Source organism: Kitasatospora sp. NPDC058492, from assembly GCF_042720685.1.
Taxonomy (GTDB): Bacteria; Actinomycetota; Actinomycetes; order Streptomycetales; family Streptomycetaceae; genus Kitasatospora.
This window is the reverse complement of sequence record NZ_JBHXMU010000056.1, coordinates 8902-64445: the sequence shown is the minus strand read 5'-3', so window position 1 is coordinate 64445 and position 55544 is coordinate 8902. Positions and strand designations below refer to the sequence as shown.

50 protein-coding genes are annotated in these 55544 nt (G+C 74.1%); 24 read left to right on the top strand and 26 right to left on the bottom strand.

The features are described from left to right. Positions 1–141: 141 nt before the first annotated feature. The 4 genes from ACFWPI_RS30105 to pdxH form a co-directional block, all read right to left on the bottom strand. Positions 142–951, bottom strand: a complete 810-nt coding sequence (locus tag ACFWPI_RS30105; protein ID WP_380374845.1) for an aminoglycoside N(3)-acetyltransferase — start codon at positions 949–951, stop codon at positions 142–144. 15 nt (positions 952–966) lie between these two features. Then, on the bottom strand, positions 967–3456 hold the full coding sequence (locus tag ACFWPI_RS30100; protein WP_380374844.1) for an FxsB family cyclophane-forming radical SAM/SPASM peptide maturase: 2490 nt from the start codon (positions 3454–3456) through the stop codon (positions 967–969). A 41-nt stretch (positions 3457–3497) separates the two neighbouring features. Continuing rightward, on the bottom strand, positions 3498–3680 hold the full coding sequence (fxsA, locus tag ACFWPI_RS30095) for an FxSxx-COOH cyclophane-containing RiPP peptide (RefSeq protein ID WP_063348191.1): 183 nt from the start codon (positions 3678–3680) through the stop codon (positions 3498–3500). Between the two features lie 471 nt (positions 3681–4151). Beyond that, entirely contained in the window at positions 4152–4784 is a 633-nt protein-coding gene (gene pdxH, locus ACFWPI_RS30090; protein ID WP_380374849.1) for a pyridoxamine 5'-phosphate oxidase, read from the bottom strand. A gap of 416 nt (positions 4785–5200) precedes the next feature. On the opposite strand from pdxH, the gene ACFWPI_RS30085 reads away from it, so the two are divergent. Further along, positions 5201–6301 (top strand): citrate synthase 2, encoded by a 1101-nt coding sequence (locus ACFWPI_RS30085; protein WP_350877533.1) that lies wholly within the window; start codon positions 5201–5203, stop codon positions 6299–6301. A 205-nt stretch (positions 6302–6506) separates the two neighbouring features. Further along, on the top strand, positions 6507–7625 hold the full coding sequence (gene serC / locus ACFWPI_RS30080) for a phosphoserine transaminase (RefSeq protein ID WP_063348193.1): 1119 nt from the start codon (positions 6507–6509) through the stop codon (positions 7623–7625). A 317-nt stretch (positions 7626–7942) separates the two neighbouring features. On the opposite strand, the gene thpR is transcribed toward serC, so the two are convergent. Continuing rightward, on the bottom strand, positions 7943–8530 hold the full coding sequence (thpR, locus tag ACFWPI_RS30075) for an RNA 2',3'-cyclic phosphodiesterase (protein ID WP_363378227.1): 588 nt from the start codon (positions 8528–8530) through the stop codon (positions 7943–7945). A gap of 45 nt (positions 8531–8575) precedes the next feature. On the opposite strand from thpR, the gene ACFWPI_RS30070 reads away from it, so the two are divergent. Then, entirely contained in the window at positions 8576–9094 is a 519-nt protein-coding gene (locus ACFWPI_RS30070; RefSeq protein WP_380374842.1) for a GNAT family N-acetyltransferase, read from the top strand. Positions 9095–9175: 81 nt separating this feature from the next. Here ACFWPI_RS30070 and ACFWPI_RS30065 read toward each other — a convergent pair whose 3' ends face one another. Both ACFWPI_RS30065 and ACFWPI_RS30060 read right to left on the bottom strand, forming a co-directional pair. Further along, positions 9176–10699 (bottom strand): MFS transporter, encoded by a 1524-nt coding sequence (locus ACFWPI_RS30065; protein WP_380374840.1) that lies wholly within the window; start codon positions 10697–10699, stop codon positions 9176–9178. Positions 10700–10821: 122 nt separating this feature from the next. Continuing rightward, entirely contained in the window at positions 10822–11256 is a 435-nt protein-coding gene (locus ACFWPI_RS30060; protein WP_063348195.1) for a MarR family winged helix-turn-helix transcriptional regulator, read from the bottom strand. A 151-nt stretch (positions 11257–11407) separates the two neighbouring features. Here ACFWPI_RS30060 and ACFWPI_RS30055 point away from each other — a divergent pair, with 151 nt between their 5' ends. Together ACFWPI_RS30055 and ACFWPI_RS30050 are read left to right on the top strand one after the other, a co-directional pair. Further along, complete coding sequence (locus ACFWPI_RS30055; protein WP_380374838.1) at positions 11408–11839, top strand: VOC family protein; 432 nt, start codon at positions 11408–11410, stop codon at positions 11837–11839. Positions 11840–12163: 324 nt separating this feature from the next. Continuing rightward, on the top strand, positions 12164–12979 hold the full coding sequence (locus ACFWPI_RS30050) for an MHYT domain-containing protein (protein WP_063348196.1): 816 nt from the start codon (positions 12164–12166) through the stop codon (positions 12977–12979). A gap of 140 nt (positions 12980–13119) precedes the next feature. Here the strand turns inward: ACFWPI_RS30050 and ACFWPI_RS30045 are convergent, their stop codons facing one another. From ACFWPI_RS30045 to ACFWPI_RS30035, 3 genes are all read right to left on the bottom strand, one after another. Continuing rightward, positions 13120–14832, bottom strand: a complete 1713-nt coding sequence (locus tag ACFWPI_RS30045; RefSeq protein ID WP_380374837.1) for a hydrogenase maturation protein — start codon at positions 14830–14832, stop codon at positions 13120–13122. Between the two features lie 260 nt (positions 14833–15092). After that, on the bottom strand, positions 15093–16016 hold the full coding sequence (locus ACFWPI_RS30040) for a DUF4231 domain-containing protein (protein ID WP_063348198.1): 924 nt from the start codon (positions 16014–16016) through the stop codon (positions 15093–15095). Between the two features lie 211 nt (positions 16017–16227). Beyond that, positions 16228–17688, bottom strand: a complete 1461-nt coding sequence (locus ACFWPI_RS30035) for an NCS2 family permease (protein ID WP_380374836.1) — start codon at positions 17686–17688, stop codon at positions 16228–16230. A gap of 165 nt (positions 17689–17853) precedes the next feature. Here ACFWPI_RS30035 and ACFWPI_RS30030 point away from each other — a divergent pair, with 165 nt between their 5' ends. The 3 genes from ACFWPI_RS30030 to ACFWPI_RS30020 are packed head-to-tail and all read left to right on the top strand — an operon-like array spanning position 17854 to position 20998. Then, entirely contained in the window at positions 17854–18156 is a 303-nt protein-coding gene (locus ACFWPI_RS30030) for a DUF2530 domain-containing protein (protein WP_063348201.1), read from the top strand. Between the two features lie 52 nt (positions 18157–18208). Further along, positions 18209–20683 (top strand): HAD-IC family P-type ATPase, encoded by a 2475-nt coding sequence (locus ACFWPI_RS30025; RefSeq protein ID WP_380374834.1) that lies wholly within the window; start codon positions 18209–18211, stop codon positions 20681–20683. A gap of 57 nt (positions 20684–20740) precedes the next feature. Further along, positions 20741–20998: a hypothetical protein gene (locus ACFWPI_RS30020; RefSeq protein WP_380374833.1), complete on the top strand. Its 258-nt coding sequence runs from the start codon at positions 20741–20743 to the stop codon at positions 20996–20998. A gap of 4 nt (positions 20999–21002) precedes the next feature. On the opposite strand, the gene ACFWPI_RS30015 is transcribed toward ACFWPI_RS30020, so the two are convergent. Continuing rightward, a complete protein-coding gene (locus ACFWPI_RS30015) occupies positions 21003–24299 on the bottom strand; it encodes a sacsin N-terminal ATP-binding-like domain-containing protein (RefSeq protein ID WP_380374831.1) in 3297 nt (1098 codons plus the stop codon). A gap of 176 nt (positions 24300–24475) precedes the next feature. Continuing rightward, on the bottom strand, positions 24476–25357 hold the full coding sequence (locus ACFWPI_RS30010) for a DUF3027 domain-containing protein (protein ID WP_380374829.1): 882 nt from the start codon (positions 25355–25357) through the stop codon (positions 24476–24478). 582 nt (positions 25358–25939) lie between these two features. On the opposite strand from ACFWPI_RS30010, the gene ACFWPI_RS30005 reads away from it, so the two are divergent. From ACFWPI_RS30005 to ACFWPI_RS29990, 4 genes are all read left to right on the top strand, one after another. Next, positions 25940–27307, top strand: coding sequence for an MFS transporter (locus ACFWPI_RS30005; protein WP_380374847.1), 1368 nt, complete (start codon positions 25940–25942; stop codon positions 27305–27307). Between the two features lie 72 nt (positions 27308–27379). Continuing rightward, complete coding sequence (locus ACFWPI_RS30000) at positions 27380–27910, top strand: hypothetical protein (protein ID WP_350877487.1); 531 nt, start codon at positions 27380–27382, stop codon at positions 27908–27910. A 10-nt stretch (positions 27911–27920) separates the two neighbouring features. Then, positions 27921–28685 carry a futalosine hydrolase gene (locus tag ACFWPI_RS29995; protein WP_380374827.1) on the top strand — a complete coding sequence of 255 codons (765 nt, stop codon included), beginning with the start codon at positions 27921–27923 and terminating at the stop codon, positions 28683–28685. After that, positions 28678–29529 (top strand): 1,4-dihydroxy-6-naphthoate synthase, encoded by an 852-nt coding sequence (locus tag ACFWPI_RS29990; protein WP_380374825.1) that lies wholly within the window; start codon positions 28678–28680, stop codon positions 29527–29529. The genes ACFWPI_RS29995 and ACFWPI_RS29990 overlap by 8 nt, the downstream gene beginning before the upstream one ends. Positions 29530–29539: 10 nt before the next feature. Here the strand turns inward: ACFWPI_RS29990 and ACFWPI_RS29985 are convergent, their stop codons facing one another. Continuing rightward, positions 29540–29923 carry a cold-shock protein gene (locus ACFWPI_RS29985; protein WP_063348207.1) on the bottom strand — a complete coding sequence of 128 codons (384 nt, stop codon included), beginning with the start codon at positions 29921–29923 and terminating at the stop codon, positions 29540–29542. 472 nt (positions 29924–30395) lie between these two features. Here ACFWPI_RS29985 and ACFWPI_RS29980 point away from each other — a divergent pair, with 472 nt between their 5' ends. Further along, entirely contained in the window at positions 30396–30638 is a 243-nt protein-coding gene (locus ACFWPI_RS29980; RefSeq protein WP_063348208.1) for a hypothetical protein, read from the top strand. A 47-nt stretch (positions 30639–30685) separates the two neighbouring features. On the opposite strand, the gene ACFWPI_RS29975 is transcribed toward ACFWPI_RS29980, so the two are convergent. Then, positions 30686–31312, bottom strand: a complete 627-nt coding sequence (locus tag ACFWPI_RS29975) for an HAD family hydrolase (RefSeq protein WP_363377331.1) — start codon at positions 31310–31312, stop codon at positions 30686–30688. Between the two features lie 100 nt (positions 31313–31412). Here ACFWPI_RS29975 and ACFWPI_RS29970 point away from each other — a divergent pair, with 100 nt between their 5' ends. The 4 genes from ACFWPI_RS29970 to ACFWPI_RS29955 all read left to right on the top strand — a co-directional run bounded on the left by ACFWPI_RS29970 (position 31413) and on the right by ACFWPI_RS29955 (position 35389). Beyond that, positions 31413–32444: a FecCD family ABC transporter permease gene (locus ACFWPI_RS29970; RefSeq protein ID WP_380374823.1), complete on the top strand. Its 1032-nt coding sequence runs from the start codon at positions 31413–31415 to the stop codon at positions 32442–32444. Continuing rightward, complete coding sequence (locus ACFWPI_RS29965) at positions 32441–33544, top strand: FecCD family ABC transporter permease (RefSeq protein WP_380374822.1); 1104 nt, start codon at positions 32441–32443, stop codon at positions 33542–33544. The genes ACFWPI_RS29970 and ACFWPI_RS29965 overlap by 4 nt, the downstream gene beginning before the upstream one ends. After that, the gene (locus ACFWPI_RS29960; RefSeq protein ID WP_063348212.1) at positions 33544–34350 is read left to right on the top strand and encodes an ABC transporter ATP-binding protein; all 807 of its coding nucleotides are present in this window, start codon (positions 33544–33546) and stop codon (positions 34348–34350) included. The genes ACFWPI_RS29965 and ACFWPI_RS29960 overlap by 1 nt, the downstream gene beginning before the upstream one ends. A gap of 67 nt (positions 34351–34417) precedes the next feature. After that, the gene (locus ACFWPI_RS29955; RefSeq protein WP_380341668.1) at positions 34418–35389 is read left to right on the top strand and encodes an ABC transporter substrate-binding protein; all 972 of its coding nucleotides are present in this window, start codon (positions 34418–34420) and stop codon (positions 35387–35389) included. Here the strand turns inward: ACFWPI_RS29955 and ACFWPI_RS29950 are convergent. Next, positions 35352–36185 (bottom strand): DUF6597 domain-containing transcriptional factor, encoded by an 834-nt coding sequence (locus tag ACFWPI_RS29950; RefSeq protein ID WP_380374819.1) that lies wholly within the window; start codon positions 36183–36185, stop codon positions 35352–35354. The two genes, ACFWPI_RS29955 and ACFWPI_RS29950, sit on opposite strands and share 38 nt — an antisense overlap. Positions 36186–36286: 101 nt before the next feature. Here ACFWPI_RS29950 and ACFWPI_RS29945 point away from each other — a divergent pair, with 101 nt between their 5' ends. Further along, complete coding sequence (locus tag ACFWPI_RS29945; protein ID WP_371517520.1) at positions 36287–36730, top strand: MarR family winged helix-turn-helix transcriptional regulator; 444 nt, start codon at positions 36287–36289, stop codon at positions 36728–36730. Here ACFWPI_RS29945 and ACFWPI_RS29940 read toward each other — a convergent pair. Continuing rightward, positions 36727–38136: an MFS transporter gene (locus ACFWPI_RS29940; RefSeq protein ID WP_380374818.1), complete on the bottom strand. Its 1410-nt coding sequence runs from the start codon at positions 38134–38136 to the stop codon at positions 36727–36729. The two genes, ACFWPI_RS29945 and ACFWPI_RS29940, sit on opposite strands and share 4 nt — an antisense overlap. Before the next feature lie 235 nt (positions 38137–38371). Here ACFWPI_RS29940 and ACFWPI_RS29935 point away from each other — a divergent pair, with 235 nt between their 5' ends. Further along, positions 38372–38986, top strand: coding sequence for a TIGR03086 family metal-binding protein (locus ACFWPI_RS29935; RefSeq protein ID WP_380374817.1), 615 nt, complete (start codon positions 38372–38374; stop codon positions 38984–38986). Between the two features lie 52 nt (positions 38987–39038). Here the strand turns inward: ACFWPI_RS29935 and ACFWPI_RS29930 are convergent, their stop codons facing one another. Beyond that, the gene (locus ACFWPI_RS29930; protein ID WP_363377335.1) at positions 39039–39917 is read right to left on the bottom strand and encodes a LysR family transcriptional regulator; all 879 of its coding nucleotides are present in this window, start codon (positions 39915–39917) and stop codon (positions 39039–39041) included. A 70-nt stretch (positions 39918–39987) separates the two neighbouring features. On the opposite strand from ACFWPI_RS29930, the gene ACFWPI_RS29925 reads away from it, so the two are divergent. Further along, on the top strand, positions 39988–40350 hold the full coding sequence (locus ACFWPI_RS29925) for a nuclear transport factor 2 family protein (RefSeq protein WP_380341650.1): 363 nt from the start codon (positions 39988–39990) through the stop codon (positions 40348–40350). A 177-nt stretch (positions 40351–40527) separates the two neighbouring features. Here the strand turns inward: ACFWPI_RS29925 and ACFWPI_RS29920 are convergent, their stop codons facing one another. Beyond that, the gene (locus ACFWPI_RS29920; RefSeq protein WP_380374815.1) at positions 40528–41178 is read right to left on the bottom strand and encodes a hypothetical protein; all 651 of its coding nucleotides are present in this window, start codon (positions 41176–41178) and stop codon (positions 40528–40530) included. A 102-nt stretch (positions 41179–41280) separates the two neighbouring features. Between ACFWPI_RS29920 and ACFWPI_RS29915 the strand changes: the two genes are divergently transcribed. Next, positions 41281–42015, top strand: coding sequence for a TetR/AcrR family transcriptional regulator (locus ACFWPI_RS29915; protein ID WP_380374814.1), 735 nt, complete (start codon positions 41281–41283; stop codon positions 42013–42015). Here ACFWPI_RS29915 and ACFWPI_RS29910 read toward each other — a convergent pair. Continuing rightward, complete coding sequence (locus ACFWPI_RS29910) at positions 41912–42742, bottom strand: hypothetical protein (RefSeq protein ID WP_380374812.1); 831 nt, start codon at positions 42740–42742, stop codon at positions 41912–41914. The two genes, ACFWPI_RS29915 and ACFWPI_RS29910, sit on opposite strands and share 104 nt — an antisense overlap. Positions 42743–43085: 343 nt before the next feature. On the opposite strand from ACFWPI_RS29910, the gene ACFWPI_RS29905 reads away from it, so the two are divergent. Further along, positions 43086–45587, top strand: a complete 2502-nt coding sequence (locus tag ACFWPI_RS29905) for a helicase-associated domain-containing protein (protein ID WP_380374811.1) — start codon at positions 43086–43088, stop codon at positions 45585–45587. A 20-nt stretch (positions 45588–45607) separates the two neighbouring features. Here ACFWPI_RS29905 and ACFWPI_RS29900 read toward each other — a convergent pair whose 3' ends face one another. Further along, positions 45608–45859 carry a hypothetical protein gene (locus tag ACFWPI_RS29900; RefSeq protein ID WP_063348222.1) on the bottom strand — a complete coding sequence of 84 codons (252 nt, stop codon included), beginning with the start codon at positions 45857–45859 and terminating at the stop codon, positions 45608–45610. Between the two features lie 213 nt (positions 45860–46072). Between ACFWPI_RS29900 and ACFWPI_RS29895 the strand changes: the two genes are divergently transcribed. Further along, positions 46073–47710, top strand: a complete 1638-nt coding sequence (locus ACFWPI_RS29895; RefSeq protein WP_380374810.1) for a DNA repair helicase XPB — start codon at positions 46073–46075, stop codon at positions 47708–47710. 285 nt (positions 47711–47995) lie between these two features. Continuing rightward, positions 47996–50047: a HelD family protein gene (locus ACFWPI_RS29890; RefSeq protein WP_380374808.1), complete on the top strand. Its 2052-nt coding sequence runs from the start codon at positions 47996–47998 to the stop codon at positions 50045–50047. 57 nt (positions 50048–50104) lie between these two features. On the opposite strand, the gene ACFWPI_RS29885 is transcribed toward ACFWPI_RS29890, so the two are convergent. From ACFWPI_RS29885 to ACFWPI_RS29860, 6 genes are all read right to left on the bottom strand, one after another. Beyond that, positions 50105–50791, bottom strand: a complete 687-nt coding sequence (locus tag ACFWPI_RS29885) for a copper homeostasis protein CutC (protein ID WP_380374806.1) — start codon at positions 50789–50791, stop codon at positions 50105–50107. 57 nt (positions 50792–50848) lie between these two features. Then, positions 50849–51841, bottom strand: coding sequence for a hypothetical protein (locus ACFWPI_RS29880; protein WP_380374804.1), 993 nt, complete (start codon positions 51839–51841; stop codon positions 50849–50851). Then, positions 51838–52221 carry a PadR family transcriptional regulator gene (locus tag ACFWPI_RS29875; protein ID WP_079135692.1) on the bottom strand — a complete coding sequence of 128 codons (384 nt, stop codon included), beginning with the start codon at positions 52219–52221 and terminating at the stop codon, positions 51838–51840. Before ACFWPI_RS29875 ends, ACFWPI_RS29880 begins: the two co-directional genes overlap by 4 nt. 110 nt (positions 52222–52331) lie before the next feature. Beyond that, on the bottom strand, positions 52332–52688 hold the full coding sequence (locus ACFWPI_RS29870) for a hypothetical protein (protein WP_063348227.1): 357 nt from the start codon (positions 52686–52688) through the stop codon (positions 52332–52334). 95 nt (positions 52689–52783) lie between these two features. Further along, positions 52784–54406: a chaperonin GroEL gene (gene groL / locus ACFWPI_RS29865; RefSeq protein ID WP_063348228.1), complete on the bottom strand. Its 1623-nt coding sequence runs from the start codon at positions 54404–54406 to the stop codon at positions 52784–52786. 346 nt (positions 54407–54752) lie between these two features. Further along, positions 54753–54956 (bottom strand): cold-shock protein, encoded by a 204-nt coding sequence (locus ACFWPI_RS29860; protein WP_030289665.1) that lies wholly within the window; start codon positions 54954–54956, stop codon positions 54753–54755. Positions 54957–55544 lie beyond the last annotated feature (588 nt).

Below are 55544 nucleotides of genomic sequence, written 5' to 3'. Positions count from 1 at the left end.
CCCTCTCGCCTGTTTGGTGGTACTTTGTGCGTAGTAAGTCGTTCTGCCCTACTACCAACGCAAAAGTGACCTGGACAGGCCGTTCGCCGCTTGGGCGGGGCCGAAGCGGCGACGGGAGCAACTGAGCTGGGGTGGGGGGGCTCAGGGGCGGAGGAGGTGTTCGGCGAGGTCGACGGCTTCGCGGACGGGGACGAGGCGGCAGTCGGTGGTGCCGAGGTGGGTGGTGGTGATGCCGGTGGCGGCGGCGAGGACGCGGGTGCCGAGGTCGGCGAAGTGGAGGTCGTCGAGCTCGGGGGCCCGGAAGGTGAGCCAGCCGTCGGGGCCGACGCAGCGGTATTCGCGCAGGGGGACGTCGGGCATGCGCTGGTCGGCGAGGTGGAAGGCGGTGAAGCGGGCCATCGGTACGCCGAGCATCAGCACCCGGGCGTCGAGGTCGTAGAGGCGTCCGAGCGGGGACTCGGGGCCGAGGTGGGAGGTGAGGGGGTGGTGGGCGGTGATCTCGCGGGCGTGCCGGCCGAGGGCCGTCCAGGAGGTCTGGGGGTGGCGGCTGCGCAGGGCGCCGGGGCGGGTGCGGATCTCCTCGGAGAGGGCGCCCATGGTCGGCGAGCAGGGGGTGGTCGCCGGGTCGAACCGCGGCATCCGGGCCCGGTAGGCGGCGGTCTCGGCCGGGGTGAGGCCGGCGGTGGCGGTCTGGTGGATGCGCGAGGTGGCGGAGTTCTCGGGGGTGGCGGTGTAGGCGACCAGGGTGCCGCCGGGGCCGAGGACGTGGAGCAGCGCGTCGGCGACGGTGGCGGCGCCGCCGTCCACCGGGCCGAGGGCGCGCAGGGAGGCCTCGACGTGCACCACCATGCCCGGGCGGACGCCGAGTTGGGCGAACCCAGCGGCCAAACCCCCAGCGGTGAGGGCGGTATCGGCGAGAGCAGTGCCGGTGAGAGCAGTGACGGTGCGCATGGCCGCTCCTCTGGGTCAGACCTCGGCGTGGCGGGCGTGGCCGCGCTCGTGACCGCGCTCGTGGCGGGCCCGTTCGGCGGCCCGTTCGGCGGCGGCGGGCACCGGTACGGCGAGCCACGGTGCGACGCTCTCACGCATGCCGTCGGCGAAGCGCAAGCCGAGCGCCGTGAGGGCGCCGGATCCGGCCAGCCGGTCGACGGCTTCGGCGGTGTACCGGCGCCAGAGCGCGAACTGGGTGCGCGCCCGGTCGGCGGCCTCGCCCGGCAGCCCGTCGTAGGCGAGCGCGCGGGTGCCCCAGTACTCGGTGACGGCGAGGTGCGCGTAGGTGCCCTGGAGCAGGCCTTCGAGCGGGCGCGGGTCGGGCCGCCAGGGCGCGAGGTACAGCTGGTCGTCGGCCGGGTCGTGGAGGTCGAACAGGTCCAGTACGGCGCCGAGTTTGACGTGCTGGAACTCGTGCGCGAGCAGCAGTGCGAGCGTCGGCGCGGTCGCGGGCCGGGCGATGCCGACCGCGCCGTGGGCCTGCCGGGCGGCCGAGCTGACGTCCCGCCCGGTGGGGCCCGGCCGTAGCGGGGTGATGGTGGTGAGGCCGGCCCGGAGGCCTTCCGCGTACGCGGGCAGGTCGTGCCCGAGCAGTTCCCAGGCTTCGCGCAACGCGCCTGTCCAGTCGAGCAGTTCGCCGTCGGAGAGCCGGCCGGCCACGGCGTGGTCGTGGCTGTCGCGCAGCGGGTCGACGTCCTCCAGGGCGACCGTCCACCCTCCGGCCAGCCGGACCCGCCGCAGCGGCTGGTCCAGGGCGGCGGACACCGATCCGTCGGACGCCCGCACGCTGAACCCGTCGGCCAGGCCGGTGACGACCGCCTCCCCGTCCGGGGCGGCGGTCCGACCGAGGGTCGGCAGGTGCAGCCACCCGCCGCGCACCGGCACCGCGACCGCGTCCCCCCGACCGGCGCGGACGGCGGCGGCGGCGGCCAGGGCGGCCAGCGGGCCGAGCCCGACGGTGAGGTCCCCGGCGAGCCGGCGGGCGGCCCAGGCGCGGGCGTACGGGTGGGCGAGGACGGTGTCGACGGCGGCGGGTGCGCTCGCGTCGAGTTCGGACAGCAGCGCCCAGGCCGCCGATCCGGGCTGCCCGGAGGCGTCCCAGGCGGCGGCCAGCATGGCCCGGGTGAGGGCGAGTTGGGCGCGGGACAGGGCCCGTACGGTGTCCTGGTCCCCGTACCCGCGGGCGAGCTGGTCGAGCTGCCGCTCGGTGAGGGTGGCCGGCACCACCGGCTCCCCGGCCTGGGCGGGCACGGAAGGGCCCGCCGCGGCAGCGGAACCGGCGGCGGAACCGGCCGCGGAACCGGCGGCGGAACCGGCCGCGGAAGCGGCGGCGGAACTGGCAGCGGACCCGGCGGCGTCGCCGGCGAGTTCGTTGATGAGCTTCATGAGGTCACCGCAGTAGACGGAGGGATTGTCGAAGCCCGTGTCGGCCCGGTACCGGTGGGCGTACAGGCCGCCGCCGCAGCTGCGGACGACCGGGCAGGCCCGGCAGGCGGCGCTCAGCCCGGCCAGCCCCGACTGGCGGGCGGTCATGCCGGGGTGCAGCGCGACCTGGTCGAGGCTGTGCGTGAAGACGTCGTACCCCGTCTCCGGCGCGCCGTCGTAGGCGGTCTTGAGGCTGTCGGCCTGTTCGAAGCTGCCGTCCGTCTCCAGGACGACGAGGTCGGAGGGTTCCAGGCCGAGCGATTCGGTGAGGCTGGAGAGCCCGTGCAACGTCCGGTGGACGGATTCGAAGGTGCGGACGGCGAACGGGCGGCCGTCGGCGTCCCATCTCCGGTACACGGCCAACAGCCAGTCCGCGTACGGCGTTTGAGCACCGTCGGCGGCCGGTTTCGGCCGGTCCTCCCAGGTGGCGTGCGGCAGCAGGAAGTCGACGGCGGGGGGGTCGAGTTCGGCCAGGGCCCGGTAGACGGCGTCCGGGTCGTTCTCGATGTCGACGGTGCAGAGCAGCCCGGCGTAGAGGTGCCGGTACGCGGGCCGGCGCAGCCGCTCGACCGCCCGCAGGACGTGCGGGTGGCTGCTGCGGCCGTCGGCGAAGCGGCGGTGGCGGTCGTTGGCGGCGCGGTCGCCGTCGAGCGAGATGCCGACCCTCATGCCGACTTCGGCGAAGAGTTCGCAGTAGGCGTCGTCCAGTTGGACGCCGTTGGTGTGGATGCGCAGGTCGAGTGCGCAGCCGGGCGGCAGGGCCGCCCGGAGCGCCTTGGCCGCGTGGCGTAACCGGTCCGGGCCGGCGAGCAGGGGTTCTCCCCCGTGCAGGACGACCCGGACGGCGGGCAGCCGGTGTGCGGCCGCGTGGTCGCCGATCCGCTCGGCGATCTTGTTCAGGACTTCGTCACCGATGACCTTGGGGCGTCGACGCCAACTGGTGTCGGCGTGCTCGTACACGTAGCAGTGATCGCAGGCAAGATCACACCGGCTGTGCACTTTCACGACGAATTGGGTGAAAGGCAGCGGAGTTGGCGTCATGGTCGATCGGATTCAGCCGGAGCCGACGGTCAGTCGGCCGATCAGATGGAGGAGTTGAAGGCCGCGACCGGCACCGCACCCGCACCGGTGTCGGGCAGGGCTCGTCGGATCCTGGCAGAGAGTTCCTCGGCGCCGAGCTGGGCGAGGTCGGCCAGCGAAGGCCGGATTTCGCCCTGAGGCTCCGTCAGTTCAGTGCGGGGCATGGTGTCCAGTGCGGGTGTCATGTTCGATTCTCTTCCACGATGGGGGTTAGAGAGAAGCAGGGCCGGGTATATACGTCGGCCTAGTCGACCAGGGTACTGCCAGCACGTGGGCTGCGCCGTGCTCTTGCGCGCCCCTAACAGCCCACTACCCCCTTCACGCAGCGAAGTCTCGCCAAAAGTTCACCCACTCGGCGGTCGCGTGACGGCACCTGACCGGCGCACAGGGGCACGACTTCGCGCCGCCGAACCCACCCCGGCGGCGCCCCTGCGCCAACGTACGGCCGCCGACCCGGCCCGACCCGCTCCACCGGCGCGGCCGGAGCCCCCTCCCCCGACGCTCGCGCCCCACCCGAACCACCGGTCGGCGAAGGCCAGTTGGCGCGATTCGACAGCGCCCCGCACTCCTCCGACTCCGCACGACGGCCACCCCGACGAGCCCGACGAGCCCGACGACGGACCCATCGGTATTCGAACGCCTCGCAGGCCCGTCGGCTACGGGCAGAGCCGCTCCACCCGCCAGCCGCCCGCTCCGGCCGGATCGGCGAAGTAGCGCAGCCGGTCGTGCAGCCGGTTCTCCCGCCCCTGCCAGAACTCCACGCTCTCCGGGATCACCCGGTACCCGCCCCAGAACGGCGGCACGGGCACGCCCTCGCCCTCCGGGTAGCGGCGCTCCAGTTCGGCGTAGCGCTGTTCGAGGACGTCGCGCCCGCCGACCGGGCTGGACTGCTCGCTGGCCCAGGCGCCGAGCTGCGAGCCGTGCGGCCGGGTGCGGAAGTAGGCGGCGGTCTCGTCCCGGCCGACCTTCTCCACCCGCCCCTGGACGATCACCTGGCGGGCCAGCGCGATCCACGGGAACAGCAACGCGGCGTGCGGGTTGGCGGCGAGCTCGGAGCCCTTGCGGGAGCCGTAGTTGGTGAAGAAGACGAAGCCGCGCACGTCGTAGCCCTTGAGCAGGACGGTGCGCGAGCTGGGCCGCCCCTGGGCGTCGGCGGTGGAGAGCACCATCGCGTTGGGCTCGACCACCCCGGCGTCGTCCGCCTCGTGGAACCAGCGGGTGAACTGGGCGATCGGCTCGGGCGCGAGCTGTTCCTCGACCAGGCCCTCGTGGGTGTAGTGCTTGCGCATCACGGTGAGGTCCGGTCCGGGCCGGGCATCGTCGGCCAGGATCCGGGTGGCGGGGCTCAGGGGCGTCGACTGGGCGCGTTCCGGGGTCTGCACGTCAACATCATCCCGTACGACAAGCAACCGGCACCGCTACCTCCGGACAAACCCCGGTGGGAGATAAGGTGTCCCGCCACCGCTCGACCGCCCCCCGTACGGTGAATTGTCCCGAACCAGGCGTTTGGTTCCGGAGATTCCCGGGCACGACCGACCCTCGGCGGAAAAGTCAAGCGGGCCCAAGCGCAACATCACCATGGTGGTGTATGGCGCAATGCACCCGGTGCCTGTCACTCTGGCACCGAGTGCCAACCACCATTCGGTCACTGGCGCGCCGCCCCACCACGGCGCAGCGCCGATCGCAGAACTGAAGGAGCCGTCGTATGTCCGACTTCGTACCCGGGCTTGAGGGAGTCGTCGCGTTCGAGAGCGAGATCGCCGAACCCGACCGTGAAGGCGGCGCGCTGCGGTACCGCGGTGTCGACATCGACGACCTGGTGGGCCACGTCTCCTTCGGCCACGTCTGGGGCCTGCTGGTGGACGGCAAGTTCAACCCCGGTCTGCCGGCCGCCGAGCCGTTCCCGATCCCGGTGCACTCCGGTGACATCCGGGTCGACGTGCAGTCCGCGCTCGCCATGCTCGCCCCGGTCTGGGGCCTCAAGCCGCTGCTCGACATCTCCGCCGAGCAGGCCCGCGACGACCTCGCCCGCGCCGCCGTGATGGCGCTGTCCTACGTGGCCCAGTCGGCCCGCGGCCAGGGCCTGCCGATGGTCCCGCAGAGCGAGATCGACAAGGCCGAGACGGTCGTCGAGCGGTTCATGATCCGCTGGCGCGGCGAGCCGGACCCGAAGCACGTCAAGGCCATCGACGCCTACTGGACCTCCGCCGCCGAGCACGGCATGAACGCCTCCACCTTCACCGCCCGCGTCATCGCCTCCACCGGCGCCGACGTGGCGGCCGCGCTCTCCGGCGCGGTCGGCGCGATGTCCGGCCCGCTGCACGGCGGTGCGCCGTCCCGCGTGCTCGGCATGATCGAGGAGATCGAGCGCACCGGCGACGCCACCACCTGGGTCAAGAACGCGCTGGACCGCGGCGAGCGCCTGATGGGCTTCGGCCACCGCGTCTACCGCGCCGAGGACCCGCGCGCCCGCGTGCTGCGCCGCACCGCCAAGGAGCTCGGCGCGCCGCGCTTCGAGGTCGCCGAGGCGCTGGAGAAGGCCGCGCTGGAGGAGCTGCACAACCGCCGCCCCGACCGCGTGCTGGCCACCAACGTCGAGTTCTGGGCCGCGATCATGCTGGACTTCGCCGAGGTGCCGGCGCACATGTTCACCTCGATGTTCACCTGTGCGCGCACCGCGGGCTGGTCGGCGCACATCCTGGAGCAGAAGCGCACCGGCCGGCTCGTGCGCCCCGCCGCGCGCTACATCGGCCCCGGCCCGCGCCGCCCCGAGGAGATCGAGGGCTGGGACGCCATCGGCCACTGAGCCCACCGAGCGCCCGCCGAACGCCCCCGGGCGCCCCGGGCGCTCCGCGTCCGCACCACCCCCGAGCAGCGGGTCCGACCTCCGTCGGGCCCGCTGTTTCCGCAGTTCGGGCCCGCTGTTTCCGCAGCTGGGAGCCGTGAAGATCACAGTCTCAGCGTGCGGACGACCGTACCCCGGGCGGCGCCCCGGCCGGTAGGCTGCGCGCGTGGCTCAGATCCAGATCCCCGCTGACATCAAGCCCGCAGACGGCCGTTTCGGCTGCGGACCGTCCAAGGTGCGCCCCGAGGCCCTGAGTGCCCTCGCCGCCACCCAGACCTCCCTGCTCGGCACCTCGCATCGCCAGGCCCCGGTCAAGAACCTGGTCAAGCGCGTACGCGAGGGCGTGAGCAGCCTCTTCTCGCTCCCCGAGGGCTACCAGGTCGTCCTCGGCAACGGCGGCTCCACCGCCTTCTGGGACATCGCCGCGTTCGGCCTGGTGCGGGAGAAGTCCCAGCACCTGGACTTCGGCGAGTTCTCCTCCAAGTTCGCCTCCTCGGTCAAGGCCGCGCCGTGGCTCGCCGAGCCGAGCGTCATCAAGACCGCCCCGGGCACCCACCCGCTGCCGGTCGCCGAGGCCGGCGTCGACGTCTACGGGCTCACCCACAACGAGACCTCGACCGGCGTCGCGATGCCGATCAAGCGCCCGGTGGGCGCGGACGAGGGCTCGCTGGTCCTGGTGGACGCCACCTCGGGCGCCGGCGGCCTGCCGGTGGACATCACCGAGACCGACGTCTACTACTTCGCCCCGCAGAAGTCCTTCGCCTCCGAGGGCGGCCTGTGGCTGGCCGCGTTCTCCCCGGCCGCCCTGGAGCGCGCCGCCGAGATCGCCGGCTCCGGCCGGTACATCCCGCCGTTCTTCGACCTGCCGACGGCCATCGACAACTCGTCGAAGGACCAGACGTACAACACCCCGGCGATCTCCACCCTGTTCCTGCTGGCCGACCAGCTGGAATGGCTGAACGGCAACGGCGGGCTCGACTGGGCCGTCGCCCGTACGGCTGATTCCTCGTCCCGGCTGTACGCGTGGGCCGAGAAATCCTCCTACGCCAGCCCGTTCGTGGCGAACCCGGCCGAGCGCTCCCAGGTGGTCGGCACCATCGACTTCGACGAGTCGGTGGACGCCGCCGCCGTCGCCAAGGCACTGCGTGCCAACGGCATCGTGGACACCGAGCCGTACCGCAAGCTGGGCCGCAACCAGCTGCGCGTCGCGATGTTCCCGGCGATCGACCCGGCGGACGTCGAGGCGCTCACCCACTGCATCGACTACGTGGTCGAGCAGCTCTGAGCGATCCCGTGCACGGCTGAGGGCCACCGCCTCCGGGCGGTGGCCCTCAGCCGTTGCGGCGGGGCCGACCAGCCGGGCCGGGTAGGCGGGCCCGCCGGCCGGGCCTACCCGCCGACCATCGAGCTGATCAGCACGACGACCAGCAGCAGCACCAGGGTGCCGGTCACGATACGCATTCGAGTCTTGGGATCCACGGTCAATGAGCGTACCTCCGGCCCACCCGCCGACGGATCGGAGCCCCGGGCCCAACGGCCACCCCGGGCCCGAACCGCCGCCCCAGGCCCGAACCGCCACCCCGGGCCCGACCGCGCCCCGGCTCAGCTCCAGTCGGCGAGCGGCCAGGCACGCAGCGAGGAGTAGTGGGCGAAGCCGCCGTCCAGGTCGCTCTGCATCAGGTGCAGCTCGGCAGCCTCCCACTCGGGCCCCCGGTAGTCGGCCAGCGCGGCCGCCAGGGTGTCCAGCTCCGCCGCCGCGAGCCGCTGGACGGCCCGCCGGTGGCCGCGCGAGGAGCCGGCCCGGGCGAGCGTGAGGTGCGGGTGGAAGGCGAAGGCGTCGACCTCCCCGGTCACCGCGGCGGTGGCCTCGGACACGGCCTCGGCGAGCCGGCGCAGCGCCCAGGTCTGCCCCTCCACCCCGACCCAGAGCACCCGGTCGCCGAACCGGCCGGCGCCGGACAGCCGCAGCCGGTGCACCGGGTGCACCTCGGCGACGGCGGCCAGGCCCGCCTCCAGCTCCGGCAGTTCCTCGGCCGGCACCTCGCCGAGGAAGGCCAGGGTCAGGTGCCAGCCCTCGACGGTGGTCCAGCGCAGCCGGTCCGCCCCGGGCAGCCCGCGCACCGGCGCCACCGCGTCCGACAGCCCCTGCAGCACGTTGACCGGCGGCAGGACCGCCACGAAGAGCCTCATGGGGACATCTTCCCGCGCGAGGCGGTTTGGGCTAGAACGTTTCCTATGAAGATCCGCACCGGGGGACCGGACGACATTCCCGACATCCTCGCCCTGCTCGACGGCGCCGTGGGCTGGCTGGCCGGCCAGGGCCGCACCGGCCAGTGGGGCGACCAGCCCTTCAGCACCATCCCGGCCCGGGTCGAGCAGGTCTCCGAGTACGCCACCGAACCGTTCCTGATCCGCCTCGCCGAGGACGACGAGGGCCGCACCGTCGGCTGCTGCGTGCTGTCCGAGCAGCGGGGGAAGTACATCCCCGCGGTGGACGAGCCCGAGCTGTTCGTCCGCATCCTGGTCACCGACCGCAGCCGCAAGGGCTCGGGGATCGGCACCGCGCTGATCGCCGACGCGGTCGAGGAGACCCGCCGGCGCGGCCTCGGCCTGCTGCGGGTGGACTGCTACGCGGGCGCCGACCGCAGGCTGGTCGGCCAGTACCGGGCGCTCGGGTTCACCGAGACCGAGTCCTTCGAGGTCGAGCAGCCGAACGGCATCTGGCCCGGCCAGGTCCTCGCGATCCGGCTCTGACCCTTCGGCCCTGCGCCGAAGGACCCCCGACCCTGCACCGAAGCCCCGGGGCGGACCACCACCCCGGGGCATGACACCTCGTCAGCAGGCGGGCGCCAGCTCCGACTTGGCGGCGGCGATGGTCCGCGGCACGAAGGCCACCACCCGGCCGCCACGGCCGGGGTGCAGGTCGAACCGCACCCGCAGGTCCGCGCTGCGGGCCAGCACCAGGCCCACCACACCGGCTGCCAGCGCGGACACCAGTCCGCAGGCCAGCAGGCCGAGCCGGGGCCCGTACGAGGCGGTCACCCAGCCGACGATCGGGGCGCCGATCGGCGTGCCGCCGGTGAAGACCAGCACCAGCAGGCCCATCACGCGACCGCGCATCGCGGGGTCGGTGGCCAGCTGCAGCATGGAGTTGACGGAGGTGTTGAAGCTGAGTCCGAACACCCCGATCAGTGTCAGCAGCACCGCGAAGGTCCAGTAGTCGGGTGCGAACGCGGCCACCACCTCCAGCGAGCCGAAGGCCAGCGCCGCCACCACCAGCCGGCGCAGCCTGGGCACGCCCCGGCGGGCCGCGAGCAGCGCGCCGGCCAGCGAGCCGACCGCCATCGCGGTGTTCAGCAGGCCGTACTGCCCGGCGCCGACCTTGAAGGTGTCGTAGGCGAAGCCGGAGAGCAGCGTCGGGAAGTTGAAGCCGAAGGTGCCGATGAACCCGGCCAGGACCATCGGCCAGAGCAGCTCGGGCCGCTCCTTGACGTAGCGCAGGCCCTCCCGCAGCTGGCCCTTCTCGCGGGCGATCGGCTCGGTCGGGCGCAGTTCGCTCTCCCGCATGGCGAGCAGCCCGCCGATCACGGCGGCGAAGGACAGCGCGTTGACGGCGAACGCCCAGCCGCTGCCGACCACGGCGATCAGCAGGCCCGCGACGGCGGGGCCGACCAGCCGGGCGGTCTGGAAGTTGGCGGCGTTCAGGCTGACCGCGTTGGCGAGGTCCTTGGGCCCGACCATCTCGGACACGAAGGCCTGCCGGGTCGGGTTGTCGACCACGGTGACCAGGCCGAGCAGCAGCGCGAAGGCGTACACGTAGTACGGCGTCACGACGCCGCCGATGGTCAGGACGGCCAGACCGGCGGCCAGCAGGCCCATGGCGCCCTGGGTGTAGATCAGCAGCCGGCGCTTGGGCATCCGGTCGGCGAGCACGCCGCCGAACAGGCCGAGCAGCAGCATCGGCAGGAACTGCATGGCGGTGGTGATGCCGACCGCGAGGGGGCTGCCGGTGAGACTGAGGACCAGCCAGTCCTGGGCGATCCGCTGCATCCAGGTGCCGGTGTTGGACACCACCTGGCCGGCGAAGTAGTAGCGGTAGTTGCGAACGCGCAGGGAGGAGAACATCCCCCCGGGCCTCGTGAAGCGGGCACCTGTGGGAGACGTGGACGCGTGGGTGCGTCCGGGAGCGGCGGGGTCGTCCGCCGCGGTGCGTTCGTCGGGGTCGTCGTCGCCGCTGCCGGGCAGCCCCGTGGGGGCGGGCGCCTGGAGGTCGGCGGCCGCGGCGCCTGCCGCGGCGGGGTCGGTGGTCTGGTCGTCGGTGCGGATGGCGGCGGCGCTGGCTGCGGCCGGCGGTGTCACGGTGGTCTCCCCTCGCGGCGCGACGGCCCGAACTGCGGCCGTCGCGCTCCTGGTTTCTGTGGTCGGTCCTGCGGTGATGCGGTACTCCTCTTCTCCCGGCCGGCGGGCCGGGGTCGGCGTGCCTAGAGGTGTGCGAGCTTGTAGAGCACGGGCGCGGCCTCCCGGAGGACGGCCCACTCCTCCTCGTCGAGCCCCTCGGCGAGCTCGGCGAGCCAGACGTTGCGGCGCCGGCGGCTCTCGGCGAGGATCGCCTCGGCCTGCTCGGTGCTGCTGACGACCACCTGGCGGCGGTCCTCGGGGTGCGGCTCGCGCCGCACCAGCCCCTTCTCCTCCAGCATCGCGACGATCCTGGTCATGGAGGGCGGCTGCACGTGCTCCTTCCGGGCGAGCTCACCCGGTGTCGCCTTTCCGCATCTGGCGAGGGTGCCGAGCACCCCCATCTCGGTGGGGCTCAGCGACTCCTCGACCCGCTGGTGTTTGAGTCGACGGGAGAGGCGCATCGTGGACGATCGCAGCTGATTGATCGCTGCGAGGTCCTGCTCGGACATCTCGGGCATGTTCTTTAGCTTACGTCATTACTCTCGCTAAGGAAAATGCGTTCCCATTCCACCCCGCCGGCCCCGTCCGTTCACCGCGCGCCGGAAGATCGACCCGGTGCGATGCTGGTGCTGGGTCTCGAATGATCTCGACTGGAAGGGCCGACCAGACATGTCCGACCTCGCCGCCGACCCCGCCTCCGGGCTCACTGCCGGCCTCGCCGCCGCGCCGGGCGACACCGGCTTCGCCCGCCTCGCCATGGTCACCATCGACTGCGCCGACCCGATCGCGCTGGCCGGGTTCTACGGCGAGCTGCTGGGCTGGGAGAGCCGCCACCTGGACGAGCAGTTCGCGATCCTGGACAACCCGGAGGGCGGCAGCCCGCTGGGCTTCGGCCGGGTCTCGGGCTACCGGCCGGAGCCGTGGACGGAGCCGGACGGCGGCAAGCACTTCCACCTGGACTTCTACGTGGACGACCTGGACGAGGCCATCGCGAAGGCGCTCGCACTCGGCGCGACCGAGCCGACGTACCAGCACGGCCGGACGCTCAAGGTGCTGATCGACCCGGCCGGCCACCCGTTCGGGCTAGCCCCGCTGGAGTGACGAACGCGGAGTGACGAGCCCTGGGTGACGAACCCGGAGTAACGGACGAACCGCCCGGCGGCCGTGCGCAGGCGGTGTCAGGAGTTGGTGCCAAGATCATGCAGGCCGCGTAAAGGTCCATCCTGACCAGGGACTTCACGAAAAGCGCGAACCTTGTGCGACCGTCCGGTAGTGGCTACTGTCCCCCGTTGTCAGGGGCACCACACGCCAGGTCTCCCCTTCGGCGGCGCCGTTCCCGCGCCCGTTGCCGCGTTCCTTCCCGACCATCCGTGTCCGCCCGAGGCCTGGCGCCCTTCCTCCCCCGCATCCGTCCTGGGAGCTCTCTTGGGTGAGATCCATCATGCCGACCACGGCTGGGTGACACCGGCGGTCTCGTACTTCGTCGCCTGCCTCGGCGCCTTCGTCGCCCTGCGCAGCGCCCGCTGGGCACTCGTCTCGCAGGGCCGGACCAGGGTGGTCTGGCTGCTCTTCGCCTCGACCTCGCTCGGCGCCGGGATCTGGTCCATGCACTTCATCGCGATGCTCGGCTTCTCCGTCACCGGGGTCGAGATCAGCTACCGCCCCGGGCTGACCGTGCTCAGCCTGCTGGTCGCCATCGCCGTCGTCGGCATCGGCCTGTTCACCGTCGGGTACAGCCGCCGCCCCGTCCTGTCCCTGCTGGCCGGCGGGCTGACCACCGGCCTCGGGGTCGCGGCGATGCACTACCTCGGGATGGCCGCGATGGTCCTGCCCGGCCACCTCGACTACGACCGGCTCACGGTCTGGCTGTCCGTCGCCATCGCCGTGTTCGCGGCCACCGCCGCGCTCTGGGCCACCCTGAACATCCGCGGCACGCTCGCTGTCCTGGCGGCCGCGCCGGTCATGGGCGTGGCGGTGTGCGCGATGCACTACACCGGCATGGCGGCGCTCTCGGTGCGGCTCGACTACTCGCACTCCACCCAGGGCGGCGTGATGGCGCTGCAGTTCATCTTCCCGCTCGGGGTCGGGCTCGGCTGCTACGTCTTCTTCGGCTCGCTGGCCTTCGCGGTCTCACCGAGCCGCAGCACCACGCAGCCGCTCCTGCTCGGCCCGGCGGCCCCGCTGGTCCCACTGGTCCCGCGCCAGCGGCGGCAGCGGGACGAGGCCGGCACCAGGCGCTGAGCCGGGCGGGCCCCAAGGCCCCAAAGCCGCGAAGCCCCTGAAGCCCCCCGCCTCCCAGTCCCCCCAAGCCCCGAGGGCGTCCGACCGGGTCCCCCACCCCGGCCGGACGCCCTCGGCTCACTCCGGCCGACACCGCCCGCTCACTCCGGCCGCCCCAGCAGCCCGGTCAGGTGCGCGGGCGTGGCCACCGGGCAGACCTTGTGCACGAAGTCCCGCCGCAGCGCGTGGTACGGCTCGCCCGCCCGGTAGAAGTTGGCGTGCATCCGCCGCAGTTCCTCCGCCCGGTACTCGGCCAGCGGCTTCGCCTCCTCGTCGACGGACCGGCGGCGCTTCTTGTCGACCAGCCGCCCGGTGAGTTCGGGCGAGGCGCCGAGCGCGGCGGCCTCCCGGACCACCCAGCGCCGGAAGGCGGCCGCGTCCCCGCCGCAGGTGCGGTCCACCAGGCCGATCCGGCGGGCGTGTTCGGCGCCGACCGGCAGCGCCTCGGCGGTCAGCCGCGCGGCCTGCTCGTCACCGACCCGGCCCGGCAGGGTGTACGTCCAGTACTCGGAGCCGTAGAGGCCCATCAGCCGGTAGTGCGGGTTGAGCACCGCCGACTCCCGGCACCACACCTCGTCGGCGGCGAGGGCCGCCATCAGGCCGCCGGCCGCCGCGTTCCCGGCCAGGGCGGCGACGGTGAGCTTGTCGGTCGTGGTGAGGACCGCGTGGACCAGGTCGTCCATCGCGTTGATGTTCTCCCAGGACTCCAGCGCGGGGAAGGCCGCACCCTCGATGACGTTGAGGTGGATCCCGTTGGAGTAGAAGTCCCGGGGCGCCCCGAGCACCAGCACCGAGGTGGGCCGGTCGGCGGCCTCGCGGTAGGCGGCGAGCAGCCGGCGGCACTGCCCGGTGCTCATCGCCCCGCCCGCGTAGGCGAATTCGAGGTAGCCGACGTCGCCCTCCTCGCGGTAGCGCAGCTCCGACCAGGTGTCCCGGCGGGCCGCCGAGGTCGGCGTCACCGGGACTTCGCGGACCCGGTGCAGCAGGCCGGCGAGCACCGTCGCGGCCGGCTGCTTGAAGGTGGCGGGCCCGCCCGGGGTGCGGCGCGGGCGCAGCTGGGGGATCCAGACCGCGCCGTCCACGGTGGCGCGGCAGATCGCGCCGTCGCGGGTGGCGAGCACGGCGCCGGGCACCGGGCCGCGCAGCTCGTCCTCGGGGTGGCCGCCGTGCAGGAAGTACTCGCGCCCGAACAGCTCGTCGAGCACGCCGGGTTGGGAGTCGGCGGCGCGGAGTTTGCGGAGCACGGTGGCGGTTTCGTCGGCGGCCCAGTCGATCCGGCGCGCGTCCTGCCGCAGGAGGGGCCGCAGCCTGCCGTGGACGTCAGGGCGGTCGTAGTCGAGCGGTTCGGGGGTGAACAGCCCGCCCTCGAAGCGCTGGACGGCGAGCAGGACGGCCTCGACGGCGGCGTCGGCGACCTCGCCCCGGTACAGCTCGCTCTTGCCGCAGTCGGTGACGGGGAACTCGACGGACGCCCAGATGTCGCCGGCGTCCATCTCCTCGACGGCCTGGAGGACGGTCACGCCCCAGCGGTCCGCCCCCTCGGTGATCGCCCAGTCGAGCGAGGAGGGGCCGCGGTCGCCCTGGGGCCCGGGGTGCACGATCAGGACGGTCCGGGTGGACCAGATGTCCTGCGGGACGGCCTTGGTGAGCATCGGACAGATGATCAGTTCGGGGTCGGTAAGGTCCACCGCCGTCCTCATCGCCTCGTCGCCGAGGGCGAGTTGGACGGCGACCCGGTGGCCGCGCCCGCGCAGCTCGGTGTGGACGCGCTGGGTCAGGCTGTTGAACGCGCTGGCGATCAGGAGAATGCGCAAGAGGGCCTCCGGACAGGGACTGGGGTCGCGCGCAGGCGATGAAACCAGGGCATGGACACGTAATGATTACGTTCTACGCCTTCCCGCCCGACCCTCACGCACTCCGCACACCTGTGCGCCCGGCGTGGCGTCCGCTTCGCCGGATCTCCCCAGCCCCTCCCCGGAGTTGACGGCAGCGACCGCCCGCCGACATCGGCAGGCCCGGCCGCTCCCCGACATTGACGGCCCCGGCCGCTCCCCGGCGTCGACGGCCCCGGCCGCTACCTCGGAAACGCCCGGCGGGCCCGCCAGGTGGTGTGCTCGCGGGACACCGCGTCCTCCGCCTCGGCGGCCATCCGGGCCCAGCGCGCCTCGGCGTCCGGCGTCTTGAGGTCGAGGTCGGAGAGCTGGTTGCCGACGTTCTCCAGTTCGCGCGCGGCCAGCTGGTAGGCGGCGGCCAGCGGGCGCAGCTGCTTGAGCTGGGTCCAGGCGATGACGGCGGCGGCCGCGGCCGAGCTGGCGCCGAAGACGTGCACCTGGAGGGCGCCGGTGGCCTGGGCGACGGCCGCCGCCGCGCCGATGATGATCAGCGCCGCGATGCCGAGCCCCCAGGACACCGCCTGCGTCTCGCACGCCTCGGCCCGGGCGCGGTACCAGGTGCGCTGGCCCTCGACCCGGGTGCGCAGGTAGAGCATGCGGCGGGTGGTCAGGCTGCCCGCCCGCATCCGCCGCATCTCCGGGGTGATCTCGGGGACGGTGCCGGGCGGCACGATCTCCGGGTCCTCGAAGGCCCGCAGCACGTCCTCGACCTGGAGCAGGTAGCCGCGGTCCACGTCCGCGGACTCCGCCTCGCCGTCGAACGGCCGGGCCCGGACGGTGTACTTCCAGGCCAGCGTCTTGACCGACTCGGCCGCCGCCCTGGCCTCGTACCAGCGCCCCTGCGGGTTGCTGCGGCGCAGCCGGGACCAGAAGTAGCCGGCGATCAGGAAGGCGCCCACCGAGTACAGCGGCACGCTGTCGAAGGAGCCGCGGTCCTTCGGCCCGGGGAACGAGCCGATCACGGCGGCGATCACCAGCATGGCGATCAGTCCGCGGTACCAGCGCAGCGTCTCGCGCTGGCCGTCCAGCGAGGCCTTGTCCGCCGTCCAGAACAGCTCCGGCAGCAGCTTCGCCTCGTCTCCCCCGGGCGGATCCTGTTGCACCATCGGTCGAGCCCCCTCCCCGTGTCCGTCCAGGCAGTATTCCCTCCGTCAACTTCGCTACACAGGCCCCTTTTTGACATTTTCCCGCCCGGCCGGTGTTCGACCGGCCCCGAGGGCAACGGGCCCCGTGTCCACCGGGCCCCGGGCAACGACGGCGGCCCCGCCCTTTCCCCGGAGGGGGAGAGGACGGGGCCGCCGGTGGAGCGGTACGGCGTCAGAGCAGGCCGAGGGCCGGCATCAGGTAGTAGAAGGCGAACACCGACGCCACCGCGTACAGCGGGACGGGCACGCTGCGCCCGCGCCCGGCGGCCAGGCGCAGGACGCAGAAGGCGATGAAGCCGAAGCCGATGCCGTTGGTGATGCTGTAGGTGAACGGCATCATCACGATCGTCAGGAAGGCCGGGATCGCGATGGTGTGGTCCGACCAGTCGATCTCCTTGATCGAGCCCGCCAGGATCAGGAAGCCGACGGTGACCAGGGCCGGGGTCGCGGCCTGGGCCGGGACCATGGTGGCGAGCGGCGTGAGGAAGAGCGCGACCACGAAGAGCAGGCCGGTGACGATCGAGGCGAAGCCGGTCCGGGCGCCCTCGCCGACACCGGCGGTGGACTCGACGAAGCAGGTGTTCGCGGAGGCGGAGGTGGCGCCGCCGGCCGCGGTGGCGATGCCGTCGACCATCAGGATCTTGTTGATGCCGGGCAGGTCGCCGTTCTCGTCGAGCAGGTGGGCCTCGTCGGCGACGCCGAGGATGGTGCCCATCGCGTCGAAGAAGCAGGACATCAGCACGGTGAAGACGAACAGCACGCCGGTCAGCACGCCGACCTTCTCGAAGCCGCCGAACAGGCTGACCTTGCCGACCAGGCCGAAGTCCGGGGCGGCGACCGGGTTGCCCGGCCAGGCCGGGACGGTCAGGCCCCACTTGAGCGCCGGGACGTCGACGAGCTTGTCGATCACCACGGCGAGCGCGGTGCTGACCACGATGCTGATCAGGATGGCGCCGGGCACCTTGCGGATCAGCAGGACGAGGGTGAGCAGCAGGCCGAACACGAAGATCAGCACCGGCCAGCCGAGCAGGTGCCCGCTGCCGCCGAGCTGCAGCGGGACGGTGGTGTGCGCGGCGTCCGGCATGCGGCTGACGAAGCCGGAGTCGACCAGGCCGACGAGGGCGATGAACAGGCCGATACCGATCGCGATGGCCTTGCGCAGCCCGAGCGGCACGGCGTTCATGACCCGCTCGCGCAGGCCGGTGGCGACCAGCAGCATGATCGCGAAGCCGGCCAGCACGACCATGCCCATGGCGTCCGGCCAGGTCATCTTGGGGGCGAGCTGGAGCGCCACGATGGTGTTGACGCCGAGGCCGGCGGCCAGGCCGATCGGGACGTTGCCGATCACGCCCATCAGCAGGGTGGTGAGACCTGCGGTGAGGGCGGTGGCGGTGACCAGCTGGGCGCTGTCCAGGTGGGCCCCGGTCATGTCCGTGGCGCTGCCCAGGATGATCGGGTTGAGCACCAGGATGTACGCCATGGTGAAGAAGGTGGCGACGCCGCCGCGGATCTCGCGCGGCAGGGTGGAGCCGCGCTCGCTGATCCGGAAGTAGCGGTCCAGGGCGCCGGCGGGGGGCTCGGGGGCGCTGGAGGCGGGTTCGGGCGACTCGGTGGTCGGCTGGACCACAGGCATGCGTGCGTCCTCTGTGGGGGAGCTGAGGAGGGGGGGGGACGCCCGGGGCGACGGTGGCCGGGCGGGGAACTTTCAGTATGGTTTCCCGATCGCACACGCGCTATCTTCGCGCGTAGAAACCAGAGGGCCCCTGCGGGTCTGCCGCCGCACCGTACGCTAGGCCCCATGCCCAAGACGCCGCTGCACCCCTCGCCCCCTCCGCTGGAGGCCAACGACGTCGCCATCGTCGGCGGCGGCACGGTGCTGTGGTTCGTCGCCTTCCTGGCGCTGCTCCCCTTCCAGGGCACCCTCTCCGACCACGGCCACGGCACCTGGCCGTGGATCTGTCTCTCCGGCGGCCTGCTCGGCCTGATCGGCCTCTGGTACTGCCGCGCCCGACGGGACGCCATCGCCCGCGACCGCGCCGCCGAGGCCGCGAACCGGGCGGCCGGAGACGACGGCCAGGACCCGGCCACCCAGTCGGACTGAATAGTCCTTTAGTAGCACGCACCGGACATAAGGCACCCGTAGAGTCGGTGCCATGACGCAGCCTGCCCACCCCGCGGAAGAGCCGCCCGGCGACGCCGACCGCCCCGACGGTGCGCACCCCCTCGGGCTGCTGCCCGGCCGGCGCGGCGGACTGACCTCCGCCGAGGTGGCCGAACGCGTCGCGCGCGGACAGGTCAACGACGTCCCCGTACGGTCCAGCCGCTCCGCCAAGGAGATCGTCCGGGCCAACGTCTTCACCCGCTTCAACGCGATCATCGGCGTGATGTTCGGGATCATCCTGATCGTCGGCCCGCTCCAGGACGGCCTGTTCGGCCTGGTCATCGTCGCCAACACGGCGATCGGCATCATCCAGGAGCTGCGCGCCAAGAAGACCCTGGACAGCCTGGCCCTGATCGGCGAGGCCCGCCCCGAGGTCCGCCGGGACGGCACCGTCGAGCAGATCGCCGTCGCCGAGATCGTGCTCGACGACACCGTGCTGCTCGGCATCGGCGACAAGGTGATCGTCGACGGCGAGGTCACCGAGGCGGACGGTCTGGAGATCGACGAGTCGCTGCTCACCGGCGAGCCCGACCCCGTCCTCAAGCAGCCCGGCGACCAGGTCATGTCCGGCAGCTTCGTGGTGGCCGGCGCGGGCGCGTTCACCGCCACCAGGGTCGGCCGCGAGGCGTACGCTGCGCAGCTCGCCGAGGAGGCCAGCCGGTTCACCCTGGTGAAGTCGGAGCTGCGCAGCGGCATCAACAGCATCCTGCGCTTCATCACCTACCTGCTGATCCCCACCGCCATCGGCCTGATCATCAGCCAGCTGGCCGTCGAGGGCCGCGACTGGCGCGAGGCCGTGCGCCGGATGGTGGCCGGGATCGTACCGATGGTCCCCGAGGGACTGGTCCTGCTGACCTCGGTCGCCTTCGCGATCGGCGTGATCCGGCTGGGCCGCAAGCAGTGCCTGGTCCAGGAGCTCCCGGCGATCGAGGGCCTGGCCCGGGTCGACACCGTCTGCCTGGACAAGACCGGCACCCTCACCGAGGGCGGCATGGACGTCGTCGACCTGCGGGTCCTCTCCGACGGCGAGCCCGGCGCCCCCGACCCGGACACCATCAAGCACGCGCTCGGCGTGATGGCCGGCGCCGACGCCCGCCCCAACCCCTCCATGCAGGCGGTCATCGACGCCTACGGGCGCGGCGACGGCGGCGCCCCGGGGGCCGGCGGCGCCCCGGCCGCCGACGGCTGGCGGGTGATCGAGGCGATGCCGTTCTCCTCCGCCCGCAAGTGGAGCGGCGTGCAGCTGCTGGAGCCGCAGGGCGGCGAGGCCAGCTGGCTGCTCGGCGCCCCCGACGTGCTGCTGCCCGCCGGGCACCCGGCGCTCACCGAGGTCGACGAGCTGGGCGCCAAGGGCCTGCGGGTGCTGCTGCTCGGCCGCACCCCCACCCCGCTGGACTCCCCCGACCCGGCCGCCGGGCTCGCCCCGCTCGCCCTGGTGGTGCTCCAGCAGCGGCTGCGCCACGACGCCGCCGCCACCCTGCGCTACTTCGAGGGCCAGCAGGTGCAGGCCAAGGTCATCTCCGGCGACGCCGCGGTCTCGGTCGGCGCGGTCGCCAGCCATCTCGGCCTGCCCGGCGCCGACCACCCGCTGGACGCCCGGACGCTGCCCGCCGAACCGGACGCCCTCGCCGACACCGCCGAACGGACCACCGTCTTCGGCCGGGTCACCCCGCAGCAGAAGCGCCAGCTGGTCGCCGCCCTGCAGTCCCGCGGACACACCGTGGCGATGACCGGAGACGGCGTCAACGACGTGCTCGCGCTCAAGGACGCCGACATCGGCGTGGCGATGGGCACCGGCAGCGACGCCACCAAGGCGGTCGCCCAGATCGTGCTGCTCAACGACTCCTTCGCCACCCTGCCCTCGGTGGTCGCCGAGGGCCGCCGGGTGATCGGCAACATCGAGCGGGTCGCGGGCCTGTTCCTGGTGAAGACGGTCTACTCGGTCCTGCTGGCCCTGCTGGTGATCTTCACCCACTCGCCGTACCCGTTCCTGCCCCGGCACTCCACCGTGCTCTCCACCCTCACCATCGGCGTGCCGGCCTTCTTCCTCGCCCTCGCCCCAAACAACGAGCGGGCCCGCACCGGCTTCGTGAAGCGCGTCCTGCGGCTCGCCGTGCCGGGCGGCGTCATCGCCGGCACCGGCACCTTCGTCGCCTACGCGCTGGCCCGCTCCGACCACGCGACCGACCTCAAGGCCGACACCAGCGTGGCCACCCTGACGCTCTTCCTGATCGCCATCTGGGTGCTCGCCATCGTCGCCCGCCCCTACAACTGGTGGCGCCTGCTGCTGATCGGCACCATGGGCGGCGCCTTCGCCCTGGTCCTGCTGGTGCCCTGGCTGGCGGAGTTCTTCCAGCTCTCGCTGGTCGGCACCCGCGACCCCCTGGTCGGCGTCGGCATCGCGGTGGTCTGCGGCCTGGCCCTGGAGATCGCCTGGCGCTTCATGAAGCGCCGCGGGATGGAGTGAGGCCCTGGCACCCCCGGCCCGCAGCCTGGATGATCGATCGCGGAAGGGGGTGCCGACATGGCCCACACGGGTGGGGAAACCGAGCACGAGACCGGACAGGTGGAGGCGTTCACCGCCTTCCTGGCCGGCCTGCTGGCCGCCGGACTGACGGTCCTGGCCCTGGTGGGCGGCCGCTGGCTGACGAACGCCGGCGAGGTGACCGCCCCGGCGCTGCCGTGGGTGCCGACGGCCGTGAAGGCCCTGGTGGCGGCCGTCTGGCTGGCCACCACCACCGTCGTCTACCTGCGGTTCAAGCGCCGTGGGCGGGCCCGCTGAGCGCTCAGCCCTCGAAGTCCCGCGCCGCGGACAGCTCGTACGCCCGGTCCGGATCGGTGAGCACGGCCAGCACCTCGAACCGCCGGTGCCACTGCCCGACCGACCAGGCGAGCCCGGCCGCCAGGCCCTCCGGGGTGGCCGCGTGCAGCAGCCCGGGCACCGGCGGGAGCTCGAACTCGTCGTCCTCGTCGGCGGCCTCGGCCGCATCCGGGTCGTAGGGCGCCTCCGGGGCGTCCGCCTCGACGTCCCAACGCCAGTCCACGGCGGCGTCGTCGCCGTCCGGGCCGACCACCAGCAGCTCCTCGTGCTCCTCGTAGGCGACCGGGCAACCGGGCAACAGCTCCCGCACCACGGCGGGGACCCGGTGCAGCACGCCCTCGGAGAGCACCCGCCCGCCCGCCACCTCGCTGGCGAGCGAGACGTGCAGCCGCTCGGCGAGGTCGGCGGCGAGCGCCGGGGCGACCGGCACCAGCGGGTACGGGTGCAGGAGCTGGACGAGGTCGGGCGCGTCGGCGACGACCGCCCTGGAGGCGTCGACGACCACCGTGTGGGCCGGCCGGCGGCCGGTGTCCGGGTCGAGCGGCGGCAGCGCCCGCACCACGTCGACCGGTTCGATCCGCTCGATCTCGACCCGGGCCAACGCGCTGTGCAGGCCGTGCAGTTGGCGGTGGCCGAGGTCGGAGGCCGGATCGGTGAGCCGGTCCAGCACCTCGTCCGGGCCGTGCGGTTCGGCGAGCAGCGCGGCCAGCGTGGTGCGCACCCCGAGCGCGTGCAGGAACTGCTCGTCCAGGGTCGTCCGGGCCTCGTCGTAGAGGCCGCGCAGCAGCGGGTCGGCCCCGGCGGCGCGCAGTCCGGCGGGCTCGCGGCCGTCCAGCACCGGGTGGTCGCGCAGCCACCAGGCGGTGTACGGCGGCAGGTCGGTGTAGGAGCCGTCCGGCAGCAGGGTGCGGACGGGGTTGACGACGGCGTCCCGGTACGGCGGGCGGGAGAGCGCGGCGAGCGCCTCGGGCCAGGCGTCGTCGTCGACCAGGTCGAGGTCGCGGACGGCCAGCAGTTCGGCGGCCACCGGCGGGACGCCCGCGACGTCGTCGGCCTGGAGGGCTTCGAGGGCGTCCTCGGCCCAGTCGGCGAGGCCGTCGGGCGCCTCGTCGAGCAGCCCGGTGGGGTGGCCGCCGGCCGCGCGGTCGGCGGGCGCGGTGGGGTCGAGCCGCTCCAGGTCGTCCGGGTCGAGCACCACGTCCTCGGCGCGGACGAGGACGAAGTCGGCGAGCACGCCGACGGCGGTGAGCACCTCCGGGCCCCAGCGCTCCAGCAGCTCGTCGTCCACCCAGCCGGCGTCCTCCTCTCGGGCGAGGGCCGCGAACGGGCTGCCGGGCAAGACGAGTTCACCGGCGCGGGCGGGCTCGCCCTCGTCGTCGAGCAGGGCCAGCCGGGCCAGCCAGCGGTGCTCGCCGGCGGCCGGGCCGGCGACCTTGACCAGCGCCAGGACGGCGTCCGCCAGTTCGAGCGCGGCCTCGACGTCGTCCTCGGCCACCTGGTAGGAGCGGGCGACGGCGGCCCGCACCTCGGGGGTGTCGAGCACCCCGGCCGGGGTCGCGGTGCCGGCGCCGAGCTTGGCGAGCAGCGGGTGGGCCGCCTCGGGGTGGGCGAGCCGCAGGTCGAGGGCGGCGAGCGCGTCGGCCAGCGACTCGGGGTAGCCGGGGAAGGCCGCCCAGTCGGCGTCCTCGGAGGGCAGCAGGACGCGCCGGGGCCCGGTGATGGTCCGGCCGTCGGCGAGCGGGACGGGCAGCGCGCCGAGCGCCTCCGGGTCTGCGGCACCGAGCGCCGCGTACAGGTTGCGCCACCAGGCGGGCTCGCGGTCCAGGCCGCCGAGCTGGTCGACCACGTCGGCCAGCGGCACCCGGCGCACGTTCAGCACCCGCAGCTCGGTGCGGCGCTCCAGCCCGGCCGGCAGCAGTCCGGGGAAGATCGGCGCCAGCGCCTCGACCACCGAGCCGTCCGCCCCCTCCAGCAGGGTGGCGTCCCGGGGGCGCAGCGCGGGCGTGCCCGCCTCGACCGGCGCCGGGTGCGGCAGGAACGGCGTGCCGGGCAGCCGGGAGAGGACGGCCGCGCGGAGCGCGTTGTCGAGCGCGCCCTGGCCGAGCGGCCCGGGGACGAGGCCGAGCGAGCCGAGGTCGGCGCCGCGGGCGCGCAGCAGGTCGGCGTAGCTGTCGGCGGCGCGCTCGGTGAGGAAGTCGGCGAGCGCGCCGGGGGCGACGTGCCGGCGGGTGGAGTCCAGCGGGTAGGAGGCGATGAGCAGCGCGGGCAGGCCGATCGGCTCGTCGCTGGGCGTGGGCGCGTGCAGCACCGGCGCGATGCCGGGCACCTGCGGGGTGCCGTCGGCGGCGACCGGGACGGCCCAGGTGACCGTCCAGTACGGGCGGGCGCGCTCCTCGGTGGGGCGGTCGGCGAGCAGCTCGGCGGCCAGGGTGCCGGTGGCGCCGGCGGTCTGCCAGCGGGTCCGCCGCGGCCGGCCGTCCGCGTCGTCGGTGACGGTGACCTCGGTGACGCCGTCCGGGCGGGGCTCGGCGGCGGCGCGGGTGAGCGTCCGGGTGCCCTCCGGGGTCTCCACCACGACCTCGGCGAGGCCGGGCAGGGTGAGCAGCAGCGCGTCGTCGATGCCGGCGAGCAGACGGCGGGTCAGGTCCTCGGCGGCGGCGTCCCGCAGCGGCAGCACGACCACCGTGTCGTAGCCCTCGGGGGCCGGGCCCTCGGCGGCGAACGGCAGCCGCAGCAGCGGCACGTGGCCGTCCCGGCGGCGCAGTTCCTCGGCCAGCGCGGGCTGCGCCTGGGCCAGCGAGCGGGCTTCGCCGAGCGACCAGCGCACCCCGCCGGCGGCGCCGAGCACGGCGGGCTCGTCGGTGACGGCGAGCACGGCGGCGAAGCCGACGCCGAACCGGCCGACGGCGGGCGTCTCACCGCGCTTGGAGGAGGCGCGCAGGGTGGACAGCGACTCGACGGCGGCCGCGTCCAGCGGGGCCCCGGTGTTGGCGGCGGCGAGCACGCCGTCGGCGAGGGTGAGCCGCAGCCGGCCGGGACCGTGCCCTGCCCGGACCGCCGCGTCGGCCGCGTTCTGCGCCAACTCGACGACCAGGCGGTCGCGGTAACCGCCGAGCGCGAGTTCCTCCTCGGCGTTGGCATCCTCCCGGAACCGGGCCGGCGAGGCGGCCCAGGCGTCCAGCACCCGCCGGCGCAGCGCGGCGCTCCCGAAGGGGTCCGCGAGGTGCTCGTCCGTGCTGCTGCCGATGATCCGAGGTTCCACTGGACCTGCCGCCTTCCGCCGCCCTGTACTTCGTACGGGGGGCATTCTCCCCCGCCCCGGCCGCTGCTCCGGACCGCGCCCCCGCCGCCGAGCCCCCGCAGGGCCCCCACCCGCACGAACGCCGCGGCCCGCCACACCGGTTCGGTGGGGCGGGCCGCGAGCGACGACAGGTCCGGTCAGGAGTGCCCGAGCTCCTCCGCCGGGGCGTCCGGCTCGACCGAGCCGGAGGTGCGGTCCGGGTGCAGCTGCATCGGCTCGACCACCAGCTCGTCCAGGATCAGCTCGGACGGCGCCGGCGGGGCCGGGATGACGGCCGCCTCGGAGTGCCCGCCGCAGCCGTACGCGAAGGAGACGATCTGCCCGTCCGCCGGCCCGAACTCGTTGCCGCACACGCCGAAGGCCTGTCCGAGCGAGCCGCCGATCGGGATCAGGAAGCCGCAGCTGCCGCACGCGGCGGGCGCGGCCTGCGCCATCGGCGTCTGCGAGCCGTGCGCCTTCTCCCAGCGGTCGGCGGCCAGGTGCAGGCCGAGCCGGGAGAGCACCCGGCTGCGGCCCATGCCGAGCTCCTCGGCAACGGCGTTGATCTGGGCCCGGGCCGGGGCGGGCTGGATGCCCGGGTCGGTGACGACCACGTCCTCCTCGGCCGCGAGGGCGACCGCGGAGTTCGGGGCGGGCTCGTCCTCGCCGCTCCAGCCGGGTTCCAGGCGCGCGTCGTCGGCGTCTGTGGGCAGCAGGTCGCCCGGGCCCATGTCGCCGGGGCGCAGCCGCTCGCTCCACGGCACCCACTGGGGGGCGAGGACGGCGTCGGCGCCGGGCAGCAGGACGACCTCGTCGAGGGTGACGTTCTTCGCCCGCGGGGCACGGGCGACGGTGACCGCCCAGTGCCAGCCACGGTAGGCGGCGTCCAGGCACTCGAAGGTGTGGGTGACGACGCGGTCGGCGTCCGCCTGGGCGCCGAGATGTGGTCCGACGGTCTCCGGGCCGACGGCCTCCTCGGCCGCCTTCCGGGCGAGTTCGACGGCCTCGGCACAGAGCCGATCGGGGGTACGGCTTCGCATCGCAGCACTCACGGCGTCGATTCTCTCCCAGTTCTTCTGTCGCCCACGGCGTGTTGCCTGTTCCGTCGCGGCTCGATAGTCCCTTGTCCATTCTGCGCGACCAGAGGCCGCCGCGGATACCGGCCGCGCCGCTCGTCCGGGCCTGCCGGCGCCCCGGCGCTCGGCACGCGGCCCCTGGGCAGGCTACCCGCCGGTCGGCGCCCCAGCACAGTCCGGGGCGGTGGCGGCCGTTCCGGGGCCGCGCCGAGGGGGGTGGATTCCCGCGTCACTGCGGCGATTCTGGGGCAGGATGGGCATGTGGCGGACGAGGACCCGTCGCAGCACGCACTGCACGCCTCGCAGGCCGGCAGCCCCGACCAGGCGGACGCCGTGCCGCGACAGCAGTCTCCGGCCCCCACTGCGGGCGAACCGCAGCCGGGGGGCGATTTCGAGTCGTCCACCGCCCCCGTGAGCCTCGTCAAGACCGGCGCCGCGATCGCCACCGCGACCGGCACCGGCGCGGATCCGGCCGTCCACGCCCGGCAGCTCGCCGCCCTGGACGGGGACCCTGGCGAAGAGGACCCCGAGCCGAGCCGCAACGTCCTGGTCCGGACCGCCTCCGCCGCCGGCGCCCGCACCGGCCGGGTGGTGCACGGCACCGGCCGCCGGATCCGCAAGGCCACCTCCGCGGAGGGCGCGGGCGAATCCGGCCTGGCGAAACTGATCGAACTGCACGCGCTGAACTCCTTCGGCGACATGCTGATCACCGTCGCGCTGGCCTCGACCATCTTCTTCTCCGTGCCCACCGGCGAGGCCCGCGGCCGGGTGTCGCTGTACCTGCTGATCACGATGGCCCCGTTCGCCCTGCTGGCCCCGGTGATCGGCCCGCTGCTGGACCGGCTGCCGCACGGCCGCCGGGCGGCGGTGGCGATGTCGATGCTGGCCCGGGCGGTGCTGGCCTGGACGATGGCCGGGGTGATCACCGGCGGCGGTCTGGCGCTGTACCCGGAGGCGCTGGGCGTGCTGGTGGCGTCCAAGGCGTACGGGGTGGTGCGCAGCGTGGTGGTGCCGCGGCTGCTGCCGAGCCGGCTGTCGCTGGTGAAGGCGAACTCCCGGGTCACCCTGGCCGGGCTGCTGGCCACCGGGGTGGCGGCCGGGGTGGGCGGTCTGCTGCACCTGATCGGGCCGGGCTGGCCGCTGCGCGGCGCGTTCCTGGTCTTCGTGATCGGCACCCTGATGGCCTTCCACCTGCCGCACGCGGTGGACTCCGCCAAGGGCGAGCAGCGCGCCGTCCTGCACGCCGAGGTCCACGGCGAGGTCCACGACGGGGTGCACGGCGAGCGGGCGCCGGAGGACGCCAGGGCCCCGAAGGCCTCGCTGCGCACCGTCGGCCCCTCGGTGATCCTGGCGCTGCGGGCGATGTCGGCGCTGCGCTGGCTGGTCGGCTTCCTGGTGATGTTCCTGGCGTTCCTGCTGCGCGACGAGCCGATCGGGGGCCTGCGGCCGACGCTGGCGCTGGGCCTGGTGGCGCTGGCGGCGGGGACGGGCAACGCGCTGGGTTCGGTGCTGGGCTCCTGGCTGCGCACCCGGGGCCCGGAGGCGACGGTCACCGCGATGCTGCTGCTGGCGACCGGCGCGACGGCCGCGGCCGCGCTCTGGTACGGCGTGGTGACGGTGGTCCTGGTCGCCGGCGTGGCCGGGGTGGCGGCCTCGCTGGGCAAGCTGTCGCTGGACGCGCTGATCCAGCGGGACGTCCCGGAGGCGGTGCGGACCTCGGCGTTCGCGCGCTCGGAGACGCTGCTCCAGCTGTCCTGGGTGGCCGGCGGCGCGGTCGGCATCCTGCTGCCGCTGAACGGCGTGCTGGGTCTGTCGGTGGCCGCCGGGGTGGTGGGCCTGATGCTGCTGTGGACGGTCCGCACGCTGTTCCGGGTGGGCCTGCGGCGGCGCCCGGCGGCGCCCAGGGTGGCCTGAACCGGCCATGGGCAACACGCGGTGGCCGACCCCCGCGTAGCGTGATCGGCGAAGCCCGGTAGATTCTGACGCATGAGCCTCAATACCCGTGCCATCGCCGCCCTCGGCGCCGTCGTCGTGGTCGGTGCTGCCACGGTCGGCACGTCCGTCGCCATCGCGAGCGGCCAGACCGAGCACAGCTCCCACCGCGCGACCCTGACGGTCGGCAACTCCTCGATCGTCGCGGACCCGCTGTGCTTCAACGGCGGCAGCCCGATCACGGAGGACCTGCAGCAGGAGTGCCAGCAGAAGGCCACCCAGGCCCTCGCGGAGGGCACCCTCCCGACCTCCGACGTCGTGGTGAGCGACCGGGTCGGCGTCGGTGTCTCCCCGAACGTGGCCGACACGGGCTGGTGGGCCTTCACCAACGGCGGCTCGCAGGGCCAGGGCGGGCGCTTCAGCCTGTTCTCCTACGCCAAGGGCCCGACCTTCTCCGGCTCCCAGCCGGCGAGCCAGGTGCTGAACGCCTCCGGCAAGACCCTGGTCACCGTGGTCGAGGGCGACAAGAACTCGGACAACCCGGTCGCCGTCTGGTACTTCCAGCTGAACACCCAGGACAGCTGACGTTCCCGCGATGACCGCACACGCCGTCGCGGACGAGCGCAGCGAGCAGTCGGGCCCCGACCGGGCCCGGCTGCTCGTCGTCGTCGCGGTGCCCGCCGAGGCCGAGGCCGTCCTGCGCGGCCTGCCCGGCCCGGCCACCGTGCTGCCGCTGCCCGGCGGTGCGCTGCACCGGGCCGCGGGCGCCCCGGTGGACGTCCTGGCGGGCGGGGTCGGCCCGGCGGCCGCCGCGGCCGCCGCCTCCGCCGCGCTGGGCGCGCAGACGGCCTCGGGGGGCCGCTACGGCCTGGTCGTCTCGGCCGGGATCGCCGGCGGGTTCGCCCCGCACGCCCCGGTCGGCACCACCGTGCTGGCCGACGCGATCGTCACCGCCGACCTCGGCGCCGAGACCCCCGAGGGCTTCGCCGACGTCACCGAACTGGGCTTCGGCACCGTCCGGCACAACCCTCCCCCGGCCGCCGTCGCGCTGGCCGCCCGGGCCCTGGGCGCCGCCACCGGCCCGGTGCTGACCGTCTCCACCGTCACCGGCAGCGCCGAGCGGGCCGCCGCACTGGCCGCCCGCCACCCGGGCGCCCTGGCCGAGGCGATGGAGGGCTTCGGCGTGGCCGAGGCCGCCGCCCGGTACGGCGTGCCGGTGCTCGAACTGCGGACCGTCTCCAACCCGGTCGGCCCGCGCGACCGGGCCGCCTGGCGGATCGGCGAGGCGCTGGCCGCCCTGGAGCGGGCCTTCGCCGCACTGCCCGTCCACGAACTGATCGAGGAGGCCGGCCGTGGCTGAACGGCTGAGCATCGCGTACTCGCCCTGCCCGAACGACACCTTCGTCTTCCACGCCTGGGCGCACGGCCTGGTGCCCGGGGCGGACGCCCCCGAGGTGACCTTCGCGGACATCGACGTCACCAACGGCCTGGCCGAGCGCGGCGAACTGGACGTCCTGAAGATCAGCTACGGCGCGCTGCCCTGGGTCCTGGACGAGTACACCCTGCTGCCCTGCGGCGGCGCGCTCGGGCGCGGCTGCGGCCCGCTGGTGCTCACCCGGCCGGGCACGGACGCCCCCGCGGACCTCACCGGGAAGACGGTGGCGGTGCCGTCCGAGCGCTCCACCGCCTACCTGCTGTTCCGGCTCTGGGCCGCGAAGGCGGTGCCGGGCGGCTTCGGCGAGATCGTCGTCCTGCCGTTCCACGAGATCATGCCCGCCGTCCGGGACGGCCGGGTGGACGCCGGCCTGGTGATCCACGAGGCCCGGTTCACGTACCGGCAGTACGGCCTGCACAGCCTGGCCGACATGGGCGAGGCCTGGGAGCAGGAGACCGGCCTGCCGATCCCGCTCGGCGCGATCGTCGCCCGGCGCTCGCTCGGCGCCGAACGGCTGCGCGCGCTCACCGACGCCGTCCGCGCCTCCGTCCGGCAGGCCTGGGCGGACCCGGACGCCAGCCGGGAGTACGTGCTGGCGCACGCCCAGGAGATGGACCCGGCCGTCGCCGACCAGCACATCGCCCTGTACGTGAACGAGTTCACCGCGGACCTCGGCGAGGAGGGCTACGCGGCCGTCCGCGCGCTGCTCACCCGGGCCGCCGCGGAGGGGCTGGTGCCCCCGCTCGACCCGGGTGCGCTGGCGTTCTGATCCCCCTCGGTCAGACGTCGAACTGGTCGGCCACCGCGCGCAGCAGGCCGGCCAGCTTCTGGCCGGTCGCCTTGGCCGGGTAGCGGCCGTGCTGGAGGCCCGGCAGCACCGCGTCCAGCGTGGTGATCAGGTCCTGGACGATCGGCGCCATGTCGTCGGCGCTCTTGCGCTGGGCGGCGGCCACCGACGGCAGTGCGTCCAGCAGTTGCACGGCCATCGCCTGGTCGCCGCGGTGGCCGGCGACCACGCCGAACTCGACCCGCTGGCCCGGCTTCAGCACGGTGACACCGGCGGGCAGCGCCTTGGTGTGGACGAAGACGTCGCCGCCGTCGTCGCGTGACAGGAAGCCGAAGCCCTTCGTCTCGTTGAACCACTTGACCTGGCCGGTGGGCATCTCGACAGTCCTCGAATGGGTGTGAGGGATCCCGGCCCTGGCCGGGGATCACTGGGTGGTGGGGAAGGCAGCCGACCTCGGCTCGGCGCCCGCGGGCGCTCATGGTCAGCACGCTGTCAGGAGCAGACTAACGGTCCGTCACTGCCTCATCCGCGTTCCGCGAAAGATCCGCGTTCCAAGGCCCGTTGGGGGCGGTACGGGCGCGGCGTTCTCGCGATCACGGGCGACCCGGTACTGGCACAGCCGGGGCGCGGCTCAGCACGGTCCATCGACTCACACCCCCGGGTCTGAGGAAACGGGGCGCACGTGTCGCACCCCTCGGCACCCCCTGCATACCCCCGCCCAGCAGGGATCAAAACGTTCAGCTTCCGAGAAACTGCGCAACGTGACCGGACCGCTCCGGTGACGGGGCCCGGCGGCCGCTCTGCCAGACTGGACCGACCGCCCGACCAGCCCCGAGGAGCGAGCAGACGTGAGCAGCCAGAGCGCCGATCCCGGCGACGTGTACGTCAAGGCCGGGACGATCGTCTTCGGTCTGGGCGCGCTCGCCACCCTGGTCACCTTCGTCCCGCTGTTCCTGCACCTGACGCCGCTGCCGACGGCCGCGTACTGGCTGAGCATGCTGATGCCGGCGGGCTTCCTGGCCGCGCTGACCGGGCTGTTCCTGAACGCGCGGGCCCAGCGCCGCCGGGTGGAGTCCGCGGCCGCGTCCTAGAACGCGGCCCCGGGACCCGGCCCCAGGGCGTGCCCCGGGGCCGCGGCTCAGCCGGCCAGGTGGGCGTCGAGCCAGGCCGGGAACCCGGTGAGGTCCGCCAGCACCACGTCCGCCCCGGCCGCGCGCAGTTCGTCCGCGCTGTACGGGCCGGTGGCCACGCACACCGCGACGGCGTCCGCGTGCCGGGCGCCCCGGATGTCGCCGAGGTGGTCGCCGACGTAGACGCTCGCGCCGTACTCGCGCAGCGCCTCGCCCTTGGTCTCCGCCCAGAGGTCGCCGACCAGCGCGTCCGCGTGCAGCCCGGCGTGCTCCAGGTGGAGGCGGGCGTTCGGCTCGTACTTGCCGGTGATCACCGCGACCCGGCCGCCGTGGTCGCGGACCGCCTCGACGGCGGCGTGCGCGCCGGGGAGGGCGACGGTCGGGGCGAAGGCGAGGTCGCGGTAGAGCTCGCGGTAGCGGGTGGCGGCGCGCTCCACCTCGTCCTCCGGGAACCAGTTGCGGATCTCGTCCAGCAGCGGCGGGCCGAGCCGGGTGACCACCAGGTCGGCGTCGATGCGGGCGCCGGTCTCGGCCGCGAGCGCCAGGTAGGTGGCGTGGATCCCCGGCCGGGTGTCCAGCAGCGTCATGTCGAGGTCGAAGCCGACGGTGAGCGGGGCGGTGCGGGTCTCGGGCATGCCGCCAGGCTATCCAACGGGCGGTTCGGGGAGCCGGGGCAATTTGCCCCGGCTTCCGACGGGAACTTAGGTTTACCTGAGTTGTCTGCGGAGAGGGCCCATGACCGACACCACCGCGCCACCCGGCGCGCGACGGACGGCGCGCCGCCGAATACTGTGGCTCGCCGCCGCGCTGGCCGTCCTGGCCGCCGCGGTGCTGCTGAGCCTGGCGGTCGGCAGCCGCACCATCCCCTTCGGCGACACCCTCGACGCCCTGCTGCACTGCGGCGACACGGCCAACGCCGTCGTCGTCCGCGAGCTGCGGGTGCCGCGCACCGTCGTCGGGCTGGCCGTCGGCGCGGCGCTCGGCCTCGCCGGGGCCGTCATGCAGGGCCTCACCCGCAACCCGATCGCCGACCCCGGCATCCTCGGCGTCTCCCAGGGCGCGGCGGCCGGCGTGGTCCTCGCCATCTCCGGCTTCGGCGTCTCCACCCTCACCGGCTACGTCTGGTTCGGCTTCGCGGGCGCCGTGATCGCCACCGTGCTCGTGTACGGCCTGGCCGGGCGCGGCCGGGGCGGGGCCACGCCGATCAAGCTGGCGCTGGCCGGCTCGGCGATGTCCGCGTTCATCGCCTCGCTCAACACCATGGTGCTGACGACCGACGCGGCCACCATGGACCAGTTCCGCTTCTGGCACGTCGGCTCGCTCTCCGGGCGGACCTCGGACGTGGCCTGGCAGCTGCTGCCGTTCCTCGCCGTCGGCACGGTGCTGGTGGTCGCGGTGGCCCGCGGCCTGGACGCGCTCGCGCTCGGCGAGGACACCGCCAAGGGCCTCGGTGCCAAGACCGGCCTGGTCCGGGCGGTCGGCGCGCTCGGCGCGACGGTGCTGACCGGCTCGGCCGTCGCGGCCGCCGGGCCGATCGCCTTCGTCGGCCTCGCCGTCCCGCACGCGGCGCGGGCCGTCGCCGGCGCGGACCACCGCTGGGTGCTCGCCTTCTCCGCCGTCCTCGGCCCGGCCCTGCTGCTGCTCGCCGACACCCTGGGGCGGGTCCTCTTCCCGCCGTCGGAGGTCCCGGCGGGCGTGATGACGGCGCTCGTCGGCGTCCCGGTCCTGGTCGCGCTGGTGCGCCGCCGGAAGGTGGTCGCGTCATGAGCGCGCAGGGCGGGCGAACCGTCGGGCGCGGCGCCGTCTCCCCGCGCGGGTACGCCGTGCTGCGGGCCGGGCGGGCGTCCGTGCTGCTGCACCGCCGGTCGGCGGTGGTGGCGCTGGGCCTGCTGGTCGCGCTGGCCGGGACGGTCGTCGCCTCGCTCTGCCTGGGCGAGTCGGCCGTGTCGCCGGTCGAGGTGGTGAAGGTGGTGCTCGGGCAGCCGAGCCCGCACGAGCTGGTGGTCGGCGAGTTCCGGCTGCCCCGGGTGGTCGTGGGCCTGCTGGTCGGCACGGCGCTGGGGCTGGCCGGGGCGCTGATCCAGACCGTCGCCCGCAATCCGCTGGCCAGCCCCGACGTGGTGGGCGTGACCTGGGGCGCGACCGCCACCGTCGTCGGGCTGATGGCGTACGGCGTGGTCGGCTCGACCGGTCAGGCCCCGTACGCGGCGGTCGCGGGCGGGCTGGTGGCCGGGCTGCTGGTGTACGCGCTGGCATGGCGGCGCGGCCTGCACGCGCAGCGCTTCGTGCTGATCGGGATCGGGATCAGCGTGGCCCTGTCCTCGCTGACCTCCGTGTTCCTGACCAAGGGCGACGGCTTCCAGGCGCAGGCCGCGAAGGTCTGGATGACGGGCAGCCTGAACGGCGCCGGCTACGACCAGGCCGGCTGGCTGGCCTGGGTGCTGCTCGCCGCCGTGCCCGTCGCCTTGTGGGCGGCGCGGGCGCAGCGCTCGATCTCCTTCGACGACGCGACGGCCGTCGGCCTGGGCCTGCGGCTGGACCGGATCCGCCTCGGCATGGCGCTGCTGGGCATCGTGCTGGCCTCGTGCGCGGCGGGCGCCGCCGGGCCGGTGGACTTCGTGGCGCTGATGGCGCCGCAGATCGCGCTGCGGCTGGTCCGGTCCGCGCAGGTCCCGCTGTTCTGCTCGGCGCTGACGGGCGCGCTGGTGGTCGTGCTGGCCGATCTGATCGCCCGGCGGCTGATGGCGCCGACCGAACTGCCGGTGGGCGTGGTGACCGGCATGGTCGGCGCGCCGTACTTGATGTGGCTGCTGATCCTCCCCCGAACTCCGTTCGGGGGTACCCCCATCCGTCGTGGAGGTTCCTGATGTCCGCTCACCGACTGGAGGCCCGGGGCCTCACCCTGGCCTACGAGGCGCGCACGGTCGTCGAGGGCCTGGACGTCGGCATCCCGGACGGGCGGGTGACGGTGATCGTCGGCCCGAACGCCTGCGGCAAGTCGACGCTGCTGCGGGCCCTGGGGCGCCTGCTGAAGCCGGTCCGGGGCGCGGTGCTGCTGGACGGCGAGGAGCTGGCGCGGATCCCGACGAAGCGGATCGCCCAGCGGCTGGGGCTGCTGCCGCAGTCGCCGACGGCGCCGGAGGGCATCTCGGTGGCGGACCTGGTCTCGCGGGGCCGCCAGCCGCACCAGAGCTGGTGGCAGCAGTGGTCGCCGGAGGACGAGGCGGCGGTGACGGAGGCGCTGGAGCGGACGTCCACGGCGGAGCTGGCCGAGCGCAGCATGGACGAGCTGTCCGGCGGCCAGCGGCAGCGGGCGTGGATCGCGATGGCGCTGGCGCAGGGCACGGACATCCTGCTGCTGGACGAGCCGACCACCTACCTGGACATCGCGCACCAGGTGGAGGTGCTGGACCTGGTCCGCCGGCTGAACGTCGAGCGCGGCCGCACGGTGGTGGCGGTGCTGCACGACCTCAACCAGGCGGCCCGGTACGCGGACCACCTGGTGGCGATGCGGGACGGCCGGGTGGTGGCGCAGGGCGCGCCGACCGAGGTGGTGACGGCGGAGCTGGTGCGGGAGGTGTTCGGGCTGGAGTCGGTGGTGGTGCCGGACCCGGTGACGGGCACGCCGTTGGTCGTTCCGGGGGCCCCGTGGGCGGCGGCCGTGGACGCCTGACGGCAATTTCACACCAAACCGGACATAATCGGCGCGCCCCCGAAGCCTCACCGCCTGAGGACCGCCGATGCACCGGATCGCCCGCCGTTCGTTCCTCGCCGGTCTCGGCGGGGCCGCGCTCGCGGCCTGCACCACCCGGCGGCCGGCGCCGCCGACCGCCGACGGCCTGGGCGCGGCCGCCTCGCCCACCCCGGTGCCGCCGGTCACGGTGGACACGGCCACCGGGCCGGTGCTGGTGCCGGGCGAGCCGCTGCGAGTGGTCGTCCTCGACACGGACGTGCTGGACTCGGCGCTGACCCTCGGCATCACCCCGGTCGGCGCCGCGCTGCCGGCCGCCGACATCCGGTTCCCGAGCTACTGGCCGGCCTCCCGGGTCGCCGGGATCCACCGGGTCGGCCTGGCCGGCGCCCCGGACCTGGTCGCGATCCGGGCCCTGCGGCCGGACCTGATCCTCTCCAACCAGGCGCGCGACGGCGACCGCTACGACCAACTGCGGGAGATCGCGCCGACCGTACTCACCCAGACCACCGGCGCGCCGTGGAAGGCCGACTTCCAGGTGCACGCCCAGGCGTTGAGCCGGGAGGCCGCGGCGGCGGCCTTCGTCTCCTCGTACCAGCGGCACGCCAACCAGGTGGTGCAGGCCCTGTCGGCGGCGAAGGCGTCCGGCCGGAAGGTGAGCCTGGTGCGGTTCGTGGAGGGCGGCGGGATCCGGCTGTTCGGGAAGCAGAGCTTCCCCGGGATCGTGCTGTCGGACGCCCAGGTGGGGCGGCCGGACGCACAGAACGTCGACCAGTCCGACGTCGAGATCCCGCTGGACCAGATCGCGAAGGCGGACGGCGACCTGCTGCTGTACGCCACCTCCGGCGACCCGGCCCTGGCCGGCACCGACGCCGCGCTGGAGAGCCCGGGCTGGCAGGCGCTGGGGGCGGTCAAGGCGCACCGGGCGTTCCCGGTGGACGACCAGCTGTGGTTCCAGGGGATCGGGTACACCGGCGCCAACTTCATGCTGGCCGAGCTGCAGCGCTTCCTGGAGGCGTGACCCACCGCGCGGCGTCGGCGTAGCGGGCCGGGGAGGTGCCGACGGCGGCCGTGAAGTCGCGGGTGAGATGGGCCTGATCCGCGTACCCGAGTTCGGCCGCGAGCGCCGCCAGGTCCAACGCGCCGCCCGCGTCGGCGCGTTCGGCGGCCTCGTGGAGGCGGGCGCGGCGCAGCACCCACTTCGGGGAGGCCCCGACGTACTCGGCGAACAGCCGCTGGAGCCGGCGGACGGTGAGGCCCAGCTCCCGCGCCAGGTCGTCGACCCGGCACAGGTCGGGGGTGCCGGTGATCCGCTCCACCATGGCGGCGACCTCCTGCGCGACCGGGTCGGGCGCGGGCAGCCGGGGCAGCAGGAAGGCGTCCGCGAGGGCGGCCTGGTCCCGCGGCCGTTCACCGAGCACGTCCTCGTTGAGCCGGTCCGCCTCGGGGCCGAAGTAGGCGGCCGCGGGCACCGACCGGTCCGCGAGCCCGGCCACCGGGTGCCCGGCGAACGAACGGAACGCGCCCGGCCGGAACTTCACTCCCAGCACGTGCCCGGCGCCCTCCAGGCGGCGGACGAAGAGCGACCGGTCGACCCCGTAGACGCGGGCCCTCGGGGCCTCGAAGACCAGGTGCACGTTCGGGTGGGCGAGCACCTTCTGCTCGTACGGGGGCCGGCCGCGCAGGTCCCAGCGGACCAGCCAGTAGAACTCGACGAAGCGCGCCACGGCGGGGGCGGGCGCGCGCCGCTCCACCCTGATCGCCTCCGCCGCGCGGGCGGGGTGGAGCACGCCGCGTCCGAGGTCGGGAGAGTCCATACCCGCCAGGCTAGGCCTTGTCCGGTATGGACTCTCCGGGCCCGCGACGCCCGGGTTCCGGCGCCGGTCGGGGCGGCCGCACCCTGCCATAAGCTGGCACGGTGAGTAGCGAACCGGCCCCGCCCGAGGACACCGCCGTCGAGCTGATGCGCGCGATGACGCGGCTGCGGGCACGGCTGCGCACCGAGGCCCCGATCGACGACCTGCCGTGGAACTGGTCGCACCTGACCACCCTGCACCGCGTCGTGCAGCAGGGCCCGGCGACCGTGACCGAACTCGCCCAGGCCGAGCACGTGCGCCGCCAGTCCATGGCGGAGACCGTGGCCGCGCTGCGGGCCGGCGGCCTGGTCAGCGCCGCCAAGGACCCGAACGACGGGCGCAAGTCCCTCTTCAGCGCGACCCCGGCCGGAGCCGACCTGTGCGAGCGGATCCCGGCGGCGCGGGAGGCGTGGCTGGCCGAGGTGATCGGCTCCACCCTCCGGGCCGGCGAGCGCAAGACGCTCGACCGGGCCGCCGAGATCATGAACCGCCTGGCGGACAGCTAGGACTCGGCGAGTCGCCGGTCGCAGACGGTCAGGACGAGGAGGAGGGCGGAGATCGCGACCAGCACCCAGGCGATGGAGTGCAGGCCGCCGTCGTCCACCCGGTCGTGGAAGGCGGTGCCGGTGATCGCCGCCGAGGCGATGGAGCCGAGGTAGCCGAAGGTGCGCAGCAGTCCGGAGGCGGTGCCGACCGTGGCGGCGGGGGCCTCCTGGTAGAGGACGGTCTGGTTGGCGACCGTCCCGGCGCCGGAGGTCAGTCCGAACACCGCGCTGACGGCGACGACCGCCGCCATCGGGGTGCCGCCGCCCACGAACAGCACGGCCACGGCGCCGAACAGCAGCAGCACCGAGCAGACGATCAACGGCAACCGCACGCCCGTCCGTCGTGCCACCACCCGGGCGGTCACGGCGCTCAGGACGCCCATCGGCATCAGCGCCAGGCCGGCCTGGTAGGCGGACAGCCCGCGGGCCGCTTCCAGCCACTGGGTGAGCCCGTAGAGGATCACGTACGTCCCCATCAGCGTCAGGCCGTTGCGCACGTAGGTGCGGGTCAGGGCCCCGTTGGAGGCGAGCAGCCGGACGTCGAGGAACGGGTGGGCGGCGCGCAGTTCCCAGCCGACCAGCACGGCGGCGAGGACGAGGGCGGCGGCGAGCGCGGGCCAGTCCGGGCGCGGCAGGGCGGAGAGGAAGACCATCAGGGCGGTCAGCGAACCACCGAAGCCCAGCATGCCGGGCAGGTCGAGGCGGGAGGCGAGGGCGCGGGGTGAACCGGGGCGCACCGGGTCGGGGTCCGACGCGATCCCGACCACCGCCAGGACCAGGGCGACGGCGGCGACCGGAATGTTGATCCAGAAGGCGGTCTGCCAGCCGAACCAGCCCACCAGCAGCCCGCCGAGGGCGGGGCCGACGGCGACGGTGGCGGCGCCGGTGATCGCCAGACCGCCGAGCACCCCGCGCGGCGGGGCCTGGTAGCCGGCCTGTTCGGCGCGGCGGCGGATCAGCAGCATCGCGGCCGGGTAGCCGGCCGAGGTGCCCGCGCCGATCAGCACCCGGGCCGCGATCAGGGCGGCCATCGAGTGGGCCAGCGTGCCGACGATTCCGGCCGCGAACACCAGCACGATCCCGGCGATGAAGATCCGCCGGGGCCCGAACTCCTCGGCGAGCCGCCCGGCGGCGGGCTGGGCCAGCGCGCTGGTGAGGTACAGGCAGGAGATCAGGACCGCGGTGTCCCCGACGGGGAGGTGCAGGGCGGCCGCGATGGCCACCAGCGCGGTCGCGATGATCGAGCTGTTGACCGGGTTGAGCGAGGCCCCCAGGTACAGCGGGACCACGAAGCGCGGGCCGAAGGGGTTTCCGGCGGGCGCCGGGGTCGTCTGCCGCGGGGTGCGGGTGTCGCCGGGGAGAGGCATGCCGGGTTCCTTCCGCTTCCTCCGGGACCTCTGCGACGGGGCGGGGCCTGCTGGGGAGATCCCGGCAGAGATGGGCAGGCTGCCTGCTGAATATTAGCAGTCTGCCTGCCTATTTTGAAGGGTTCGCCGTCGTCGGGGCGGGCCGCCGCGAGCCCCGGCCCGACGCTCCTGGTCAGGGCGCCGACCGTCGCGTTTCTTCAAGACCCGGCAGCCCCGACCGGCGCAGGATCGGGGCATGAACGATCACCCCACCCCGGACACCCACCCGCCGCACCCCCTGCACCCCCTGCTGGCCCGCGCCGCCGCGGCCGCCGCACGCGTCGCCGACGGCGTCCCGGCGGACCACCCGCTGGACGGCCCGACACCCTGCACGGACTTCGACACCCGCGCGCTCGTCAACCACTGGGTGCTCTACACCTCGCACGGCCTGGAGCACCGGGCCCGCCGCACCGAACTGCCCAAGGCGCTGGTCGACCACGACTTCACCGCCGACCCCGGCTGGCCCGCCGCCTACGCGGCCCAGCTGGACCGCGCCGTCGCGGCCTGGGCCGACCCGGCCGCCTGGGAGGGGGACGTCGACCTCGGCGGCTCCCCGGCACCGGCGGAGGGCGTCGCCCGGATGCTGATCGCGGAGCTCGTCCTGCACGGCTGGGACGTCGCCCGGGCGACCGGCGGTCGGATCGGGATCGACGAGGAGCTCGCGCAGCTGGTGCTGGAGGTCGTCGGGGAGAACGCCGAGCTGTACCGCCAGTACGGCGGGTTCGCCACCCCGGTGGCGGTGCCGGACGGCGCCCCGGCGCTGGACCGCGCGCTGGCCGCCTCCGGGCGCGATCCGCGCTGGAACGCCTGAGCGGCTGAGCGGCTGAGCGCTCAACCGGTTAGCCGGTCAGCCGGTCAGGCCCTCAGCCCGTCGCCCGCAGGGACGCGCGGAGCCGGGCGTGCAGCAGGCGCACGGCCGGCGAGTGCTGGCCGGGCCGGGCGACCAGGCCGAGGCGGGCCCGGACCGGCGCATCGGCGACGGGGACGGTCCGGAGGCCCTCGCCGGCGGCGGAGGAGGGGCTGAGGACGGCGACGCCGGCCCCGCGCTGGGCGAGCCGGAACAGCGTGGCCGGGGAGCTGGCGTCGATGTCCACCCGCGGTTCGAGGCCGAGTTGCAGGCAGGAGTGCTCGTAGGCGGCGCGGATGCCGGTGCCCGGGGAGAGGCAGAGGATCTTCTCGGACGCGAGGTCGGCGAGCCGGAGGGAGGGGCGGTCCAGGCGGTGGCCGGCGGGGACGATGGCGGCGATCGGCTCATCGACGACGACGGTGACGTCCAGGCCGGGGCCGGCCTCCTTGGCGAAACCGATCAGCGCCAGGTCGAGGGCGCCGGAGAGGACCTGCGCCTGGAGCAGCTCGGAGTGGCCCTCGTGCAGGCTCAGTTCGATGCCGGGGTGGGTGCGGCCGAGGTCGGCGACGACGTCGAGGAACGGCGGGATCGCACACCCCATGATCATCCCGAGCCGGACGCGGCCGCGGACGGCGTCGGCGAACTCGGCGGCGGTGTGCTGGATGGCTTCGAGCGTGGCGAGGGCGTCCTTGGCCAGCGGCAGGACGGCCTCGCCGGCGGGGGTGAGGCGGACCCGGCGGCCGGAACGGTCGAGGAGCAGCTGGCCCAACTCGCGTTCCAGCTTGCCGACCTGGGTGCTGATGCCGGACTGGCTCACGTGCAGGCGGGTCGCGGCGGCGGTGAAGGAGCCCTCGTCGACGACGGCCGCGAAGTAGCGCAGCTGGTGCATCTCCATAACCAACGATGATAGCTGGGATCTGATCCATCTGTTGGACGGATGGCGGAGTGCTCGGGAGGATGGAGGCATGACGACGACGAAGACTGCGCGTGAGATTTCCGAGACCTACTTCGCGGCCTGGCAGGCGGGCGACTTCGAGACGCTGCGGGGGCTGCTGGCGGAGGACGTCGACTTCGTGGGGCCGCTGGCCACGGTGTCGGGGGTGGAGAACGCCCTGGCCGGGCTGAAGGGGCTCGGGCAGGTCCTGGAGAAGATCGAGGTGCACGCCCGGGTGGTCGAGGGGGACGACGTGATCACCTGGTTCGACCTGCACACGAGCGTCGCACCGCCGGCGCCGACGGCGAACTGGAGCCACGTGGAGAACGGGCGGATCACCCGGATCCGGGTGACCTTCGACCCGCGGGAGCTGCTGGCGGGCTTCGCCCGCTGAGCGGCTGGGGCGCACCGCGCCGCCGGACCGAGGGACTGAGGGACTGAGGGACTGAGGGGCTGAGGGACTGAGGGACTGAGGGGCTGGGCGATCCGCCGCCGGGCCAAGCAGGGCCAAGCGATCCGACCCACCGGGCCGGATCGCCCAGCCCTGCGGGTCGGATCGCGGCGGCCCCGACTACCGTCGCGCCAGCCGGCCGCGGACCGCCCAGGCCGCCGCGCCGAGGGCGAAGCCGTAGACCGCCACCAGGCCGTGCCCGTTGTCCTGGGCGAGCCACATGGCGAGGCCCAGCACCGGGACGCCGACGGCCAGGGCTCGTTCCTTGGGCAGGCGGGTGCGGGCGAGGAAGGCGAGGGCCAGGGTCGCGCCGAGGAAGTAGGTGGCGCCGGAGCTGCCGGCGAAGTTGCGGGGGTCGGTGCTGGGGCCGTCGCCGAAGCCGAGCAGGTCGTCGATCCGGCCGGGCAGCAGGACGCCCGCGAGGAAGAAGGCGAGGGTGAGCGGGCCGCCCCAGTACCACTGGGCGAGCGCGGCGACGGCGGCGAGGGTGGCGAGGTTCCACAGGCCGCCGCCGAGGCCGCCGTTCTGCAGGAAGACCGAGGTGAACTCGCGCCACCAGCCGGACTTGGCGGGGTCGGCGTCGAGCGCGTCCATGGCGCCGGACCAGAGCAGCTGGAGCAGCACGCCGCCGACGGCGAGCGCGGTCAGGGCGACCGCCGCCCACGGGATCGGCCGCCCCCGCAGCGTGTCCCGGCCGACCACGCCGAGCCCGCAGTTGACCATCATGACCATCAGCGCGGCCGTGGTCACGTTGAACAGGATCGCCCCCATGACTGCCCCTCCCCCATTGCATTCCAACACTGTTCGAAAACCGGGCAGGGCAAAGCTAGCACAGCTTTCGAACGGTGTTGGAAAATGTTGTACGGTGGAGCGATGAAGCTCACCAAGGAGCGCATCGTCGATGCGGGCATGGCCGTCTTCGCGGAGGTCGGCTACCACAACCTGTCCATGCGCCAGGTCGCCGACCGCCTCGACGCCCACGCCGGCAGCCTCTACTACCACGTGCGCGGCAAGGACGAGTTGCTCACCCTGATGGCCGACCGCGTCTGCCGACAGGCCTACGACACCGGCACCGGAGCCCTCGCCGCCCTCCCCCCCGACGCCACCTGGCGGGACCGGGTCGAGGCCCAGGCCACCACCCTGCGCCGCAGCATCCGGCAACACCCCGGCGGCGCACTGCTCCTCGCCGAGAGCCCCGGCGTCCTCAGCTCCGGCGGCCTCTCCCTGATGGAACGCCTGCTGCGCACCCTCCTCGACGCCGGCCTGCCCACCGTCCACTGCGGCATCGCCGCCGACATCCTGCTCAGCCACGTCACCGGCTTCGTCCTCCAGGAACAGAACCAGCCACCGGCCCCACCACCCGTCAGCGCCGAGCTCTACGCCGACCTGTGCGCGCAGTTCCCGCTGATCATGGGCGAGTTGATCCCCCGGATCAGCCAGGACGAGAAGTTCACCCAGAGCATCCGACTGCTCTGCACCGGCTTCGCCGCCCTCGTCCCGGGCCTCAGCCCTGCTGCGGCGGGCGACGGCGCAGGCTCAGCAGCAGCAGCACCACCGCCGACAGCACCGCCGACAGGCGCAGCACGCCCGGGGCCGCCGACCAGCTGATCTGGCTGAACTGCGCACCGGCCTGCACGCCCGCGCCGCCCTGGGCGCCCGGCTTGGCCTGCATGGCGTGCAGGGTGGCCGCGCTCATCGTGATCAGCGGGATCCCGAGGATGACGAACTTGCGCATCAGATCGGAGAGTTGGCGGGACAGGTAGCCGAGGGCCCAGCCCACCAGCATGGCCGGGAAGAAGCTCATGGCGGCGCCGCCGATCAGCAGCCCGCAGGAGAGCAGGACCAGCAGGGACGGCCGCCGAGCCCCGACGCCCGCACCCGCACTTGCGCCCGCATCGGCACCGGCCTGGCCGGCGGGGGCGGCCGGCTGCGCCTTCGCCTTCCCCGCGGCGGCCGCCCTCCCCTTGGCCTTGCGCTGCTTCTTCCCCTTCCCCGAAGCCGCCGCAACCGCCGCAGCCGCCCCCGCCGCAGCTCCCGCCGGATCGGCAGCCTGCGCGCCCGCCGCACCCGCCCCGCCCCCGGCGCGCTGCTCGGGGATCGGCTTCGACGGAGCCTGCGGCGAGTCCGAGAAGTTGAGCAGCACCAGGTCCCAGCCGTTCGCGCCGGAGCTGTACACCTGGGGCGGCGGGATGGAGTCCGAATCGTCCTCGGGCCCGTCGAAACGCGACTTGTCCAGCTGTACGGGCGGCGCCCCGGCCTCCTGGGCGCGCGGCGTCCGGGGCGGATCCAGCGGCACCGACGGAGTCCCGCCGCCCGGCGCCGCCGTGTCGTACACGCTGTCCCCGTCGGAGGCACCGGACGGACCGGAGGCCCCGGACCCACCCGACGCCCCCGGACCGCCCGAACCGCCCTTGTCACCGGCAGCACCGGCCCCGGCAGACCCGCCGGAGGCCCCCGCCCCGCCCCCCGAACGGCCGCTCCACGGCCCGCTCCTGCGCCACCACTCGCCGTCCGTCATCACCGACACCCCGCCTCGCGCCCGAACCCCGGCCCACCGAACCACCCTCGGCCGTGACGCTACCCACCCCGCCCCCGCGCGCGCGAGTCCTGAGGGCCGGTCCACCACGGGCCGCCGCACGGACACCCCGCCGTCCGCCCGCCCGACTAACCTAGGTCGAATGACCACACAGCAGGGCCCTCAACGCCAGGGCAGGTCCGCCGCCGGCCCCCGCACCCTCGCCGAGGAGTTGCGCGCCCGCCCCGACGACGCGCTCGCCGCCCTGCTCCGCTCCCGCCCCGACCTGCTCAACCCCGTCCCCGGCGACCTCACCCAGCTGTCCGCCCGGCTCTCCTCCCGCGCCTCGGCGCTGCGCGCCCTGGAGCGCCTGGACCGCTTCACCCTGCAGGTCGCCGAGGTCCTGGCCACCGCCCCGGACGGCACCGGCCTGGCCACCGTCCGCACCCTGCTGACCGGCCCGGCCAAGGTCAAGCCGCACCCCGGCGCGACCCCGCTGACGCCCGCCGACCGGTCCGCCGTCGCCGCCGCCCTCCCCCGGGCCATCGCCACCCTGCGCGACCGGTCCCTGCTCTGGGGCCCGGACAACGGCCTGCGGCTGGTCCTCGCCGTCCGCGAGGCACTCGCCCCGACGGCCGCCAACCCCGGCCGCACCGGCCTCGGCCCGACCCTCTCCGACGCGACCGTCGGCATGTCCCCGGCCCGGCTGCAGCAGCTGCTCGCCTCCGCCGGACAGCCCGCCACCCCGGACCCGGTCACCGCCGTCGACGCGCTCGCCGCCCTGCTGAACGACCGCGCCCGCTGCGCGGCGCTGCTCGACACCGCCCCCGAGGCCGCGCTGCGGCTGCTGGAGCGGCTGGTCTGGGGGCCGCCGACCGGCACCGTCCCGGACGCCACCCGCCCGGTCACCGCCGAGGACGCGCAGAGCCCCGTCGAGTGGCTGCTCGCCCGCGGGCTGCTGCTGCCCAGCGGGCCGGGCAGCGTCGTCCTGCCGCGCGAACTGGCCCTGCACCTGCGCGGCGGCCGCACCCACCGCGCCGTCGAGCCGGTCCAGCCCGAGCCCGCCCCGGCCGCCGCCCCGCGCGATCCACAGGCTGTGGACGGCGCGGCGGCCGGCCAGGCCCACACCGCCGTCAAGACCGTCGAGGAACTCCTCGACACCTGGGGCCTCACCCCGCCGCCCACGCTGCGCGCCGGCGGCCTCGGCATCCGCGACCTCAAGCGCACCGCGCAGGCCCTGGAGACCACCGAGCAGCAGGCCGCCTTCTGGCTCGAACTCGCCTACGCCGCCGGGCTGCTGGCCCCCGACGGCGAGGCCGACGAGCGCTGGGCCCCGACCCCGGCCTACGACGGCTGGCTCCAGCGGGACACCGCCGAACGCTGGTCCGTCCTCGCCGCCGCCTGGCTCGCCGCCACCCGCGTCCCCGCCCTCACCGGCACTCCGGACGGCAAGGGCAAGCCGCGCGCCGCCCTCGGGCCCGAGCTCGACCGCACCCTCGCCCCGTCCGTCCGCCGCGCCACCCTCGCGCTGCTCGCCGAACTCCCGCCCGGCACCCCCGCCACCGCCGCCGAACTCCTGCCCACCCTGCGCTGGCAGCGCCCGCTGCGCGGCGGCCCGACCGGCCCGAACGGCCACGAGCTGCGCGACGACCTCACCGCCTGGACCCTCGCCGAGGCCGAACTCCTCGGCGTCACCGGCCGCGGCGCCCTCGCCGCCCCCGCCCGCGCCCTGCTCACCGCCGAATCCGACCCGGCCGAGGTGCTCGCCCCGCTGCTGCCGCAGCCGCTCGACCACGTGATCCTGCAACCGGACCTCACCGCGATCGCCCCCGGCCCGCTGCTCACCCCGCTCGCCCAGGCCCTCGCGCTGTGCGCCGACATCGAGTCCAAGGGCGGCGCCACCGTCTACCGCTTCACCCCGGTGTCCGTGCGCCGCGCCCTCGACGCCGGACGCACCGCCGCCGACCTGCGGGCCTTCCTGGAGCAGCACTCCCGGACGCCCGTCCCGCAGCCGCTCGGCTACCTGATCGACGACGTCGCCCGCCGGCACGGCATCCTGCGGGTCGGCGCCGCCTCCTCCTACCTGCGCTGCGACGACCCGTCGCTGCTGAACGAGGTCCTCGCCGACCGCCGCTCCGCCGACCTGCGGCTGCGGCTGCTCGCCCCCACCGTCCTCGCCGCCCAGGCCGCCCCGGACGTCCTGCTCGCCGCCCTGCGCACGATGGGCTACGCCCCGGCCGCCGAGTCCGCCGAGGGCGACGTGCTGATCACCCGCCAGGACAGCCACCGCACCCCGCCCCGCACCGCCCCCGCGCCCGTCCCGGACGGCCCGCCGACCCCCGACGACACCCTGCTCGCCGCCGCCATCAAGGCCATCCGGGCCGGCGACCGCGCCGCCACCGTCAACCGCCGTGACTCCACCCCCGACCCGCGCCAGCTGCCCCGCACCGCCGCCGCCGAGACCCTCGCGGCCCTGCAGACCGCCGTCCTGCTCGGCGAACGGATGTGGATCGGCTACCTCAACGCCGAGGGCATCGCCAGCCAGCGGATCATCGACCCGGTCAAGGTCGAAGGCGGCTTCGTCACCGCCTTCGACCACCACGCCGACGAGCTCCGCACCTTCGCCCTGCACCGGATCACCGGCGTCGCGGAGCTCGACGAGTAACCCCGGCGGCAGGGCCGGGCTCAGTGCCCCTGCGACTCCTTCATCTTCTCCTTGACGGCCTTGTCCGCCAGGCTGCCGATCTCCCCCTGCCCGACCGGCAGCGAGCCGCCGCCGACCTGGTCGGCGATCAGGAATCCGGGCGCGGCGAGCAGCCCGCCGGGCCCCTCCCCGATCCCCGCGAGGGCGTGCGCGGAGCCGACGGACGAGGCGGTGGCCGCGAAGGCCGTGCCCATCAGGGCGAGAGCGGTGAGAACGCGCTTCGACTTCTTCATGCCCGGCTCAACGAGCGATGCGCACCGTGGTCACCCGGAGCCGTCGCCCGGGGCGCGGGTACCGGCGCGGTCGCGGTCGCGGGCGCGGTCACCCGTACGAATGGAAGAAGCCCGATCACGTTTGGAAGGGGCCCGCTCACGTTCGCCGCGCAATGCGCGACACTGGAGGGTCTGCGTCAATCCAGCCTGTCAGCCAGTGGAGGGCTTCCCCGCGTGAACGACGGACCGCTCATCGTCCAGAGCGACAAAACTCTTCTCCTGGAGATCGATCACCCCAAGGCCGCCGAGTGCCGCCGCGTCATCGCGCCGTTCGCCGAGTTGGAGCGCGCCCCCGAGCACGTGCACACGTACCGGGTGACGCCGCTCGGGCTGTGGAACGCGCGGGCGGCGGGGCACGACGCCGAGCAGGTGGTCGACGCCCTGGTGACGTACTCGCGCTACCCGGTGCCGCACGCACTGCTGGTGGACGTGGCGGACACCATGGGCCGCTACGGGCGGCTCCAGCTGCTCAAGCACCCGACGCACGGGCTGGTGCTCGCCACCACCGACCGGCCGGTGCTGGAGGAGGTGCTGCGCTCCAAGAAGATCGCCCCGCTGGTCGGCGCCCGGGTCGACCCGGACACGGTGGTGGTGCACCCCTCCGAGCGCGGCCAGATCAAGCAGGTGCTGCTCAAGCTCGGCTGGCCGGCCGAGGACTTCGCCGGGTACGTGGACGGCGAGGCGCACCCGATCGAGCTGGACGAGGACGGCTGGCGGCTGCGCCCGTACCAGGCACAGGCCGTCGAGGGCTTCTGGCACGGCGGCTCGGGCGTCGTGGTGCTGCCCTGCGGCGCCGGCAAGACGCTGGTCGGCGCGGCCGCGATGGCGCACGCCAAGTCGACGACGCTGATCCTGGTCACCAACACCGTCTCGGCCCGCCAGTGGAAGCACGAGCTGGTCAAGCGCACCTCGCTCACCGAGGAGGAGATCGGCGAGTACAGCGGGACGCGCAAGGAGATCCGCCCGGTCACCATCGCCACCTACCAGGTGATGACCACCAAGCGGAAGGGCGCCTACGCGCACCTGGAACTGTTCGACGCCCGCAACTGGGGCCTGGTGGTCTACGACGAGGTGCACCTGCTGCCCGCGCCGGTGTTCAAGTTCACCGCCGACCTCCAGGCCCGCCGCCGCCTGGGCCTGACCGCGACGCTGGTGCGCGAGGACGGCCGCGAGGGCGACGTGTTCAGCCTGATCGGGCCCAAGCGCTTCGACGCGCCGTGGAAGGAGATCGAGGCGCAGGGCTACATCGCGCCCGCCGACTGCTGCGAGGTGCGGGTCACCCTGACCGACTCGGAGCGCCTGTCCTACGCCACCGCCGAGCCCGAGGAGCGCTACCGCTTCTGCGCCACCACGGCGACCAAGCGGCGGGTGGTGGAGGCGCTGGTGAAGAAGCACGAGAAGGACCAGACGCTGGTCATCGGCCAGTACATCGACCAGCTGGACGAGCTCGGCGAGGTGCTGGACGCGCCCGTGATCAAGGGCGAGACCAGCAACGCCCAGCGCGAGAAGCTGTTCGAGGCGTTCCGCAACAAGGAGATCGGCGTCCTGGTGGTCTCCAAGGTCGCGAACTTCTCGATCGACCTGCCCGAGGCCACCGTGGCCATCCAGGTCTCCGGGACGTTCGGCTCCCGCCAGGAGGAGGCCCAGCGCCTGGGCCGCGTCCTGCGCCCGAAGGCGGACGGCCACTCGGCGCACTTCTACTCGGTGGTCGCCCGGGACACCGTGGACCAGGACTTCGCCGCCCACCGGCAGCGCTTCCTGGCCGAGCAGGGCTACGCGTACCGCATCATCGACGCGGACGACGTGCTGTAGGGCGTGCGGCAGGGCGTGCGGCGGTGCCCGGGGCGGTGCCGCCGTCGCGCACGTCCTGCGGCCCGTACGGGGGCCGGGACCTGCAGGCCCGGGACCTGCGGGGCTGGAACCCCGGGCCGCACGGGTCTAGGATCGTCCGTCTGCCCCCTCCCGAACCGTGGTACCTGCTGAAGTCGCGCAGGCAGCCGGGGGAGGCGCCGACCGCACGGCAACCGGTCGGCCGTACCCACCGTGAGCTCCATCGATCCGCTGCGCCCGGTTCCGGCGCAGCCGGGAAGGTTCGCTGTGCCCGCCACCCCCACCACCGACCCCCTCCAGCGCGAACGCGACCACCTGGCCGCGTCCCGGTCCGCGCTGCGAGCGATGCGCGAGGACGTCCAGTCGCTGGACCTGCGCGACGTGACCGGCACCTGGGTGTCCGCCGCCGTCCTCCAGAACCAGATCGAGGCCCGGATCGCCGCCCTCGCCGACCTCTCGCACACCCCGCTGTTCTTCGGCCGCCTGGACTACCTGCACGCGATCAGCGAGGAGCTGAGCGAAGGAGGAGGCGGCGAGAACTTCTACATCGGGCGCCGGCACGTCCACGACGCCGACGGCGACCCGATGGTGATCGACTGGCGCGCGCCGGTCTCCCAGCCGTTCTACCGGGCCACCCGCACCGAACCGCTGGACGTCGAACGCCGCCGCCGCTTCGGCTACACCGCCGGCGAGCTCACCGCCTACGAGGACGAGCACCTGAGCGACCCGGCGGAGGCGGACACCGCCTCCGCCCTGCTCGCCGCCGAGATCGAGAAGCCCCGCGTCGGCCCGATGCGCGACATCGTCGCCACCATCCAGCCCGAGCAGGACGAGATCGTCCGCTCCGACGTGACGGGCACCATCTGCGTCCAGGGCGCCCCCGGCACCGGGAAGACGGCCGTGGGCCTGCACCGCGTCGCGTACCTGCTGTACGCGCACCGCGAGCGCCTCGCCCGGACGGGCACGCTGGTGATCGGGCCGAACAACGCCTTCCTCTCCTACATCGAGCAGGTGCTCCCGGCCCTGGGCGAGCTGGACGTCGCCCAGGCGACCGTGCAGCAGCTGGTCGGGCACGTCGAGGTGCGCGGCGAGGACGACCCGCAGGCGGCCCGGCTGAAGGGCGACGCCCGGATGGCCGAGGTGCTGCGCCGGGCGGTGCGCGCGGGCATCGCGCTGCCCACCGAGCCCTGCGTGGTGGTCCGCGGCTCCCGCCGCTGGCGCGTCCAGGTGCACGAGCTCGCCGAGATCATCGAGGAGTTGAAGGGCCGCGAGGTGCGCTACGGCGCCGCCAGGGACGCCCTGCCGCAGCGGATCGCGCACACCGTGCTGCTGAAGATGGAACAGTCCGGCGAGGCCCCCGACGACCGGGTGCAGGACGCGGTGGCCCGCAACCCCGCGGTCAAGGCGGTGGCCAAGGAGTGCTGGCCGGCGGTCGACCCGGCGAAGCTGGTGCTGCGGCTGCTCTCCGATCCGGAGTTCCTGTCCGCCTGCGCGGAGGGCGTGCTGACCCCGGAGGAGCAGCAGGCGGTGCTGTGGCCCAAGCCGGGCCGCTCGGTGAAGACGGCCCGCTGGACGCAGGCCGACGCCGTCCTGGTCGACGAGGCGACGGACCTGGTGCAGCGCACCCCCTCGCTCGGGCACGTGGTGCTGGACGAGGCGCAGGACCTCTCCCCGATGCAGTACCGCGCGGTCGGCCGCCGCTGCACGACCGGCTCGGCGACCGTCCTCGGCGACCTCGCCCAGGGCACCACCCCGTGGGCGACGGCGAGCTGGCCGGACGCGCTGCGCCACCTGGGCAAGCCGGACGCCCACGTCGAGGAGCTGACCAAGGGCTTCCGGGTGCCGGAGGAGGTCATCGCGTACGCCTCCCGGCTGCTCCCGGCGATCGCCCCGGGCCTGGCCCCGGCGACCTCCGTGCGCGACGCCCCCGGCTCGCTGACGATCCGCCGCCTCCCGGACGGGGAGGCCGTGCCCGCCGTCCTGGCGGCCTGCCGCGAGGCGCTGGAGCACGAGGGCTCGACCGGGCTGATCGCCGCCGACGCCCGGATCCCGGCGCTCGCCGAGGCGCTGACCGCGGCCGGCCTGCCGTACCTGTCCCCCGGCGCCGAGACCAGCGCCGAGGCCCGGCTGACGCTCGTCCCGGCCTCGCTGGCCAAGGGCCTGGAGTACGACTACGTGGTGCTGGACGAGCCGGCCGCGGTGGTCGCGGGCGAGCCGGACGAGCGGACCGGCCTGCGGCGGCTGTACGTGGCGCTCACCCGTGCCGTCTCCGGCCTGACGGTGCTGCACGGCGAGCCGCTGCCCGCGCAGCTGCACTGAGGAACCGGGCAGCGGGGGCCGGCCCCACCGGGACCGGCCCCCGCCCGCCACGCGCGCTCAGGCGTCGATCAGCGCCCGCCACTCGGCGGCCTTGGCCGCGTCCACCGGCGTCCGCCAGCCGTCGACCCGCACCGCGCCGCCGACGTGGAAGCCGTCGAAGCCCTCGGCCCGCAGGCCCTTCAGGTGTTCGGCCCGCAGGCCGCCGCCGATCAGGATCCGCTGCCCGTACCCGGGCTCGCCCGCGCGGGCCAGGTCCGCCAGCAGCACCTCGTGCCCGGCGTCGACGCCGGCGGCCGCGCCCGAGGTGAGGAAGGTGTCCAGCCCGGGCAGCGCGCCGACGGCGGCCCGCAGGGCGGCCCGGTCGGCGCTGTGGTCGATCGCCCGGTGGAAGGTCCAGCGGCAGCCGGCCACCGCCTCGGCGACGGCGGCGGTGGCGGCCAGGTCGACGGCGCCGTCGGCGTGGAGGAAGCCGAAGACGAACTCCTCGGCGCCCTCGGCCCGCAACGCGGCGGCCCGGGCGGCCAGTTCGTCCAGGCCGCCGGGCGCGAAGCCGTCCTGGATCCGGAGCATGACGCGCAGCGGGATGTCGACGGCGGCCCGGATCCGGGCGAAGTCCTCGACGGACGGGGTGAGCCCGTCCGCGGCCATGTCGGTGACCAGTTCGAGCCGGTCGGCGCCGCCCGACTCGGCAGCCTGGGCGTCCTGGGGCGTCAGCGCGATGACTTCGAAAATTGGTCTAGACATATCAGTAGGTTGCCACATCCGGCCGGGCCCGGCGAGCACTTCGCCCCAGCCCCCGGGTCACGCCAGGCTGCGCCCCTTCCCGGAGCCCCCGCCGAACCGTCCGCCGAGCCCGTCGCCGGTCCCGATCCGGCGCACCGCCACCGCGGCCGCCACCAGGAGCAACAGCACCGGCGCCGCCATCGGCAGCACGTGCCAGAACCCGCGGCCCTCGCGCCAGATGTTGAACAGGCCCGCGAACATCGTCAGCGACAGCACCGCGACCCCGACGGCCGCCGGCAGCACCCGGCCGCGCAGCGCGGTGAAGGTCAGCAGCAGCGGCCCGATCAGCAGCACCGCGAACCACTGCATGTCCAGCGGGAAGGTCGAGTCGCCCCAGTGCTGGAGCGCCACCAGCAGCCCGCCCCCGAGGACCGAGGCCAGCGCCAGCCCGCCGGAACGCCAGGAGGCCCTGGGCAGCAACTCCGTCGGCGCCGCGGCCAGCAGCAGCGCCCCCAGCACGAACGGCATGGTGGCCACGCTGCTGTCCCCCACCCCCCAGAGGTCGAACTCCGGCGGCAGCACGACGGCCTGCGCCAGCACGAACAGCGCGGAGACGGCCTGGACCAGCGAGATGACCCGCACCGCCGTCCAGCGCCCCGTCACGACGGCCACCGCGAGCAGCAGCGCGATCACCGGCGGCGCGATGGTCAGGGCGTACGTGAGGTACGAGTCGTCCCAGGTCAGCCGATGGGCGGCCCGCTCCGCATCGCTCACCCACGGCACCAGGGCCGCACCGGCCAGCGCCCCGGCGACCATCGGCGCGGCCAGCGCGAGCACCCGCCCGGCCAGCGAGGAGCCGGTCAGCCCGAGCCGCACCCGCAGTCCGTACGCGGCCAGGTCCAACGCCTCGCGGGCGACGGCCGAGCGGCCGGCCTCCGCCGTGGTGTCGGCGAACACCGCGGCCAGCTCCTCGCCGCGCTCCCGGCGGTAGCGCGGCGGGTAGAACTGCAGCGCCGCCCGCAGCGCGGTCGAAGGCGCCCCCATCGTCGGTGTGGTCATGGGTGTGGTCATGCGAAGAACCCCCTCATCATCGACTTCCCCTCCGGCTCCGGCTTTCCCTGCAGCGCCGACAGGACGTTCGCGAGACGGCGCTCCGCCTCGGTGGCGACGGCCCGCAGCCGCTCCGCCTCGGAGGCCAGCGCCTCCCGGCCGACGCTGGTCAGCGCGTAGCTGCGCCGCGCCCGCCCGTCCACGACCTCCTCCGCGGCGACCTCGATCAGCCCCTGCTGGAGCAGCCGGTCGAGGGCGCCGTACAGGGTGCCGGTGCGCATCTTGACCCGGCCCTCGGAGATCGCGGCGATCTCCTGGATGAGGGCGTAGCCGTGTCTCGGGGCGTCCGCCAGGGCGGTGAGCAGCAGCAGCGTCGGCTCCTGCATCGAGCGTTCAGTCATACGACTACATATATCGTCAACCTACCTATAGGTCCAGTACTCCCGCCGCCCGGTCCACCACGCGGACCACGAGCCGGCTGGGAGCGGACCAGGAGCGGGCCAGGAGCTGGCTAGGAGAGCTCCCCCACCGGCGCGACCACCGCACCCTGCTTGCCGCACACCCAGTGCGGCTCCGGCCCCAGCTCCGGCTCCACGCCGAGCGCGTGCGGGTCCCCGTCGGCGGCGCAGGCGGTGCACAGCGGCCAGCGCCCGTACGCCTCCAGCAGCGCGTCCTGGACGTCCTGGGCGACCAGTCCGAGCACGTACTCGGTGCCGTCCGGCCACTGCTCCAGCCACCAGCGGCGGTGCGTCACGGCCTGCTCCACCAGGGAGACGACGGCGGCGTCCGCCACGTCCCGCGCGGTGAGGTCGGCCAGGATCAGCGCCCGCGCGTTGTGCAGCGCGGTCTCGATGTCGTCGGAAGCCATCTGTCCATTCTCCGGTAGAACGCCGTGTGGGCGGCCCCCCGAAGGGGACCGCCCACACGATCAGGAACCAACTGATCCGATCGGTGCGATCAGGATCAGAAGTCCATGTCACCGCCCGGCATGCCGCCGCCGGCGGCCGCAGCGGCCTTCTCCGGCTTGTCGGCGATGACGGCCTCGGTGGTGAGGAACAGCGCCGCGATGGAGGCGGCGTTCTGCAGCGCGGAGCGGGTCACCTTGGCCGGGTCGATGATGCCCTCGGCGATCAGGTCGACGTAGGTGTTGGTGGCCGCGTTCAGGCCGTGACCGGCGGGGAGGTTGCGCACCTTCTCCACCACGACGCCACCCTCCAGGCCGGCGTTGGTCGCGATCTGCTTGATCGGGGCCTCCAGCGCGACCTTGACGATGTTGGCACCGGTGGCCTCGTCGCCCTCCAGCTCCAGCTTGTCGAAGGCGACCGAGGCCTGCAGCAGCGCGACGCCACCACCGGCGACGATGCCCTCCTCGACGGCGGCCTTCGCGTTGCGGACGGCGTCCTCGATGCGGTGCTTGCGCTCCTTGAGCTCCACCTCGGTGGCCGCGCCGGCCTTGATGACGGCCACGCCGCCGGCCAGCTTGGCGAGGCGCTCCTGGAGCTTCTCGCGGTCGTAGTCCGAGTCGCTGTTCTCGATCTCGGCGCGGATCTGGTTCACGCGGCCGGCGACCTGCTCGCTGTCACCGCCACCGTCGACGATGGTGGTCTCGTCCTTGGTGATGACCACCTTGCGGGCGGTGCCCAGCAGGTCGATGCCGGCGTTCTCCAGCTTGAGGCCGACCTCCTCGGAGATCACGGTGCCACCGGTGAGGATGGCGATGTCGCCGAGCATGGCCTTGCGGCGGTCGCCGAAGCCCGGGGCCTTGACGGCGACGGACTTGAAGGTGCCGCGGATCTTGTTCACGACCAGGGTCGACAGGGCCTCGCCCTCGACGTCCTCGGCGATGATGACGAGCGGCTTGCCGCTCTGCATGACCTTCTCCAGCAGCGGCAGCAGGTCCTTGACCGAGCCGATCTTGGAGTTGGCGATGAGGATGTACGGGTCCTCGAACGTCGCCTCCATGCGCTCCAGGTCGGTCGCGAAGTAGGCGGAGATGTAGCCCTTGTCGAAGCGCATGCCCTCGGTGAGCTCAAGCTCCAGACCGAAGGTGTTGCTCTCCTCGACGGTGATGACGCCTTCCTTGCCGACCTTGTCCATGGCCTCGGCGATGAGCTCGCCGATCTGGGTGTCGGCGGCCGAGATGGAGGCGGTGGAGGCGATCTGCTCCTTGGTCTCCACGTCCTTGGCCTGGGCCAGCAGCTGGTCGGAGACGGCGGCGACGGCCTTCTCGATGCCGCGCTTCAGGGCCATCGGGTTGGCGCCGGCGGCGACGTTGCGCAGACCCTCGCGAACCAGGGCCTGGGCGAGCACGGTGGCGGTGGTGGTGCCGTCACCCGCGACGTCGTCGGTCTTCTTGGCGACCTCCTTGACGAGCTCCGCGCCGATCTTCTCGTAGGGGTCCTCGAGCTCGATCTCCTTGGCGATGGAGACACCGTCGTTGGTGATCGTGGGGGCGCCCCACTTCTTCTCCAGCACGACGTTGCGACCCTTGGGGCCGAGCGTGACCTTCACTGCGTCGGCGAGCTGGTTCATGCCACGCTCAAGGCCGCGGCGAGCTTCCTCATCAAAGGCGATGATCTTGGCCATCAGAAGTGGTCCTCCGGGACACGGTCGACTGCTCGGACCAAGGGGTGCCCGCGACGGACGGCCCTGGTGTGCGGGGGTCCTTTCCCCTACCGCTCCCGGGGGCCTCACCGACCCGGTCCGCTGTCACTCTCACGCTGTGAGTGCTAACGCCAATGATTAGCACTCCGGGTGGTCGAGTGCAAGCCCAATCGCGATCCCGCGAGCCGTCCGGGGCGCTCCCGCCGACCCGCGCAACTCCCCGCCGGGGAACGCCGACGGGCCCGCACGACGCGTGTCGTACGGGCCCGTCGAGAAGCGAGTGGTCACCAGCCGTGGGCCGCGCCGAGCTCCTGGGGTCGGAAGGGGGTCACACCGCGGCGCGGACCATGTCCGCCTGCGGGCCCTTCTGTCCCTGGGAGATCTCGAACTCGACCCGCTGGCCCTCCTCGAGGGTGCGGTAGCCGTCCATCTGGATCGCGCTGTAGTGGACGAAGACGTCCGCACCACCGTCGACCGCGATGAAGCCGTAGCCCTTCTCCGCGTTGAACCACTTGACGGTGCCCTGAGCCATTCCGAACTCCCCTAGTGCTGTGCTGGCCCTTCACGCGCCCGCAGGTCGCGGGCCCGGGTCTGGTTTGAAGGCCGGCCCGGGGAACCCCCCCTGGGCGCAGCCGTGCACGCCGCAGTCCTCCGCCGGGGGTGCCTGACGGCGCCCTGTGAGCGGGTGATTACGTCGACCGCGGCTGAATGTATCCGGATCGACGCCCTCTGCAACAGGGTCAGCTGCGGGGAATTCCGGCACCGCGCCAAGGGGCAGGACGGGCGAAAGCGGGAGGAATTCGGCATTTCACGCCGGACATAGCGGACGGATTACTACAAATCCCCGCGGGAATTCTGACATCTGCCTGACATGTTTCACGGCCCAGGCACCCGACCGGTCTCAGCGGCCGGACGACCGTCCGGCGATTCGCGGGTGAGGATGAGGGGAAGCCCTGTTCCCAACCGAGCCACACTCTACTCCGACTTGACCCCGCCATATTCCCGCCGAAATGCGGCCGGGCGGGCGTGAGGACGGAGAAAAGAAAAACCTCCGCCCCGGCGGCCGGTGGGCAGAACCGCGCCGGGGGGGGGGCCGGGGCGGGGGGCCGCGGAGCAGCCG

What these genes read in the sequence shown, in the direction of transcription:
- ACFWPI_RS30105 (WP_380374845.1), bottom strand. Translation starts at nt 951, where the DNA reads ATGCGCACCGTCACTGCTCTCACCGGCACTGCTCTCGCCGATACCGCC.
- ACFWPI_RS30100 (WP_380374844.1), bottom strand. Translation starts at nt 3,456, where the DNA reads ATGACGCCAACTCCGCTGCCTTTCACCCAATTCGTCGTGAAAGTGCAC.
- fxsA (WP_063348191.1), bottom strand. Translation starts at nt 3,680, where the DNA reads ATGACACCCGCACTGGACACCATGCCCCGCACTGAACTGACGGAGCCT.
- pdxH (WP_380374849.1), bottom strand. Translation starts at nt 4,784, where the DNA reads ATGCGCAAGCACTACACCCACGAGGGCCTGGTCGAGGAACAGCTCGCG.
- ACFWPI_RS30085 (WP_350877533.1), top strand. Translation starts at nt 5,201, where the DNA reads ATGTCCGACTTCGTACCCGGGCTTGAGGGAGTCGTCGCGTTCGAGAGC.
- thpR (WP_363378227.1), bottom strand. Translation starts at nt 8,530, where the DNA reads ATGAGGCTCTTCGTGGCGGTCCTGCCGCCGGTCAACGTGCTGCAGGGG.
- ACFWPI_RS30070 (WP_380374842.1), top strand. Translation starts at nt 8,576, where the DNA reads ATGAAGATCCGCACCGGGGGACCGGACGACATTCCCGACATCCTCGCC.
- ACFWPI_RS30060 (WP_063348195.1), bottom strand. Translation starts at nt 11,256, where the DNA reads ATGCCCGAGATGTCCGAGCAGGACCTCGCAGCGATCAATCAGCTGCGA.
- ACFWPI_RS30055 (WP_380374838.1), top strand. Translation starts at nt 11,408, where the DNA reads ATGTCCGACCTCGCCGCCGACCCCGCCTCCGGGCTCACTGCCGGCCTC.
- ACFWPI_RS30040 (WP_063348198.1), bottom strand. Translation starts at nt 16,016, where the DNA reads ATGGTGCAACAGGATCCGCCCGGGGGAGACGAGGCGAAGCTGCTGCCG.
- ACFWPI_RS30035 (WP_380374836.1), bottom strand. Translation starts at nt 17,688, where the DNA reads ATGCCTGTGGTCCAGCCGACCACCGAGTCGCCCGAACCCGCCTCCAGC.
- ACFWPI_RS30030 (WP_063348201.1), top strand. Translation starts at nt 17,854, where the DNA reads ATGCCCAAGACGCCGCTGCACCCCTCGCCCCCTCCGCTGGAGGCCAAC.
- ACFWPI_RS30025 (WP_380374834.1), top strand. Translation starts at nt 18,209, where the DNA reads ATGACGCAGCCTGCCCACCCCGCGGAAGAGCCGCCCGGCGACGCCGAC.
- ACFWPI_RS30020 (WP_380374833.1), top strand. Translation starts at nt 20,741, where the DNA reads ATGGCCCACACGGGTGGGGAAACCGAGCACGAGACCGGACAGGTGGAG.
- ACFWPI_RS30010 (WP_380374829.1), bottom strand. Translation starts at nt 25,357, where the DNA reads ATGCGAAGCCGTACCCCCGATCGGCTCTGTGCCGAGGCCGTCGAACTC.
- ACFWPI_RS30000 (WP_350877487.1), top strand. Translation starts at nt 27,380, where the DNA reads ATGAGCCTCAATACCCGTGCCATCGCCGCCCTCGGCGCCGTCGTCGTG.
- ACFWPI_RS29995 (WP_380374827.1), top strand. Translation starts at nt 27,921, where the DNA reads ATGACCGCACACGCCGTCGCGGACGAGCGCAGCGAGCAGTCGGGCCCC.
- ACFWPI_RS29985 (WP_063348207.1), bottom strand. Translation starts at nt 29,923, where the DNA reads ATGCCCACCGGCCAGGTCAAGTGGTTCAACGAGACGAAGGGCTTCGGC.
- ACFWPI_RS29975 (WP_363377331.1), bottom strand. Translation starts at nt 31,312, where the DNA reads ATGCCCGAGACCCGCACCGCCCCGCTCACCGTCGGCTTCGACCTCGAC.
- ACFWPI_RS29970 (WP_380374823.1), top strand. Translation starts at nt 31,413, where the DNA reads ATGACCGACACCACCGCGCCACCCGGCGCGCGACGGACGGCGCGCCGC.
- ACFWPI_RS29965 (WP_380374822.1), top strand. Translation starts at nt 32,441, where the DNA reads ATGAGCGCGCAGGGCGGGCGAACCGTCGGGCGCGGCGCCGTCTCCCCG.
- ACFWPI_RS29960 (WP_063348212.1), top strand. Translation starts at nt 33,544, where the DNA reads ATGTCCGCTCACCGACTGGAGGCCCGGGGCCTCACCCTGGCCTACGAG.
- ACFWPI_RS29955 (WP_380341668.1), top strand. Translation starts at nt 34,418, where the DNA reads ATGCACCGGATCGCCCGCCGTTCGTTCCTCGCCGGTCTCGGCGGGGCC.
- ACFWPI_RS29950 (WP_380374819.1), bottom strand. Translation starts at nt 36,185, where the DNA reads ATGGACTCTCCCGACCTCGGACGCGGCGTGCTCCACCCCGCCCGCGCG.
- ACFWPI_RS29940 (WP_380374818.1), bottom strand. Translation starts at nt 38,136, where the DNA reads ATGCCTCTCCCCGGCGACACCCGCACCCCGCGGCAGACGACCCCGGCG.
- ACFWPI_RS29935 (WP_380374817.1), top strand. Translation starts at nt 38,372, where the DNA reads ATGAACGATCACCCCACCCCGGACACCCACCCGCCGCACCCCCTGCAC.
- ACFWPI_RS29930 (WP_363377335.1), bottom strand. Translation starts at nt 39,917, where the DNA reads ATGGAGATGCACCAGCTGCGCTACTTCGCGGCCGTCGTCGACGAGGGC.
- ACFWPI_RS29925 (WP_380341650.1), top strand. Translation starts at nt 39,988, where the DNA reads ATGACGACGACGAAGACTGCGCGTGAGATTTCCGAGACCTACTTCGCG.
- ACFWPI_RS29920 (WP_380374815.1), bottom strand. Translation starts at nt 41,178, where the DNA reads ATGGGGGCGATCCTGTTCAACGTGACCACGGCCGCGCTGATGGTCATG.
- ACFWPI_RS29915 (WP_380374814.1), top strand. Translation starts at nt 41,281, where the DNA reads ATGAAGCTCACCAAGGAGCGCATCGTCGATGCGGGCATGGCCGTCTTC.
- ACFWPI_RS29905 (WP_380374811.1), top strand. Translation starts at nt 43,086, where the DNA reads ATGACCACACAGCAGGGCCCTCAACGCCAGGGCAGGTCCGCCGCCGGC.
- ACFWPI_RS29900 (WP_063348222.1), bottom strand. Translation starts at nt 45,859, where the DNA reads ATGAAGAAGTCGAAGCGCGTTCTCACCGCTCTCGCCCTGATGGGCACG.
- ACFWPI_RS29885 (WP_380374806.1), bottom strand. Translation starts at nt 50,791, where the DNA reads ATGTCTAGACCAATTTTCGAAGTCATCGCGCTGACGCCCCAGGACGCC.
- ACFWPI_RS29880 (WP_380374804.1), bottom strand. Translation starts at nt 51,841, where the DNA reads ATGACCACACCCATGACCACACCGACGATGGGGGCGCCTTCGACCGCG.
- ACFWPI_RS29875 (WP_079135692.1), bottom strand. Translation starts at nt 52,221, where the DNA reads ATGACTGAACGCTCGATGCAGGAGCCGACGCTGCTGCTGCTCACCGCC.
- ACFWPI_RS29870 (WP_063348227.1), bottom strand. Translation starts at nt 52,688, where the DNA reads ATGGCTTCCGACGACATCGAGACCGCGCTGCACAACGCGCGGGCGCTG.
- groL (WP_063348228.1), bottom strand. Translation starts at nt 54,406, where the DNA reads ATGGCCAAGATCATCGCCTTTGATGAGGAAGCTCGCCGCGGCCTTGAG.
- ACFWPI_RS29860 (WP_030289665.1), bottom strand. Translation starts at nt 54,956, where the DNA reads ATGGCTCAGGGCACCGTCAAGTGGTTCAACGCGGAGAAGGGCTACGGC.